Origin of the sequence: Corynebacterium crudilactis (genome assembly GCF_001643015.1) — a bacterium.
Classification (GTDB): Bacteria; Actinomycetota; Actinomycetes; order Mycobacteriales; family Mycobacteriaceae; genus Corynebacterium; species Corynebacterium crudilactis.
Genome location: NZ_CP015622.1, coordinates 1,441,790 through 1,499,460 on the forward strand (window position 1 = coordinate 1,441,790; position 57,671 = coordinate 1,499,460).

A 57,671-nucleotide genomic window follows, 5' to 3' on the forward strand; every position below is an offset into this window, starting at 1 on the left:
CGTGCAACCGGAATCGTATCGAATGCTGGTGGTGCTGCAGATGAAAACGGAGAGTTTTTAGCGGTCCGATCCGTCGGCGCAAATGGTCGTTCCAAAGCTCATTTGGGTGGCCGTTCTGTTCCTGCAGCTACATTGTCAGAGTTCTCAGATGAGCTGCTCACCATTCATGGTCAAAATGATCAGCTTCGGTTGCTTTCCCCAGAACGCCAGCTAGAGGCCTTGGATCGCTTTGATACTCAGCTGGTGGAGCTGCGCACTGCTTATGGCGCTAAGTATCTGACGTGGAAAACCCTTGACCGGGATCTGCAAAAACGTCTTTCAAATAGGCGAGAGCTTGCTCAAGAAGTCGATCGTCTGCAATTTGCTATCAATGAAATCGAAGAGGTCGCACCGGAACCCGGCGAAGATAAAGGATTAGTTGAACAGATTCGTCGGTTGCAGGATGTCGATACGCTAAGAGAACAGGCTGCTTCGGCGCTTGCTGCTATTGATGGGGCTGGCGCGTTGAGTGACGCTATGGGCGGTGCATCAGGATTTGATGAGGAACAAGAATCAGCTTCTGATCAACTTGGCCAGGCGGAATCAGCATTGACAGGAAGTGAGGATGCACAGCTGAAAGATATTGCTTCCCAGCTGTCTGAGATCACGAGCCAATTGAGCCAAGTATCCATGGAATTAGGCGGATTCCTATCAGATTTACCTGCGGATCCGCAAGCACTCGATGACATGCTCACGAGACAACAGCAATTAAAGTTGCTTACGCGTAAGTACGCAGCAGATATTGATGGTGTTATTGAGTGGCAAAAGAAAGCCCAAATCCGTCTCGATAGCATCGATATCTCTTCAGAGGCCGTCGACAAGCTTAAAGAGGATGTGAAAAAAGCGCACTCATCCATGATGCGCGCCGCCAAGAAGTTATCCACGCTTCGCTGCAAAGCTGCCACTAAATTGGGCAAGACCGTGACAGAGGAACTTCAAGGTCTTGCTATGCAAAAGGCACGCTTTGAGGTAGCTATGGCAGTATCTGAGGCAAGCCAGACAGGCATTGATCAAGTGGAATTCCAATTAGCCGCAAATGCTTCGGCGCAGGCTCGGCCTTTGGCTTCATCAGCTTCAGGTGGTGAGCTCTCTCGCGTCATGTTGGCGTTGGAAGTTATTCTCGCAGCAGGAACCACTGGAACAACTCTTGTTTTCGACGAAGTAGACGCCGGTGTGGGTGGACGTGCAGCAGTAGAAATCGGCCGACGTTTGGCGCGTCTTGCGAATAACAATCAGGTTATTGTTGTCACCCACCTTCCCCAGGTGGCTGCCTATGCAGATACACATTTGCATGTCGCAAAAAATGTGGGGGAATCTTCTGTTACCTCCGGCGTGGAATCGTTGACCTTTGATCGTCGGGTTGAAGAACTCTCACGCATGTTGGCAGGACTTGATAACACTGACACTGGTCGTGCTCATGCCACGGAACTGCTTGAAAGGGCACAACGGGAAAAGCAAGATATTGAGGAGATACCTGTGGAACAGGTATTAGTAGGCAGTGTATAGAAGCTTTATTGAAATTTTTTAGGCGCGCCTCCACCAATGGTTGAGACTTTGGTTCCACAATGGGCTGCATGAGTCTGTTCAACCGCAAAGCCGACCTGCCCGGCCTGCATGGTGCAACCCGAATCTGCACCGCGCAGGGCAAAGGGCTAAAGCGACTGTCCGAAGGCGATCTAGCCATCATTGATGCGCCAGATTTATCCAGAACCTTCGCCCAACGATTGCTCGCAGCCAAACCAGCTGCAGTTCTTAATGTTTCACGGTTCACCACGGGATCTGTGCCTAATTTTGGTCCTCAGCTGCTTATCGACGCCGACATCATGCTTGTTGAAGGCTTTGGGCACGAACTCCTCGACAACACCAAAGACAGCAAAAAAGGTCGACTCACGGAAGACGGGCAGCTCTTCTACGGAGAACGCCTTATCGCCAACGGCACTGTGTTTAGTGGCGCTGCGGCTGAACATGCCTTTGCAGATGCTCAGCAGTCCCTCCTTGACCGCATGGAAGCTTATTTCGGCAATACCATCCAGTTCATTCATTCTGAGGCTCCGTTACTCATTGATGGACTGGGGATTCCTGAGACAGGCAAATCCATCGAAGGACGTAAAGTTCTGGTTGTCTCTCCGGGCGATAACCATCGCACCAGGATCAAAGAACTGCGTAATTTTATCCGTGAGTACGATCCAGTACTCATCGGTGTAGATGGTGCAGCGGACACGTTGGTGGAATTAGGCTACAAACCAGCTCTTATCGTGGGTAATCCCACGGGTATTGGCGCAGATGCTTTGCGCAGTGGTGCCAGCGTTATTTTGCCTGCTGATCCAGATGGACATGCGGTTGGACTCGAGCGCATTCAAGATCTCGGTATTGGCGCAATGACATTTCCTTCGTCGGTGAACTCTGCTACAGACTTGGCATTGTTGTTGGTGGATTATCACAACCCACAGATGATCGTGAATGTTGGCGGTCCGGTTACTTTGGACGGCATTTTTGAAAACCGCGAGGATTCAGATCCCGCAGCGCTGCTGACGCGCGCCAAGGTAGGCACCAAGCTTGTCGACGGCTCCGTCATCGCCGCGCTCTACAATATGCGCAACACAAGCAGTCTTGGTTGGCTTTGGGCACTGTTGGCAGTCTTGGTTGTGTTGGCAGTTATCATTGTGATTGCCGGAACTGCTGGCGCTGGCTCCTTTACTGACAACCTCATTGACACCTGGAATAGCTTCGCGCTGACTGTCCAGGGTTGGTTTAAATAGGAAGGCAACATGGCTAAACGACGTGGAAAAGGTGCAGCAGTCATTGCTGCTCTTGGCTTTGGAGCAGCCGCAGGCATTGCTTTCGGAACATATGTGCTTGCGCCTAACCTTCCTGAAAATGTAGACCCCAATGCACCAACATCGGCAGATCTTGCCAAGGCTGAAACCCTAGCTGAAGTAAACGCGGTGCAAGCTGATCAAGCCGATAGCATTATTGACCATATAGTTAATGATGTGGTGGCAGGTACATTAGCTGATCGTCCAGTGCTCTTGATGCGCACTGCGGATGCAGAACAATCTGATGTTGATGATGTCGCTTGGCTTCTTCAGCAAGCTGGCACAGTAAACGCTGGAACCATCACGTTGGAAAAGTCATTCTTTGCCCAAGATGGTGCTGATCAGCTGAAATCAATTGTGGCAAATACCTTGCCGGCAGGGGCTCAGCTATCCGAAACCCAATTGGACCCAGGCACTCATGCTGGAGAAGCCTTAGGCGCTGCGCTGCTCTTAAATCCTGAGAATGGTGAACCTCTAGCTAGCACCGGAGAGCGCAGTCTGCTGCTCAATGTCCTGCGCGACAATGGCTATATCAGCTATGAAGATGGCACGATTTTGCCTGGTCAAGTCATCGTCTTGATCACCGGGGATAGTGATGGCTCAGGGGATGCTGCTTTTGCTGCTGAAACTCAGTCGCTATTTGCACGAGCTTTGGATGCTCAGGGCTCAGGAGTTGTGGTGGCAGGTCGCATTCATACTGCGGCAGATACTGGAGTCATTGGCAGACTAAGGGCTAATCCTGATGCAGCTGGAAATGTCTCAACCGTAGATTCCCTTGATCGTACGTGGGGCAAGATGGCAACGGTGTTGTCTGTGCGTGAAGAGCTGGCCAATAGGGCAGGTGCCTATGGTGCTGCTGCCTCTGCAGATGCAGCAAGTCCGTCACTTGATGGATTTACGGCGGCACCAGCACAGTAGTTTTCAGAAGATAAAAACGGAGTTTCTACCCTTAGGAGCTCCGTTTTATTTTCCCCAAAAACATAACCTGTTGATCTATAGATAGATTCCCTGAAAAGCGTGCCTGAACTGGGGTTATTCATTCTTTTATAAGCTGTGTTATGCTAGGGTTCCGTAGGTTTGAAAAGTCGGAAACTTCTCCGAGCTTTCCCTGCGGTTTTTGTTTCCCGCAATCCCAATCCAGGGCATTTTGGATAAACAAAACATTGCAGAGAATGCATTTCGGTGGGGACCGTGGCCACGTGCCGGCAATTTGAGCACACCGTTCGTTTAAGTTTTCCGCACCGCCTAGTTTTTAGCTAGGTTCAATCAGGAAGGTCGTCTTCAGACATTATGACCTCAACACGAAAAGTTCATTCCACCAAACACATCTTCGTGACCGGTGGCGTTGTTTCTTCCCTTGGTAAAGGGCTGACAGCTGCAAGCCTTGGACAGCTGCTCATTGCACGTGGCCTCTCAGTAACCATGCAAAAATTGGATCCATATCTCAACGTTGATCCTGGCACCATGAACCCTTTTGAACACGGCGAAGTCTTTGTTACCGAAGATGGTGCAGAAACCGATTTGGACCTGGGACATTACGAGCGTTTTCTTGATCGAAACCTCGGTCTCAACGCCAATGTCACCACCGGAAAGGTGTACTCCACGGTGATCGCCAAGGAGCGCAGGGGAGAGTACCTGGGCAAAACAGTGCAGGTTATTCCACATATCACCGATGAGATCAAAGCTCGTATTCTCAGCATGGGTAATCCAGATGCTGAAGGAAATGCACCAGATGTCGTTATTTCTGAAATTGGTGGCACCGTCGGAGATATTGAGTCCCAGCCGTTTCTCGAGGCAGCGCGTCAAGTTCGCCATGAAATTGGCCGTGATAACTGCTTTTTCATTCACTGCTCCTTGGTGCCATATCTTGCTACCTCAGGGGAACTGAAGACAAAGCCCACACAGCATTCTGTTGCAGAATTGCGCGGTATTGGAATTTTGCCAGATGCATTGGTGCTTCGCTGCGATCGAGATGTTCCACAAGGGCTTAAAGATAAGATCGCCATGATGTGCGATGTAGATCATGAAGGGGTCGTATCCTGCCCGGATTCTAATTCGATCTATAACATTCCAGATGTGCTTTACCGTGAGCATCTTGATACGTTCATCATTCGACGATTGGGTTTGCCATTCCGGGATGTTGATTGGAGCACGTGGCGTGATCTGCTAGATCGCGTGAATAACCCACGCCATGAGATCACCGTGGGCATTGTGGGTAAATACATTGATCTCCCAGATGCGTACCTCTCAGTTGTAGAAGCAGTCCGTGCCGCAGGTTATGCCACTTGGACTCGCACCAATATCAAGTGGATTACCTCTGATGATTGTGAATCTCCTGCAGGTGCAGCTAAGGCACTTTCTGGTGTGGATGCAATTGTGGTGCCTGGCGGTTTTGGCATCCGAGGTATTGAGGGAAAAATCGGAGCCATTGGCTTTGCTCGTGAGCAGAAGATCCCGCTGCTTGGCTTGTGCCTTGGTTTGCAGTGCACTGTCATTGAAGCAGCGCGCCAAGCTGGACTGGAGCAAGCATCGTCTACAGAGTTTGATCCCTTGGCTAGCCAGCCTGTTATTGCCACCATGGAAGAGCAAAAGGCTGTTATTTCTGGTGAAGCAGATTTGGGTGGAACTATGCGCCTTGGCGCGTACCCCGCAACGCTGGAAGAAGGTTCTGTGGTGGCTTCGTTGTATGGCACTACTGAGGTTTCTGAGCGCCACCGTCACCGCTATGAAGTAAATAATGCTTATCGCACACAGATTGCTGAAGGTTCTGAGTTGGTCTTTTCTGGAACTTCTCCAGATGGGCAGTTGGTGGAATTTGTGGAATATCCACAAGATGTGCACCCATTTTTGGTGGCTACGCAGGCGCATCCAGAGTATAAATCCCGGCCAACCAATGCTCATCCACTGTTTTATGGTCTTGTTAAAACTGCTGTGGAATTGCGTGTCCACCCCTAGATCTACAATGTGATCATGGTTTCAAACACACATAGTCCAGGTTCCCATGAGTTTAAGGTTTTATCTACTGAGCTCCTTCTTGAGTCCCCAATTCTAGGTGTGCGCAGAGACACCGTGGTCATGCCAGGAGGGTCTGCTGCGCGGCGTGAAATCGTTGAGCATTTTGGTGCTGTTGCAGTTGTCGCCTTTGATGGAGAAAATATTGCGATGGTCAAGCAATATCGTCGTAGTGTTGGTGATCATTTGTGGGAGCTTCCTGCGGGATTATTGGATATCGCAGATGAAGATGAACTCACCGGGGCGCAGCGTGAGCTGATGGAAGAAGCTGGGCTGGAAGCTCGTGAATGGTCGGTGCTGACTGATCTGATTACCTCTCCGGGGTTTTGTGATGAAGCGGTTCGGGTGTTCCTTGCCCAGGGACTTACTGAGGTTGCCCGTCCGGAGGTAACCGGCGATGAAGAAGCAGACATGCTTAATCAATGGATTCCATTAGCTGATGCGGTGGGCATGGTTTTTAGCGGTGAGTTGGTTAATTCCATTGCTCTTGCTGGGGTATTGGCAGCAGACGCCGTGCTTGCAGGTCGTGCGCAGGCGCGGCCAGTCAGCTCACCTTTTAGGTACCGTCCAACGGCGTTATCGGAGCGTCGAAAAGCGCGTGGCGTCGTGCCTGATATGAAGAAACTATGAAGGTTCGTGCATTTGCAAAGATTTGGCTGACGCATTTGGCGGTGGAACGCGGGCTGTCGGTAAATACGCTGAGTAATTACCGCCGCGATATTGAGCGTTACTGCGATTGGCTGGAAGCTGCAGGAATTGAGCGCATTTCTGATATTTCTACATCGCATGTGGAAAATTACGTGAAGGATTTGCGCCGAGGAACCGATACTAATCAAGCGCTCTCGGCGTCCTCCTCCGGGCGCGCGCTTATTGTGGCGCGCGGCTTGCACAAATTTGCGCTGATAGAGGGCGAGGTTGCAGCGGACGTTGCGGCTGAAGTTTCTCCACCTGCCATCGGCCGACATTTGCCGGACACGCTGAGCATCAATGAGGTAGCACTGCTTATCGACGCCATCCCTGAAGGTGATATTGCCACCGCTGTAGATATTCGTGACCGTGCGCTTATGGAATTACTCTACGGAACTGGTGCACGTATTTCTGAAGTGATTGGTTTGGCAGTAGATGATGTCTCTGAACTTCCGGAAGTGTTGCGCATTACAGGTAAAGGCTCCAAACAAAGGATTGTCCCGTTTGGGTCGATGGCACAAAAAGCGGTTCAAGAATATTTGGTGCGCGCGCGACCTTCCCTAAGTAAAGGAAAAAGCCATGCACTTTTTCTGAACCAACGTGGGGGAGCACTGTCAAGACAATCGGCATGGGCGGTGTTGAAAAAAGCTGTAGAACGCGCAGGTTTGGAAAAAGATATTTCCCCCCATACGTTGCGCCATAGTTTTGCTACCCATCTGTTGGAAGGCGGTGCGGATGTCCGAGTAGTCCAGGAATTGCTAGGACATTCTTCCGTAACCACGACTCAGATTTATACGCATATCACTGCAGAAAGCTTGCGGGAAGTATGGCGGGAAGCTCATCCTCGGCACTAGTAGCGTGAGCGTGCTGATATTCGCATATAGGTTATGTGCTTAAAATCTTCTACCACTTTATCAAGCCTAAAAGATTGACTAATTGGTAGGAATCCAGGAATTACGGCGTGTAAGACGACAGGATGTCCAAGACATCTATATCCTGAATGTATTGTGGTCGCTGAGACTAAATGACAGTCTGATAATTTCAGGGCTGTCAGTCAGGGTTATGAAGGCGAAAAGTTCTTTATCCCCCAATTCGCGCTGAAAATTGTTAAATGACTACAATAAGAAGCCCTAGTCAAGGAAGAAGGTTTGACTGTGAGTAATGAGGGGAAGAAAGATTCTTCCAAAGCAGAGGTCGGGCTCACTGGTCGACCCCTGCGCGAGTTGCCTGAGCTACCTCTATTAGACAAACACGGCCCAGCAACGATCATTGCCATGGCGAATCAAAAGGGTGGAGTTGGTAAAACAACGTCCACGATTAACCTTGGTGCGTGTCTTGCAGAGGTCGGGCGTAAAGTCCTGCTCGTTGACTTAGACCCGCAGGGAGCCCTGACCGCAGGTTTGGGCATTCATTACGATGATGTGGACACCACGATTTATGACCTCATGGTGGATAATAATTCCACCATCGATCAGGCCATTCACCACACTCGTGTGGCTAATCTAGATCTTGTTCCTGCAAACATTGACTTATCCGCTGCGGAAATTCAGCTAGTTAATGAAGTGGGTCGTGAGCAAACTCTGGCTCGTGCCTTGCGCCCCGTAATGAAGGATTATGACTTCATTATTCTTGACTGCCAACCTTCATTGGGATTGCTAACCGTGAACGCACTGGCTTGCGCCCATGGCGTCATTATTCCTATGGAGTGTGAATACTTCTCACTACGTGGCCTAGCACTGCTCAATGATACTGTGGAAAAAGTCGCAGACCGGTTGAACTTTGATCTGGAAATTCTCGGCATTTTGGTCACCATGTTTGACCGTCGTACCTCGCATGCGCGTGAAGTGATGTCTCGTGTGTTGGAAGTTTTCGATGAACAAGTCTTTGACACGGTGATTACGCGGACCGTTCGTTTCCCGGAAACGTCAGTAGCCGGCGAACCAATTATTACCTGGGCGCCTAATTCTCAAGGTGCGGAACAATACCGTTATTTAGCTCGTGAAGTGATCCACCGCGCCCAAAAATAAGACTGAGCGAGTGTACTTCTTTGTGCTGGCCTTTAGCTGAAGCGCGCAGACGCATCAGCTAAAGTCTGGGAAATATCATGACAAAAGTTATCGAGTTGAACCCACAAGATCCAGAAGCTACCGAGGCGGAACTCAATGTGAAAGACATTGAGAACGCCACTGTTGTTGATTCTGGAAACGTGGCAACAGAAACTTTTCTAAGCAGCGTGCCGGTCACTCAGGTCGGGCCGATCGGTCCGGAGCCTGTGGCTGGCTCAGAAGATACGGCTCCGGCAACAGGGTTTCAGGTACAGCTAGATAATTTTGAAGGTCCCTTTGACCTGCTTTTGCAATTGATCACCAAGAAAAAGCTTGATGTCACTGAAGTTTCTTTAGCGCAGGTAACTGATGAATTCATTTCCTATGCCAGAGCGCTGGGTGAGACTAGTGATCTCGATGAAACCACAGAGTTTTTGGTGGTGGCTGCGACCTTATTAGATCTCAAAACTGCGCGCTTGCTCCCACGTGGCGATGTCGATAACGAAGAAGACTTAGAGCTTCTGGAAATTAAAGATCTCTTATTTGCGCGACTGCTCCAGTATCGCGCCTATAAGCAGGTCGCTGAGCTATTTGCGCAGTGGCAGCGGGAGGCTCGTAGACGTTATCCACGTGCGGTTTCGTTGGAAGCTCAATTTGCCGATCTTTTACCTCCGGTTGCTTTGGGAAAATCCTTGACTGGTTTTAGTGAGCTTGCTGCGGTGGTATTCCGGCCAAAACCGCCGGAGACAGTACAAACAGATCACATTCATCAGGCTACGGTGTCTGTTCCGGAGCAGGCTGAAAGAATTCTTAATACTTTGAAGCTTGCTGGCATTGATCATTTTTTAAGTTTTCAGCTTCTCACCCGTGATTGCACGGCGTCTATGGAAGTGATTGGCCGGTTTCTTGCCTTGCTCGAATTATATAAAGCTCGTGCAGTGGAAGCCGTGCAAGAAGAACCCTTGGGGGAGCTGAAGGTCGCGTGGACAGGCATGGATGTAGATCCAGCTGTGGTAGCTGTAAATAAATGGAAATAGTGGGCTTAATATTTTGCAAGCAAACATTGCCGAAATGGTGGTTGTCACTTAAGCTGCAGGAGCCAGTTTGCTGAAATGGTGGCAAGAGGTCAGGAAGCCTCTTGTTGCTTATAAAAAGCTCCCATGGAACCTGCCTTGGAGAGGGAAGGGTTCCATGGGAGCTTTTTATATATAGCTATAGGTAGTGTTTATGGACGGTTTTTCAGCATTTCTAGAATGTCATCGCTGAGTGGGCGATCTGAGTAGATCCTCACGCTTGGCTCATTGGGATCATCTTCAGTGCCAACGCGTCGGCCTTCCCATACGGGAGTCATACCCAGTTTTTCCAGGATATGCGAGGATGCTGGGTGGTTGGTGGTTACTCGTGCGGTGAGCGGGAGGTTGTCGTCGATACGCTTGGTGGCAAGCGTTGCGGCGTTGGAGATTTCCGTAGCGTAGCCATTTCCCCAGAGATCTGGGCGTAAGCGGTATTTAAGGTCCCACACTTTGCCATCGACGAGTTCAACTCCGCCAACGCCAACAAATTCAGAAGGGCGATCTCGGAGGTAAACGCCCCAGGGGCCCAAGTCTTTCTTTCCCCAACTTTCATTGGTGCGCTTGATGATGTCACGGGTATCGCGCACGTTGGTGTGACGCGCCTGTGGACGGTGTTCCCAGATTCGGTTATCGGAATAAATCTGGTGTGCCTCGTCTTCGAGCTCTACGGTGAGCGGTACAAGGATGAGTCGGTCGGTGCGTGTAATCGTAGCCATGAGAAAATGTTAGATCATGAGACGTCTTATGTGTGATGGTTCTCACCAATGATATGAATTTGTGATGTAACTCGTAATTTCTTCTCAGCTTGTGCAATGGCTAATGAATTAGAGTGCACAGGTTTACCCTCAATAGAGGGGGTTAGAGTTTTGCTTTCTGGCCTTTTCTGAATTTAATCCTGTGAACTGAACGGAACTTGTCCCATTTGGGTGGTGTTAAGCATTAAGATGGCCGGTTATGACTTCTCTTAAAGTGACCTCGCCAGCTGACTCTTCCCATAGTGATAACGCCTACTTTCCTCACGGTCCCGTAGTCTCCGTCGATTGGTTATCGCGCAATTTAGACCGCGATGACGTGGTTGTACTGTGTGCATCGATGGGAGATGCGGAAAAAGCACGTGATTCCGGTATTCCAGGTGCATTTCTCGCAGATCTGGAGGGAGACTTTTCTGATTCCACCTCTGAGTTGCCGCACACTGCACCACAGAATTTAGTGGGTTTGCTAGAAAGCTACGGCATTAGCACTGAGACCACTGTGGTTGTTTATGATCGGCAGGGGCTTATGGTTGCACCTCGCGTGTGGTGGCTTCTTCGGGTTGCTGGGCTTGAAAACATTGGTGTTGTAGATGGAGGGCTTCCGGCATGGAGCGCGCAGGATCTTCCAACCGAGCCGCTGTCCCTACCTGTCGGTGGTGGACGCATTAATGCGGAGCCACAGCCAGAGCTATTAGTAGGCTCTGAGGGGGTAGAACGAGCAATTGCGCGATCCAGCAAAGCTGTGGTGGATGCGCGAAGTGCAAGCCGTTTCTCAGGCGTTGATGAAGAACCTCGTCCAGGTCTAAGGAAGGGCTCTATCCCCGGTAGTGTCAATATCCCATTTACTGATATTGCAGATAAGCAAGGTTTCGTGAAGCCAGCTGCGGAACTTAAAGAGCTGATTGCAAAGCGCACTCACGATGCGAAGTCATTGGTTTTTAGCTGCGGCTCTGGTGTAACTGCTTGCGTAGATGCATATGCTGCCGTTATTGCAGGGTATGACGATGTAGTTGTTTATGAGGGCTCATGGGCAGAATGGGGCAATCCGGCTAATCAGAAGCCAATTGCTTAGGCCGCTAAGATAGCCCTTTATGAATGATTTTGATCCAGCACTAATTTCTTCGATGAGCCTTATCCCACAGACGCGGTCTCGGATGGAATCAATTTTATTAGTGGTGGATACCCCGGTTTCAGCGCGCACGCTAGCCGGGGTTTTGGGGTTAGAGGTTGCCTCGACTGAAGCTCTGTTGCAAGAAATGTCTTTCGAGCTCACCGAGCGTGGAAGCGGAATTGATCTGCGAGAAACCGCTGAAGGATGGCGTTATTACACTCGCCCGGAAAATGCGGATATCGTGGAGCAATTTTTGCTTGATGGCAACCAGACCAGATTATCGCGTGCTGCTTTGGAAACTCTTGCCGTGGTGGCTTATCGGCAGCCGGTATCAAGATCACAAATCTCGGCAGTGCGTGGCGTGAATGTCGATGGCGTGATGCGTACTTTGCAGCTTCGAGGCCTTGTCAAAGAGGTCGACGTAGAAGAGGAAACAGGTGCGCACAGATACGCAACGACAGAATTGCTACTGGAGCTTTTAGGAATTGATTCTTTGGATAAACTGCCTGATCTGGCACCACTTTTGCCAGATGTAGATTCCATTGATGAGGACTTCTAACTAGTTGCTATCTCAGCCAACTATTAAAATCCCCCAAAATAGGCTAGAATTCACGGGATTCAATTTCATACGCTTTTTCTAAGATTAAGGACACTAACGTGACCCCACCCGCTCGCCGAGATGGCACACCGGATAAGAAGCAGAGCAATCGCTCTGGCGGCTACCGGTCTTCTGTTCGTGGCTACAAGCCAGGATCATCCCGCCCCAACACACGCCAGCAGCCACAGAAGAAGGATGAGATCCTTCTCTCCAACGCAAAGCCTGCTAAGAAGCAAAACGTAAGCTCCACTGACGATTGGTCAATGGGCTTCCTCGATAACAACGACTCCAAGGGCATACGCCTGCAAAAGGTGCTTGCCCAAGCTGGTGTGGCATCTCGTCGTCACGCAGAAGTTCTGATCGATAACGGCCGCGTTGAAGTCAACGATCGCATCGTGACCACTCAGGGCATGCGCGTTGATCCAAACAAGGACGTCATCCGTGTTGATGGCGTACGTATCCACATCAATGAGGATCTTGAGTACTTCGTGCTCAACAAGCCACGTGGCATGCATTCCACCATGAGCGATGAGATGGGTCGTTCTTGCGTCGGCGATTTGGTCAGTGAAAAGACTGCAGCAGGTCAGCGTCTTTTCCACGTGGGCCGCCTCGACGCCGACACTGAAGGTCTGCTGTTGTTGACCAACGATGGTGAGCTGGCAAACCGTCTCATGCACCCGAAGTACGAGGTTTCTAAGACTTACTTGGCAACTGTTCGTGGTGAAGCGTCCAACAAGCTCATCAGCGCATTGCGCGAAGGTGTTGTCCTGGAAGATGGTCCTGCAAAGGCTGACTTTGCACAGATCATCGACGTTTTCCAGGGTAAGTCTTTGCTGCGCGTGGAGATTCACGAAGGTCGCAAGCACATTGTTCGTCGTCTGTTCGATGAGCTTGAGTTCCCAGTTGAGCGCCTTGTGCGCACCAAGCTGCACACCGTACAGCTGGGCGATCAAAAGCCTGGCTCACTTCGTGCCCTGAACAACTCCGAGCTGTCCAGCTTGTACAAGGCGGTTCAACTGTGACGGAACTTTCCAATATGCCTGCCGGTGGCCTCATTGTGGCCATCGACGGGCCGTCCGGAACTGGAAAATCCACCACCTCACGCGCACTCGCTACCCGTCTCTCGGCCAAGTACCTCGATACTGGTGCGATGTACCGCGTCGCAACGCTTCATGTCCTCAACCAAGGCATTGATCCAGCTGATACAGCTGCGGTTATTGCTGCGACCGCCGTTTTGCCGTTGACCATCTCTGATGATCCGGCATCGACGGAAGTACTGCTTGCAGGCGTAGACGTGCAAAAAGAAATTCGCGGCGCGGAAGTTACGCACAATGTTTCTGCTGTTTCTGCGATTGCAGAAGTCCGCGAAAACCTCGTGGCTTTGCAACGCGCACTTGCCGACAAGGCGCATCGCTGTGTCGTCGAAGGACGCGATATCGGTACCACCGTGCTTGTCGACGCGCCGATCAAGGCGTTTCTCACCGCCTCAGCGGAAGTCCGCGCCCGCAGGCGCTTTGACCAGGACCAAGCTGCTGGACGCGACGCTGATTTTGACGCAGTACTGGCGGATGTTATTCGCCGAGATGAACTTGATTCCACCCGTGTGGCATCACCGCTGAAACCAGCAGATGATGCACATATCGTGGATACCTCTGAAATGACCATGGATGAAGTACTCAACCACCTCATCCAACTAGTGGAAGCCTCCGCTGAAAGGAGCAACCAGTGACTAATAAACACAATATGCCTGGTGAAGAGGACGACACCGTATTCGTCTACCACACCCACAAGGGTGAAATGGACGTCGAAGGTGCCTTCGCCGATGAAGAAGAACTCGCACCTCATGGCGGCTGGGCTTCCGCGGACTTCGATCCTGCAGAATTCGGATTCGATGATTCCCATGAAGAAGAACTCGCCCCTGAAGACTTCGACGAGTCTGAATTCTCCAACCCTGATTTCGGTGAGGATTACTCCGAAGAAGACTGGGAAGAAATCGAGACTGCTTTCGGTTTCAACCCAGGCCACATTGAAGAAGCACTGTGCACCGTAGCAATCGTGGGTCGTCCAAACGTGGGCAAATCCACCTTGGTGAACCGCTTCATCGGACGTCGAGAAGCCGTCGTTGAGGATTTCCCAGGTGTTACCCGTGACCGTATCTCCTACATCTCTGACTGGGGCGGACAGCGTTTCTGGGTACAGGACACTGGTGGCTGGGACCCTAACGTAAAGGGCATCCACGCATCCATTGCACAGCAAGCTGAAGTTGCGATGGAGACCTCAGATGTCATCGTCTTCGTTGTTGACACCAAGGTCGGCATCACTGAGACTGACTCCGTCATGGCTGCTAAGCTGCTGCGTTCTTCAGTTCCAGTGATTCTGGTTGCTAACAAGTTCGACTCCGATAGCCAGTGGGCTGATATGGCTGATTTCTACAGCCTCGGCCTGGGCGATCCATATCCAGTATCCGCACAGCACGGCCGTGGCGGTGCTGATGTGCTGGATAAGATCTTGGAGCTTTTCCCAGCTGAACCTCGCGCAAAGTCCATCGTTGAAGGACCTCGTCGTGTGGCTCTTGTGGGTAAGCCAAACGTGGGCAAGTCTTCTTTGCTCAACAAATTTGCTGGTGAAACCCGCTCCGTCGTGGACAATGTCGCCGGCACCACCGTTGACCCTGTTGACTCCATGATTGAACTGGATGAAAATACGTGGAAGTTTGTTGACACCGCAGGTCTGCGTAAAAAGGTCAAAACTGCATCTGGACACGAGTACTACGCGTCACTACGTACCCGCGGTGCCATTGACTCTGCAGAGATCTGTGTTTTCCTGATCGACTCCTCCGAGCCAATCACTGAACAAGACCAGCGCGTGCTGGCCATGATCATTGACGCCGGAAAAGCCTTGGTCGTTGCTTTCAACAAGTGGGATCTCATGGATGAGGATCGTCGCATCGATCTTGACCGTGAACTGGATCTTCAGTTGGCACACATCCCTTGGGCAAAGCGCATCAACATTTCCGCCAAGACTGGTCGAGCATTGCAGCGCCTTGAGCCAGCTATGTTGGAAGCTCTACACAGCTGGGATCGTCGTATCTCTACTGGTCAGCTCAACACCTGGCTTCGTGAAGCTATTGCAGCGAACCCACCACCAATGCGTGGCGGACGTTTACCTCGCGTGCTGTTCGCTACACAGGCATCCACTCAGCCACCAGTGATCGTGCTGTTCACCACCGGCTTCCTTGAAGCTGGCTACCGACGCTACCTGGAGCGCAAGTTCCGTGAGCGCTTCGGTTTCGAAGGCACCCCAGTACGTATTGCTATCCGTGTCCGCGAGCGTCGCGGCAAGGGCGGCAAGAAGTAAAAGGCTGTTTTTAGCTTAAAGAAGAGCACTCACCAGATTTGCCGGTGAGTGCTCTTCTTTATTTATAGAGGTGTTTTCGGTGCTCATAATAGGGGAGAGGGATTTCAGTGAAAATAGGAAATTTTATTTTTCCACACCATGCGAGACTGTTTGATGATTTAAGCAAAGCTTGCGCTGTGAACTATGGGGTCTTTGATCCTAGGTAGAGTTGTGCGTCAATACTGCAGGCGGAAACTGGACTGCTGCAACGATATTCGATAAAAATCTGTAATTTTATAAGGGGCTGCTATGGAAAATCACTCTAAACGTGCTGCCAGGAAAAATTATCTTGCTCAATTATTCCTTGCACTTTTTCTGGCGTCTTTAGTCGTAGGTTGGATGTTTGCTCTTGGCACTCCTGATCTGGGCGCTACAGCTGTTTCAATTTTTGTCGGTATTAGTTTCTTAGTAGCTGCACTTGCTTGCATCCTGACATCGAAAGCTCATGTCTGGATTTTGGCGCTGCTAGGTAGCGCGGGAATCGTGCTTCTTTTAACAGGAATCTATATGAGCGTCATGCAACCAGAAGGAATTTTAACGGCGTATTTAATACCGCTTGGTTGGGGGCTTTTACTAGGAGAAACCGCTATAGCAATAGAACGTTATTGGCGCCGACGCCATGCTTGATCGTTTTATAGCACGGACCTGATCCCTGTTAGGTGATGCTCCTATGTTGGGTCAAGCGCTTTTAAGGAATTCTTCGTAGGTTAACTTCAACTCTGATAGTCGACGTTTGCCGGTTTCAATATCACTAATTCTTGCTGGAGCGCATCCAAGTTTCCTAGCGACTTGAGTTTGTGAAAGACCTTTTTTCGAGCGCAGAGCTCTGAACTCATCACTACGCAATCCACTGGATTGTTTCACAGGTCGCCCTAGACACAGGACTTGGTAGATTTCTCGGACGATCGCGCGTTTTAAGCACCGCATGATTTCTTTCTTCGACAACCCTTCCCTGGTTCGACGTTGAACATAGTCCCTGGTGCGTTCATCGTGACACATCCTGACCAGAACAATACGATGCAATGCTGCGTTAGCGTGCCGGTCGCCACCTCTATTTAGTCGATGTCTGTTCGTCCGTCCGGAACTCGCCAGAATAGGTGCAACTCCCCACAGATGCGCCAACGCAGCCTGTGAGCGGATCCGTTTCGGATTTTCTCCCACGCTCACGATCAATTCTGCAGCGTTAATGGCCCTACAGCCAAAAATCTGTGTCATCTCGGGATTGATTACCTCGACCAGATCGGTGATCTTGTTATCGAGTTCATCGCATTGCGCCCGCAGCGTGTTGTAGGTGGTGGCCAAGGTCTTCAAACTGGTCAAGGTGCCATTAATTGGATCGCTGAGATCTGAGGACGGGCGACACCTGGATAAGGTTGCGATCAAGGTCGGGGTCGTCATTGCTGTGTAGCGTTGTCGAACGTTGACGGGCGCCGTGATCAGCAAAGACTTGATGAGAGTTACTAATTTCGCAGCTGTGGCGACCAGTTGATTACGGGTGATCTGCAACATGCGCAGTGACTCCACCGGCCCTGTGGTGTCCTTTGGGATGCTCAGTGCTTGACCGGTGAGCACCTGGCGGGCGGCAGCGAGTGCGTCGACGGGATCTGATTTACCATCCCTGCGTCGAAGTGCGCGGGTCGGACGAAGTACCTCGAAAACTTCGTATCCATGGTCAATGAGATGTCTTGTTATGGCAGCCCCATAGGAATTTGTACCTTCTACCCCGACAACTGTGACGTGGTGAGCGGTGAGGAAGTCGGTGAGCTGGTGGTACCCATTGCTGGTGGTGGGAAAGGTCTCGGTGGCCAGATGTTTTCCGGTTTCGGTCACGATGGCCACAGTATGAGTATCAGTGTGCGTGTCAATGCCGGCTACGAGGCCAGCAAGTTCAAGGGTCGGTGCGGGCATGATATTCACGGGCTTCCTGACGAAGGCGTATAGGATGTCCGAAATCCTGCAAGCTTCAAGCAGACAAGACGCTGATGAGACCATTACCATGACACCTTGTCGAGGAGTCATGATGAAATGGTCACGCTCCTATGAGGTCATGACTGAAACTTAAGGATCGCGGTACGGGATCAGATCCAGTCCAAAAGACAGATCACATGCAAGGCACACAGCGTGGCCAGTCTACCAATGGGTCATTTCGGATGGTTCCGATCCCGTAGTCCCATTATCAGCGTCTACCAAACAGGGATCAGGTCCAATATAGGTCAATGCAGACAGGGTAGTGAGTGTTTTGCCACCACCCATGTTGAGGAAGGTACCGGAATAGGGGCGGTCAATAACAAATTGACGGACGACTTTTTGAAAAGGTTCGAGGGTGTTTTCAATGACCTCATCCCAGGGCTCAGAATTGGTGTCTGCACTGAGCTCAGGTGTCGTGGTGGGTTGGGTTGTCGTGGACATAGCAGTGGTCTCCTATGCTGGAAAAAGGGAAATAATACATATATGTATATTTTAAAAGAAGCGAAAAAGAACCCCTCCGGGGCGTGTGGCCGAGGAGGGGTTCGATGTGTCGTTTTAAGTTAGGCGCAGCCCTTGCTGGGCTGCCGGTTAATAAGTCTTGATCATTAAAATCCGGGCAAGCATATCCAGCTGAATTGTTGGTTGGATGTGGGTACTGGTTTCAGGAATCCTCGGACAGTTCGGTGAAACATAGGCACTGCTCTAAATATTCCCCCCTTAATTTAGCCCCATAATATGAGAACTCTTGAAACTTTCTGTAGTGAACCTTACGTTTTATCTTGAAAGTACTATCCACGCTCTAAAGAGGCATCATTTTGTTACACCGCAAACTCTCTCGCAGTCTAATTTCTTTGGCTCTTCCCATTGCTTTGTTCGCGTCCGGATCAGGAATTTCACCAGTTCAGGTCGCGCCTAAGGACCCTGCAAACTCAATAGTTGATGGATCTATTGAGAGGCAACAGATTTCGGAAGAAACACTCAGAGAGGCTTATGATGAGCTTTTGGCATCAGACGCTGAACGAAATCACCATGTTCAAGACGGTGAGCCGTTTGTGACTTTCGTCCTCCAGCAGGGAATCGAGTTAACGCTTCCAGATTTCAACGCGCCTCGTCCGTTTGTATCCGCTGGCCGTTATGACGGAGGTTTTTGGATCGAGTTCACTTCAGGTGAGCAATCGTTCGTGATTGGGGGTGCAGGAACGATTTTAACCTCGGGTATTTGTTCCCTGCTTTCACTAGGAAATGCAGCATGCCTAGTCGTGGGAATTGCTATGCACGCTGCATCAACGTATTTGAACAAGAATCGTGAGTGCCCAAATAATTCGATCCGGATGTTTTATAACTGGGCGGGACAAATTCAGCGAACTGAGTGCCAGTATTAGGTTTAGTCGTAAATACAGATAGCAGATGTTTTGGAAATCAACCTTATTGCAATAGCGATTGGCTCAATCACGTTTGGAGTTCTCTACACAGCAGGAATGCACATCAGATATAAAGATATTCGGACGACAGTTAAGTGTGGACTTGGATTGTTGGCGATTTCGTTGGTGCTTCTTTTCCTTTTAAGAAGCGCAGCAATCTGAATACTAGCGGGGCGCCTTGTGAGTAGAAAAGTGGCTCTTTATTTTTAGAGTGAATGGACTCGATCGTCAATGAGGCTACCCTATCGGCCAGTATCCCGTAGCGGGCGCCGAGTTACGAAAAAGAGCCAACGTATCTCTGCTTCAGGTAGTCATTTTTTGTGTCGCCTCTTCGCCAAACCGGATTCTTGGGAAGCCTTTAGTTTTAGCTATGGGGTGGGGAGTGGCGACAGCACTCCGTATGGACAATCTTAGAAATACACCTTACCGATGTTTGTCGCAGTCACAGGGCTTGAAGACCCCATACGCGATCATCAAACTCACGGGGAGGATGAAAATCATGAGATACCAGTCAAATCCGCGCTGTGTGATGAGTGAGTACACTGCGATGGATGAAACGACAGGTAGGATAAAGAGCGCAGTGCTTTACACCTTGTGCCAAATATCGACCAAAGGATCGTCCTCATAAGGGCACGCCTTGCGCATATTAGCCTGGTAGAACCCGATAATGAGGCTGATGGGTGCAGACCATGATGTGCTGTATTTGACCTACTCGAAACTGTTGAAAATTGATGCACAGCAACGCGTTCGTAGTGCCAAAGTGTAGAACTATCACGGCATTGTCTATCCGCATCTGCTGAAGGCCGGCATTAAGTGCGGCATCAGTGAGTCGATTCGGGAATTCAACAAGAACTTCAAGCATATTTCTCGCACGTTCCCAAGCTATGACCTGCTCGTTATTGATGAGTACCAGGACATCACGGAAGACTTTGCGGAACTGCTGCGCAACATTAAGTCCGTAAACCCGCTCATGCAGATTGTCATGGTGGGTGATTTGGAACAGAGAGTCCGGTCTGACACCACTCTTGATCCACAAGAATTTGCAGCAGAGTTGTGTGAAGATCCAGCTTTTGCACCGCTTACGCAATCGTTTCGGATTGGCGAGACCATGGCTGCGGGCTTGGCTGATGCGTGGAATAAGCCGATTGTTGGTGGGACTCCAAAACGGGAAGAGCCATATATGTGTTCGCACATATTGTTTTAGCCCGCTATATCTGCCCTTATGTGGGGACACTCGTTCAGGGGTACTGTGTCCTAGCTGGGTTTGTGGGGTGGGAAAAAACCTCTGCATATTATGCATGACAGAAAAGGACTCTGAGGGGTCGGGCCCACCGCTAGGTTGAGGAGACAGCAACCAGGAATATTTATCTACTGCGGTTAGCGAAATAGCAGAGTCCTTTTACACAGATGGAATAAGGGATTACTCTTTGATTCTCTGCCTGAGCTCTTAAGTATCCACTAAAGTCAAGATCGAGCTCATGGTGGAACATTGAAAGGGCTTATTAGCTCAAGAGTTCCGTCATGGAAAAATCAACATAAAATAGATAGAAAATGAGTTTAATGATGCTAGTTGTTGTACTTTTATTTGCTCTTGCTGGGATTGCTCTTATTGTTTTGGGATTACTTGAAGAAAGGGGCTATTTCCCTTTTTCGTTCTGAGGATGTGAATTCTAGTGAGCAAAAGTGGAAGAGCGGATACAAAGCTGGGGGAGTCTGGATTATTGTTGCTGGTGTAGTAACCATTGCAGTAGGAGTGGCTTCTCTCTGGGTAACGAGTGAAAATCAGCGCTCAATGTTGTATCTAGTAGGCGGAACGATTTCACTGGGAATCTTTTATCTTGGCTCGATGAAAGCAGATCAGGCTGCCAAGGCTGTCAAATAATTGGTGGAGCTTTGCTAAAACCAAGATCAATCTCTGGAAGTAGCGAAGTAATGGTTCATCAAGAAGCTCGCGGAATTCTTCAATCATTGTTTCAACCGATTGTCTTTTGAGAGGTTTTACAGCCGGATCAGTATCTTCTAGGGTGTTGCCCTGAATCAACGATCGACAGCAAACTTGGCTTCTTTTTAACACCTATGAGCAGTTGGTATGGAAAAGGCCCGGTTAACGACATGTCAAATGTGAATTGCTGTTAAATATTAAGCGGGTACTCAGTGCCAGGAACCCTAGACTTCCGAATACGTTCCGAATGTGCTGGGAGTATGACTAGAGCAGCTGATGTGTATTACCGGACACGACGTTCTTCAGAGTTGAGTAAACACCCCGCTGAAGTTTTCGCTGAAGCTGAGGAACATCCCGTGACAGTGACACGACGCGATGGTGAATCACTGGTGCTGATATCGCAGCGTGAGGCCGACAGGCGTGCAAAGCTGCTTGAATTCGCCACACAGTTAATCACTGTAGCTACTGATGAGCATGGCACTTTAGCTGAACGTATGTCCAAAGTATTCCCCTGGATGTTAGCTCTTTCAGTAACAGATCGTAGTACCTGTGCTCGTGAGATCCTTGATGCTGCACGAGCCTCGTTTGCTACCGAGCAACCTCATCTAGCTATTGCAGAGTTGACCGCATGGAAAGAAACCGCAACTGCTATCGCAGCGGGGCTACATAGTGCTGATCTGGAGTGGATTGACGATGAACAACTGGTTGAGCGGCCATAAACGTGGCTGCAAAGAAAGAGGCATTAGTTCCTCTCCCACGGAAGAAGAGTGAGTACGAAATTCGTTTTGCTACCACTCAAGCAGCTAAAGGGCGGCGAGATCTGCTGGCAAATATTCGTAACCCTATGGCGAATACCTGGGACTTTTGACCATGACCCGGTTGTTGACAACGCCAACCAATTACCGACTCAAAGGAGCACTAGGCGTGGTCCACCGTAATGGCACGGATCATGATCGGTGGCAGCATAAACCCAGGGTGAAGGGCTCTGCCCGGATCTGGTTTTATGTTGAGAAGAACATAGTGTACTTAGAGTATGTGCATTACGCATCATCCCAATGAGACAAAGTAATCCTCATCAAGAAGTTAGATATCTTGGTTAACTATTCTGATGCTGTTCGAGCCTGAGAGACTTCAGGCTCACGACTGGAGTAGGGAGCAAGCGTTCTTCTGCAGATACGGTCTGATCCTGCGGCTGGAAACGATTTAATTTATGATGTGCGCGAAGGCTTGAATTTTTTAAAAATAACCCAGGAGTTTTGGCTGGTACAGGTATCCTTACGCTATAGCTCTTGTTAGAGTCGAGCACATGTTTGGTTACGTTCCCACTGGCCCTTTCGACATGGCTGACGAGGATACAAAAGGCAAGCCTATTCGGAAAACAAAATCCCGGGTCTACAAGATAGCTGTGTGGGCTGGACCGTGGGGCGCACACCAGTTTTTCCTTAACAATACTTCCGGTGCTTTAGTTCATTGCTTGATTTTGATAACTCTGGCAGGTTTCCCTTCTTTACTCGGTACCTGGCCAGGACTCGTAATCGCTTTAATGCTTAATGGGGCAGCGTGGCTGTTTGCTATTTACTCCATGGCAACCATGTCGGAAAATGATCCCCGTCTTCAGGGGCATACTGCTGCAAATTATCATGAGCGTATGATCTTTTTCTGCAAGATCTCCCTGTGGGGTATTGACTTTTGGAAAAAAGAACGAAGAAAAAATGCAGACGCATAGCTGCATGTTCTGTTGAATGTACCTAGTTATAATTAATTTTATGTGAGAAAGTTCTTCACTAATCTCAATGTAATAGGGGGGGGGTCATGCTGTCAATCTGCGCAAAAATAGGATATTCAACTCCAATCGCAGAACTGGAACTGAATTTTAATAAAGGAAAAATATACGGTATTTGCGGTGCGAATGGAGCTGGAAAATCAACGCTTCTCCGCACTCTTGCCGGTGAACTGTATCCTCTCGAGGGAACAGTAAAGATAGGTGATGTCAGTGTCACAGATCTGAAATCTGTAGGAAAAATTATTACTATATCGACACCTGATTTTTATCCTGATGTATCGATCGGGGAGCATTTTAAAATACTAAGTAAAACGGGGAAAGTGAATTTTGCAGACTCCATTCAACGATGGAATCTTGAGGAACTGCTCAGAAAATCGCCCAATAAAGTCTCTAGCGGTCAACAACAAAGAAGCTTTTTGGCACTACAACTCGAGATACATTCTGAGGTAGTTGTATTAGATGAGCCGGAGAGACATTTAGATGCTTTCTGGATAGATATCCTGGCTCAAGAGCTAAAGAAGAAAGCTACAAATGGTACTGCCGTTATTTTAGCGAGTCATTCTCAGGACATCCTGAACATATGCGATGAAGTAATTCACCTGGAAAAATATGATATCGCATCTTAATAGAATTATTAGATTTATTTTCCTGCTTGGCCTTGGGGCCTGGACCGTGTACTCGATGCTCTCGTGGGTCTCTAGTCAGTATGAGGCTAGTGTGGATGGGCACTCTTTAATTCTTGGGGTCTTCTGGAGTGCTGTTTTAGTTCTCAGCGGATCATTGTTGGTGGAGAAATTCCTACCGCTTTTATCAATTTCAAAGCTTGAATGGATATATCAGGTCAGACCTACAGGTCAGGTTAAGTTCAATGCACGTGAGCCTATTGCGCAGATTGTTGCTTTTTCTCTGTTTGGTATGGTCCTGGGAGCGGCACATGGACAGATGTGGCTGTGGTTGATCATTAGTTGCTTAGTGCGCTTAGCTACGGGATTAGCTAAGAAAAGATCACTTCCAAGTCTTCTTACCGCTGGTGAAAAGAAAATTCTGTCTGCGGCTAGCCTGAGCGTTTTAGACTCTGGATTAGTTGCGGATGCTACGACAATTACGCATTTGCGATGGAAGGAACAAGCACCTACCGCAAATTATCTTGTGCTTGCTGGTAGAAGATTTTTCCGGCGTCCTCATATTGCGTTGATGATGTTGGTGATTATTTCTTTTACATTTTCTTTTTCGGGTATTTTTGGAGCCTATTCAGCATCGATTTTTCTGTTGTTATGGTCTGTTGTGGGTGCTGATGTGGCTCGGTGCGCAGATTTTTCGAAGTTACACGCGCCAGGTCACTATAAAGCGGTTGTTCTTTTGTTTCATGCTGTTCCTGCAATTGGGATTGTTTTATTAATCACGGATCCTGCGCATGTTCTCGTGCATAGCTTGTTGATTGTGGTGAGTGTTGTGTGGGCAGGGATTGCGAGAAGTCGCCCACGACGGGTGGATCAGATTACCTACATCGATAGCGGTATTGCAGGTCCAGTGTCGCCTGAAATTATAAGATTCTACCTTGCAGGCCTGCCTCCAGCGCTCTTCGCATCCCTGCTGCTCTTATACTTTTCAGTGTGAATTAGCGTTCCTTAGTCTCAATGCTATTTTTCTGATGTTTTAGATTTATCAAGAATAGTGACGACTGCTGGGGCAAATAGAGGTAGTCCTGCAGGAAATACGAATATAAAGGTGGCTCCTACACCGAGTACTACCAGGGTGCTAAAGAACCAGAACTCTGTGGTTGATACTTTTGGGGAGTTCTCACTTTTATATTCAACAAAAAGTGCAAAAATTGTCTCGATTCCTGCCAGGGCAGCAAAGAGATATACCAGGTTAATATTTCCTGCGATGCCGAAGACGATAGAAAGAGACATCGTGAGCATGGCGCCTATTAAAAGAATTTTACTCATAAGTACCTGATCTAAAAATGCTTCCTAGTGTGAGTTGTATAATTAAGCGCATATTTATTATGTATGTGCGTAACCATACTGTGAAAGTCACTTGCAGTTGCAGATACGGGAACTTTAATTACAGTATTTTTCTTTTATTTAAAGGTAGCTATGATTTTTTATATTTTTATTTTTGTCTTTGTCTTTGCGCTGATTGCTGGTGTCAAATATGCGCGTGATAAAGGAAAACTAAAAGAGTTTTCAATCTTCGCAGGTGGGCTCTCCACGGTGGGGTTCTTCACCGTGATTGCAGTATCTATTTATACGGGTGGGCACACGACCGACTTAATTATTGCTTTCTTAATTTTAGCGGCTCTCCTTTACCCATTCTGGCTACTTTTTAAGAAGATTGAGAAAGAGATTAAGCAGCGTAAATAATGAAATCATGGGGTTTCATACATGAGCGCAATAAAGATGAAATTACTGCTGGGTATGTCCGCATAGGGATGCAGGGGAGTGAGGACTTAAACATTAGCGCCCGAGCTACTCCATCAGGATAAATGTAATTTATCCTGTGAACACGGTTCCCGTCGGAACGCTTAAAATAGTCCCGTGGGTCTTCGCACCCATGCTGCTCCTGAACCTTTCAGCATGAATATTCGGACCCTAATCTACAACGTTAATTCCTAGATGTTTGGCAAATGCACTGGATAGGTCAACGGCCTGTGTGGTGGAGATAATGGTGCCGGCTATGGAGTCGACGCCGCTGATGCTTGCGATATCAATGCCACGTAGATCCACGTTGCTGAGTACTGCATGATCAAGGATAAGTGTATTTACCCTGCAGTCTTTGAAAGCGATTCTTTCTGCGCGGGCTTGGCTCAGATCTAGCTCTTCGATGACACATTGGTCGAATAGGACGTCTCGAAGATGTGCAGAGCGTAGATTGATGAAGGCTAATTTTGAGTCAGTTATTTTCAAGGATTGGATGCTGGCTTCGTACATTTCGAGAGCACCGAATCGTGAACTAGTGATTTCTACGTTTCGCCAGGTGGAGCGGGCTGCTTTTAGCGTTGGGGCGTTTGCGCGTTCGATACGGGTATCGACGAATTGGGTGTTACGCAGTTCGGTGTCGTGGGCTTCTAGTCCGAGGAATTCGCAGTCGCTGAATCCGGTGCCAGAAAGATCTCGTTCAGAGAGATCAGCATCGGAATACCGCTGCGATTCGTAGTGCTCGTGTGCTTCGATATTTTGTGGATCAGCATCATCGAGGTTTCTCAGGTGGAGATCTTTGATTCGAGGGGCTGATATTTGTGAATGTCGTTGTGCTGCCATATCAACGGGCTCCTAGATTGTGTCGGGGACGTTTTCCCGTTTGTACCTTATAAGTTGGCAGCGGAGGAGTTTACTTTAGCTTGGTGTAAAGGTCTGTTTGTAGGGTTGCTGGGTCCATGTCCGGGGAAGGTTCGGTTACGTAGACTTCCCAGAATGGCATATCTGCGGAATGTCCTGCTTGAGCTACTGATTCCATGAATGTGCCCCAGGCTTGGCCTAGTCCATCAAATGAACCAAGGTGGCTGATACGCGCGATTTTTCCACCAGGAATTGTGGAGTTCTTCAATACGATGCCGTTGTCAGCGGTGATGTCTCCATCAAGTGGCTGATCTACGGGAATTCCCACTTCAAGGCTCACCGTGTCGCTGGGGACGGATGTATAGAGCGCGTAGCCGGGGCCGATGGGGTGAATGCCTTGTGCAGCCAACGTGGGGAAGAGGACTTGATAGGTGCTGTCGAAAGCTGAGGCCATCTCGGACATGGGATGGTTGTCAAAGACTGCGACAACCGTTGCAATGTCATCGACTTCAAGGATTTCAAGTTCAGATACTGGCGGTTTCATCAAGTACATGGTGGAGAACTCCTGGTATGTGGAGGGTGATGTTTTGACCGCCAGGTTACCTTAGCGTGTGAGAAGAAACGCGTCACAGCGGTAGGGTAGCGCAATAACCTGGTCAGCAATAAAGCCTAAGTGTTCGTAGAGGTACCAGCGCAGGTTGTCATCCACGCGTTGTTTGATTTTCTCGGATGCGTTGAGCCAATAGGAGCGGGTGTGGGCTAATTGGATGATCTCTTCAGGTGTTAAGTGTTGTTCCCACGCGGTGCGCACTTCCTGGGTAATTGACCAGGGGTGGGCAGTTTCTGGGATGAATCCAGGTTTGAGTACATCGCCTGCGTGCATGATGCGGCTCAGTCGATGGACCCAGGCGATGGAGGTATCCAGGTTGTTCCACACCAGCATCACGGCACCATGAGGTGCGATGATTCGATCAAATTCTGTAGAGGCAGCCTTGACGTCCACCCAGTGCCAAGTTTGGGCGCAGGTAATAAGGTCGATGGTGGCATCCGCCACGCCGGTGTGTTCTGCGGTGGCTTGCCAGCATGGAATATCAGGGAGTGCGGAATGAAATACACGCAGCATATCTAAGCTTGGGTCAAGAGCATAGACCTGATCAGCACTCAATTCACCGGTGAGTTTTCCCGTACCTGCGCCGACATCTAGGATGCGTCCAAATCCTGTGGCTAGTGCCCGGACATCTTCGGGGTAGCCTGGGCGCACATCGTGATAGGTGGAACTGCCCTGATTAAAGGCGCTTGCGCTATTTACACGATGCTCAAGGCCGCTGAACAGTGGTGCGTCTCGTTTTGATACTGGTGGAATTGGGGGATGCGCTGGATCATTCATATCGGAATGCAAGTCTAATAGGCCACGCGGAGCAAAAGTAGCGATATATCGTTTAAGTATCCCCATGGGATAGAGTATTTCCTTGTGCAACATACGACCTACATGGATTTAGATAGGTATAAAAACCTTCCAGGACCCGGCGCGCGACCGTCGAAGATTCCGGCTTTGGACGCAAAATTATGGACGTTGAAGGTGGCTTTATCGCAGCGTCCGTGGAGTTTTGTGGCTTCTGCTGGCATGGCGGTGTCGTTTATCTGCAATGGTTTGACCCCGGTGATTGTGGGTAAAGCGGTAGATGATGCCATTGCCACGAGTGATATGCAGCGGTTGGTGTACTGGTTGTTGGTATTGGCGGCTCTTTTTCTTGTGGCGATGTCAGTGAACTGGATTTCTCGGTACATGATGGTGCGTAGTCAGCAGTTGGTGAGCCATGATTTGCGGATGTTGGTGACTGATCGTATTCAGGATCCGCGGGGGTTTGCTGGTAAAGAACGCACTGCGGGTGGGTTGTTGTCTATTGCATCGTCGGATACGCAGCGTGTGGGCGATATCGTGATGATGACGGTTTTCCCGGTTGCGGAGCTGGCTTCTATTATTTATGGCGCAGTTGTCATGTTTAGTATCAATCCGTGGTTGAGTCTGGCTGTGCTGATTGGTGGGCCGTTGTTGGTTGTGGTGGCCATTGTGGTTTCTCGGCCTTTACAGAAGCGTTCGGGGGCGCGTCAGCAGGCGGTAGCTCAAGCAGCGGCGACGGCCACTGATGTGGTGCAGGGGTTGAGGATCCTGAAAGGGTTGGGTGCCATTGTGACGGTGCGTCGCCGTTATGAAGCTATTTCTGGTGAGGCGTATCGCAAGACTGTTCATGCGAATGCTGCTGAAGCGCGGTTGAATGGTGTTACTGATGCTGCTGGTGCAATTTTTGTGTCGGTGTTGGGTATTAGTGCAGGTTTTTTAGCGCTTCAGGGGCAGATGAGTATTGGCGATCTCATCATTGTTGTGGGATTGACGCAGTTTTTGATTATGCCGATGACGATGTTGGGTAGGAACGTGGCATCGAGGTGGGCATCTGCGGAAGCATCTGCGCGGCGTATTAGGGGAGTGCTGGGGGCTGATTTTGAGCGGACATCTGAGCTTGAGGCGAGTGTGGCCGATGCTGCTATTACACAGTTGCCTGAGGGGCTCACTGTTATTGATGGTGGGACGAACGAGAAATTGCTGGAGATACTAGAGCAGCTTCCCCGCACGCGGGTCATTGTTGCTCCACATGCGGCTGATCTTTTTGATCAAAGTATCAGTGACAATGTTTTTCCTGTGCCAGAGGTAGCCCTGGAGGCCATTGCCGTTGCGTCGTGTGACGATATTCCGGGAGGTAGTTCCAAGAGGGTTGGTGAGGGCGGACGATTGTTGTCGGGCGGGCAACGCCAACGTGTGGCACTTGCTCGTGCGATTGCTTTTGATCCAGAAATATTGGTACTGCAAGATCCCACGACGGCTGTTGATTCTGTGACAGAGCACAATATTGCTCAGCAGGTAGCTGCGCATAGAGCTGGGAAAATCACGGTAGTTTTTAGCGCTGCACCGGCATGGAGTGCCGTGGCTGATCATCATTCAACGGCAGATCAATTGTGGGAGGTGCTGGGATCATGACCAGTGGGGAGACGTCGACAAGCATGCGCTTTCCGTTAGCCAGCTTGCCGCAAGTGCGGCGCGAAGTGGCCCGGCAGCTGAAACGCATTCCGCAGGCAAAATGGTGGTTTTTGGTAGCGCTGGCGCTGCTGAGTTCCGGCGCTTATGCATCAGTGCTGGTGCCACAGGTTTTAGGGCGCATTGTTGATCTCGTGACAGATGGGGCGCAGACACAGGATTTTATCTCCCTGTGCATCTTGCTGATCATCGTGGCTATTGCCGGTGCGGTGCTCAGCGCCTGCGGCTTTTATGTGGTGTCTCGGATTTCAGAAAAAATCATCGCAAACCTCAGAGAAAACATGGTAGGCACTGCGCTGGGGCTGCCCACGCACCAAGTAGAAGATGCCGGTTCCGGCGATCTGGTGAGCCGATCAACCGATGATGTCGCCGAGCTATCTGCAGCGGTGACAGAAACCGTACCGATTCTTAGCTCATCATTTTTTACCATCGCGGCAACAACCATTGCGCTGTTTTCTTTGGACTGGCAATTTCTCCTTGTTCCGCTGGTTGTCGCACCGGTCTATTACCTCGCCTCACGCCACTACTTAAGCAAAGCCCCACAACGCTACGCCAGTGAGCGCGCCGCCATGGCTGAGCGTGCGCGCCGGGTCTTGGAGGCGATTCGTGGTCGGGCGACGGTGCGGGCGTATTCGATGGAAGATGCTACGCATACACAGATCGATCAGGCATCGTGGTCTGTGGTGGTCAAGGGTATTCGTGCGCGCACCACCATGTTGATTTTGAATATCTGGATGCTGTTTGCCGAGTTCTTGATGCTCTCCGTGGCACTTGTTGTGGGCTATCGTTTGGTGGCAAGTGATGCCTTGAGTATTGGTGCTGTCACCGGTGCGGTGTTGATGATTATTAGGCTGCGCGGTCCGATGAATATGTTTATGCGCGTGCTCGATACTGTGCAATCAGGTTATGCATCGCTGGCGCGCATCGTGGGCGTAGTGGCTGATCCGCCAATTCCTGTTCCCGATAGTGGAGCTGCGGCCCCTGCGGGCAAAGTGGAATTGCGCAACGTTAGTTTTAGCTATGGCGATTCCTGGGCAGTGCGTGATATCGACATCACGATCAATCCAGGCGAAACAGTAGCGCTCGTGGGCGCGTCCGGCGCTGGCAAAACAACGGTTGCGGCCTTGCTGGCCGGCTTGCGGGTGCCAGATCATGGGCAGGTGCTTGTCGACGATTTCCCCGTCTCTGCTCTCTCCGACCGCGAGCGCATTGCCCGTTTGGCCATGGTGAGCCAGGAAGTACATGTCTTTTCTGGAACGCTGCGCCAAGATTTAACACTGGCTAAGCCATCTGCCACAGATGCAGAACTCCGTGATGCTTTAAAAGATGTCCATGCTTTGGAGTGGCTCGATGGCTTGGCCGATGGTTTGGACACTGTGGTAGGTGCGCGCGGTATTCAATTAGAACCTGTGGTGGCACAACAATTGGCTCTAGCGCGAGTGCTGCTGCTTGATCCAGCCATTGTCATCATGGATGAGGCAACTGCAGAAGCTGGATCAGCCGGAGCGAGTGCTTTGGAAGAAGCAGCTGATGCCGTGACACGGAACCGTTCCGCATTGGTGGTGGCCCACCGTTTGGATCAGGCATCTCGAGCAGATCAGATTTTGGTGATGGATAAAGGCCACGTCGTTGAGTCTGGTACGCACCGTGAATTAGTGGCACGAGACGGTATTTATCAGCGTCTGTGGACTGCATGGAGTATCGGCAGATAGTTGACTGTTCAATACATTGAACATTATGATTCAAGCCTATGGATCTCTCGACCGTGTTGTTCGCTTTCGGCCTCACGTTATTTGCCGGATTAGCGACCGGCCTCGGTGGGCTTATTGCCGTCTCCCGCAAATCTGTCAGCGAAGGTTTCCTCGCCGGATCGCTCGGCTTTTCCGTCGGAGTCATGCTCTATGTCTCATTTGTAGAAATTTTCCCCAAGGCTGTCTCAGAGCTGACTGACGCATGGGGGCCTCGAGGCGGAAACTGGGCAGCCGTTTTAGCTTTCTTCGGCGGCATCGCCCTGATCGCGATCATTGACCGTTTGGTCCCCAATGCCATCAATCCGCATGAACCCTCCACAGTTGGAGGTGCTGTTGATGGCTTTGAACGACGCAACCGCATGATGAAAATGGGCGTGATGACCGCCATCGCGATTGCGATCCATAATTTCCCCGAAGGATTCGCCACTTTCTTATCAGGCCTCACGGACCCCACCATTGCGATTCCCGTGGCTGTCGCCATCGCCATCCACAATGTTCCCGAAGGCATTGCCGTGGCCGTCCCGCTGCGGGAGGCTACGGGGTCGCGTCGAAAAGCATTGGGCTGGGCGACTTTATCCGGTCTAGCTGAGCCAGCAGGCGCCATCATTGGCTTCCTGCTGCTCATGCCTTTCATTGGGCCAGAAGCCCTAGGACTCTGCTTCGCGGCAGTCGCCGGCATCATGGTGTTCATCAGCGTTGATGAGCTGCTCCCCACAGCAATTTCCAGCGGCAAACACCACACTGCCATCTACGGGCTGATCGCCGGCATGGCAGTCATGGCCTTAAGCCTGCTGCTGTTTATCTAACGCTCCGCAGCAACCAACATCCGGTCGATGCTGCCAAGCACCTCATCCACATACGCCGGATTCACACCGCGCTCCCGGCGCGCCTTCAACAGCTCCTCCTGCGCGGCCTTGATCGCACCAACACGGGCATGGTGCGCGCGCTGATGCAGCTTATCGACGTCCACCTTCAGTTCATTCGCCTCAATTTCCTGCGAAATCCAATTGTTGATCGCCGCAATCTTCTCCATCGGAAGTTCCTCGGAATCCACCAGATACGTTTTCGCTGCCTTTTGCGCCCGCTCAGTAAGTGCTGCGATGCTTTCATCGCCTGCAGCATCTGGCCCCTTATCCAAACTGAGCTTTTTCATCAGCCACGGTAATGCGAGGCCAGGGCCAACCATCGTGATGAGCAGAACCACCAGCGCAATAACTTGCAGTTCGTGGTGATATGGGAAAATATCTTCCGGAATAGACAACACCAACGCCAAGGTAACCAAGCCGCGCATGCCCGCCCACGTCATGAGCAATGCTTCCTGCAAGCGCAGCGGTGCACGAAGACCACTATTAGTAGTCGGTCCGTTGCGCTTAATTTTCGCCCGATTACGCTTATACGCTAGATACATCCATGCGCCACGCACTACAATTGCCACGACAGAGAGCACAACGCCCACGAGTACTGCATGCCAGAGCTCTGAACCGACCTCTTCCACAGCCGCGCGCACATTGAGTCCGATGAGCCCGAAGGCAAGTCCGGTGAACAGCACTTCGATGGTGCCCCAGAACGCAGAACCAGTAAGACGATCCTCCGCACCAATAGATGCCCTCGAACTCAACTCCACCGCCGCAATAACAATCGCGATAACACCCGAGCCACCGATTTCTTCTGCGATGACGTAGATGGCGAAAGGCAACACCCAGGTAAAGGCATTGCGTGCTTCCACTGATGCCACGTGATCGGTAAACCATGCAGCAGCGCGACCGATAACAAGGCCCAGCACGATAGCAGCAATACACGACCATAAGAACTTGATGACACCGGTGGACCAGGAGAGATCTTCACCTGCAACCAGTGCAGCCAACGCCACATGGAAGGCCACGATACTGGCAGCATCATTAAACAAACCTTCAGTCTGCAATGTCGTAGTGATGCGCTTCGGGATTCCCGCAGGTTCCGCAACCGCATCAACCGCCACCGGATCCGGAGGAGAAATCGCAGCAGCCAACATGATTGCACCCGCAAGACCAATGCCAGGAAGCAGCAGGAGAGTAGCCCCGGTGAGCGCCGCGATGGTAACAAACACCAACAACACCGACATCGTGACAATGGTAGACATCTGCGATCTAATTACCGCCCACGAAGACTTTCTAGCCAGTGCCCACAGCAGCGGAGGAATGAAAATAGGTAAAATAAGATCCGCAGGAATAGTAAATTCCGGCAAAAATGGGATCAACGCTCCACCGGCGGCCACGATGGTCATCAAGGCAGGCCAGGGAAGTCCAGTTTTATCGCCGATCGCCACCACAATCACAGTGGCGAGCAGCAACGTAATGAGCATGAACAATATCGTCATGAATAAGGTCTCTTTAAGTGAGTTCTGTCAGTAAACATCTCCATTTTGCGTCGCTTTGAGATATCCATGTGGGAGCATTTCGCGATTGGAGGGAAATTGACAGGAAGTGTACAGCTTTTGAGGTTTACGGTGTTTTGGGTAATTGAGGGTGCATCGCTAGAAGCTCGTTTAAGGCATCGATATTTTCGGGTGAGCATTTACCCCAGGTACCTGCTCAAAACCCCTTAGAATCGATTTAAATGAGGGGTATTTTTCTGGAGTTAAAGCAGGATTTTCCCCCAACCAAACCACAGTGCCCACGGATGCCCAAAACTTGATCCGTGGGCATGTGTGACCGGTTTCTAGCTTGGATCTCCAAACACCGCGACCCACATGCGCTGGATATTATAAATCTTGGTCGCCTGGTCTGGTTTCTAGAGTTGCTGCGGGCGAAGCCCCAAAGAAATGCATATGAGCTCAAAGCAACACTAGATATATACCGATAAGGCGTTGGCTTTCACGCTTTCTCAGGCATGTGTCCTACATGTGTCCTACAAACAGAAAAAACCGCTACCCCCGACTATGCGAGCTAGGGATACTGCGACCAAAATGGATAGTGTCTTAAGCTGTGAAATTGTATTAATCGAGGGTAATCGGTTTGAAGTATCTCCCCTGAACAGGGGTTATTGTCGGACTGACAGGATTTGAACCTGCGACCCCTACACCCCCAGTGTAGTGCGCTACCAAGCTGCGCCACAGTCCGCCGTTATATTCACACCGCAGTGGATCTGAACTAACGAGAACAGGTTACATCAGTGTGATCTAGAAAGAGAAATCCGCTGAGCATAACCTGCTTCTCATGGGGGTGGGGATTAGTCGAGTTCGCCTGTGGAGTACACCCAGGCGCCGTTGACCTTGCGGAATGCGGAATCCTCCTCTTGAACTCCAGAGGCGAGACCTTTGTAGAAGGCCTGGAATTTTACTCGACCGGTTTCATCGAAAGGGCCACCTCCGGAAGTTTCCAGAATGTCGAGGCGGTAGAAATCAATACCTACATCAAGGCCTAGTTCGCTTGGGCAGGTTTTAGGATCCCAGGTTTTGAGAAGATACTCGGAATCGCCAACGGCAAATGCGGTGAAGCGTGCACGCATGAGGGCTTCTGCAGTGGGGGCTATGAGCTCACCGGAGTGGAAGCGGTGGCAGCATTCGCCATAGCTGAGGCCAGTTCCGCACGGGCAGCGTTTCTCAAGCGGTTTATTGGGTGCAGCGTTGTTCATTTAAGCCTCATCATTGTCGATCATGATGCCTGGAGATAGCATCTGCTCCAGTGAACAGTTTTTGGTTGCTGCCATCAACTCTGCATGCTCAGCCTCGGTGAAAGTACCTATCAAGGAGATCTTCCGGCGGAATTTTAGGGTGCTGGTATCTGGGGAAACAGCTCGGGAGATGGTGACTTTGACGTCTTTGAGCGCGGTGATGCGTTTTTCGATGGCCGCTTGTTTGATGCTTTGGGCATTGGATGCAGCTAAAGCAGAGGCAAACAGCGATGCCGGGGTGGAACCGAGACTCTTTCCACCTTGGGATTTCGCACGGTCAGTAATGAAGCTGTGTGAACTGCCGCGTACTGCCGCTCCGTATTTGCTGGCTTTAATCGTGGTGGCTTCAACAACATCTTCAGGGATGACATCATCGGCATTTTCAGGCTCTAAATAGGGCTCCACCCAGGTACGGATGATCTGTGCTGCGCGTTGTGCAGCACCTTCTTTAGTAAGCAGGTGATCTGCTTTATCCAAGGTCATAAGTGATTTTGGATAGCGGGTGACACGGAAGATGAGTTGCGCGTTGTCTACACCGACGGTCTGATCGATGGGGGAATGTAGCAACAACAGTGGCTTGCGCAGTTTGCTCAGATGATCTTCAGGGTTGAGCTCGGCGAGGTCTTCGAGGAAAGAACGTGAAATGGTGACATCGCGTCCGCCGAGTGCCAGCGTGACTGCGCCGTGTTCATCAACATCACTGATGCGATCTGCGAAGTGGAGAACAGCGTGGGCGGGATCAAATGGTGCGCCCAAGGTTGCCACGGCCTTCAAGGATGCAATTTTGGTAGCGGCCTTCAAGGACGCTGCACCACCTAGAGAATGGCCAATCAACAACTGTGGCGCAGAATAATGCTCCCGCAACCATTCGGAAGCAGCCACGATATCGTCCACATTGGAGGAAAACGTAGTCTCGGAGAACTCGCCTTCGGATTGTCCAAGGCCTGGGAAATCAAAGCGAAGGCAGGCAATTCCAGAATCTGCCAAGGTTTTACTCACTCGTGCAGCCGCCGGGGTAAACCGAGAGCCAGTGAAACAGTGAGCAAACATTGCATAAGCAATGGGAGTTGTATCAGGAAGATCTAGAGTCGCTGCCATCATCAACCCTTGTGATGATGGCACTTTCACGCTGACTGAATGCACCGGGAGTACACCTTTCGACAAAGCAATTTCATCCTCACTCTAGGCACAACTTTCGCTGTGGTCATCACATATGCGCTATGTTCTTGCACAATTCTTACCCACGACTGCAACATAGATCACGTCGTAACACGTATGAGGGTGATTGAGTAGGGTTAAGCAGATGAATTCACTTAGCGCACCGGAGGTATAACCGTGGCTGGTTTTGATTGGTTTTGGAAGGCGCTCGGCGGTAAATCGGGTAGAAACCAAAAACGTAGCTTGGCAATTGTTGATCAAGCAGAAAGCCATGCAGCCGAACTTGATGGGCTGGATGATGCAGCTTTAGCGCAGCGGGCACGAGATCTGGCACAGGGTGGACAGATTGATAATCATGCAGAATTTTTAGCCATTTTGGGTGTGGCAGCGCAGCGCACGTTAGGGATGAAGCCTTATCCGGTGCAGTCCCAGGCCGTGCTTCGCCTCATTGAGGGCGATGTTGTACACATGGCCACCGGTGAGGGAAAAACCCTGGTCGGCGCGATGGCAGCCACAGGTTTGGGGTTGATGGGTAAAACTGTCCATTCTATTACCGTCAATGATTATTTGGCAGTGCGCGATGCCGAATGGATGCGTCCATTGGTGGAATTTTTCGGCCTTAGTGTCGCAAGTATTAATGAAAAAATGACCGCAGGGGAGCGTCGACAAGCATATAAAGCCGCAATCGTCTACGGACCCGTCAACGAAATCGGCTTCGATGTGCTGCGCGATCAGCTCATTACCCGGCGCGAAGACGCCGTGCAGCATGGCGCCGATGTCGCCATCATCGATGAAGCAGACTCCGTGCTTGTCGACGAAGCCTTGGTGCCACTCGTCCTCGCCGGCAACCAGCCCGGCCATGCGCCACGCGGCAAAATTACCGATGTAGTACGCACGCTCAAAGACAATGACGATTACACCATCGACGATGACCGTCGCAATGTGTTCCTCACCGAAAAAGGCTCCGCCAAGCTCGAGCAACAATTGGGCATCAGCAGCCTCTATGACGATGACCATGTCGGCTCCACCCTGGTGCAAGTCAACCTTGCACTACATGCGCAGGCACTGCTCATCCGCGATATCCACTACATCGTCCGCGAGGGCAAAGTATTGCTTATCGATGCCTCCCGCGGCCGCGTCGCCGACCTCCAGCGCTGGCCCGATGGTCTCCAAGCAGCTGTGGAGGCCAAAGAAGGCCTGGCAGTCTCTGAAGGCGGCAAGATTTTGGACACCATCACCTTGCAAGCGCTCATTGGCCGCTATCCCATGGCGTGTGGCATGACAGGTACCGCGGTGGAAGCAACAGACCAGCTGCGCACCTTCTATGACTTGCACGTCTCTGTTATCGAGCGCAACCATCCACTGCAGCGCTTTGATGAAGCTGATCGAATTTATGCCACCATTGCCGAGAAAAACCGCGCAATCATCGATGAAATCGCACTGGTACACAGCACCGGACAACCCGTCTTGGTAGGCACCCACGATGTCGCAGAATCTGAAGAACTCGCCACCGCACTACATGAACTAGACATCGAAGTCAGCGTCCTCAATGCGAAAAATGATGCTGAAGAAGCCCGCATCATCGCTGAAGCCGGCGATGTCGGACGCGTAACAGTATCAACTCAAATGGCAGGCCGCGGAACTGATATTCGTCTCGGCGGTGCCGATGAAGCCGATTACGATGCCGTGGTAGCCCTCGGAGGACTCGCTGTCATTGGCACTGCCCGACACCGCTCCGAACGCCTCGACAACCAGCTACGCGGACGCGCTGGGCGACAAGGTGATCCAGGCCTAAGCCTTTTCTTTGTCTCCCTCGACGACGATGTGGTCGCATCAGGCGGATCAGGAGAAAGCGTGAGCGCACAGCCTGACGCCACAGGACTTATTGACTCTGACCGTATCCGCGATTGGGTAGGGCACTGCCAACGCGTGACCGAAGGCCACCTGTTGGAAATTCATTCCCAGAGCTGGAAATACAACACATTGCTGGCAGATCAACGCATCATCATCGATGAGCGTCGGGAACGGCTCTTGGATACGCCCTTAGCCTGGGAAGAACTAAGTCAGCATGCACCTGACCGCGCAGCAGAGCTGTCAGAACTTGATCCTGCAATCGCGGAACAAGCAGCGCGCGAGATCATGCTCTACCACCTGGATTTCAACTGGTCAGAGCATTTGGCCTTGATGGATGATGTCCGCGAGTCCATTCACCTGCGTGCCATTGCAAGGGAAACACCGTTGGATGAGTACCACCGCATCGCCGTGCGTGAATTCAAGGATTTGGCGCAAAGAGCAGTTAATGATGCCGTGTCTACCTTTAGAACCATCACCATTGATGGCGAGGGAGCCCATCTGGATGATGAAGGGCTGGCCCGTCCATCTGCAACATGGACGTACATGGTCTCTGACAACCCACTAGCGGGTTCAGGTAACTCAGTAATTAGTGGCATTGGAAATATCTTCAAATAGGCCATGAATGGAGAAATACCTGTTCACGGCAATTTCTCAGTAAGGTTCATGGCTTTATGGAGGGTAACTCTACCCTCAACATCTAGACAACGGCTATGATGAAAATCGTTAAGAATAATGTCGACACGGAGGAAGTTTAATGAGCGACAACATCGGCACCCCGGAGCCACAGGTCGAGACCACCTCAGTATTCCGCGCAGATCTGCTGAAGGAGATGGAGTCAAGCACCGGTACTGCTCCAGCTTCCACAGGAGCTGAAAATCTTCCTGCAGGTTCCGCGCTTCTAGTAGTCAAGCGTGGACCTAATGCAGGCGCTCGATTCCTTCTCGATCAGCCGACCACAACCGCTGGTCGCCACCCAGAAAGTGACATCTTCCTTGATGATGTCACCGTTTCCCGTCGCCATGCGGAGTTCCGCATCAACGAAGGTGAATTCGAGGTCGTAGACGTAGGATCCCTTAACGGCACTTATGTCAACCGCGAGCCACGCAACGCTCAGGTCATGCAAACCGGCGATGAAATCCAGATCGGCAAGTTCCGTCTGGTCTTCCTCGCAGGTCCAGCAGAGTAAAACACCTTCTCGGGAGTTTTCACAGACACAGCACGGTTGCAAGGATGCATGACAATCTTGCAACCGTTTTGTGTCTAGAATTACTAAAAGCATCGTGAGAGTTTCCCTTATTTATGTCCTTGTCCGCCCATTTAAACCACAGCAGGTAGCAGCAGCATCGTGAGTGCACTCCGTAAAATATCCCCAAACGGTTCAGCCATCGGTAAATCCGCCGTAAAAACCGTTCCGGTGAAACAATCCAAGACCATGTCTATCGGCGTGGTACTTGAGCGCTTGAACGCAGAGTTCCCAGATGTGACTGTCTCTAAAATCCGTTTCCTGGAATCGGAAGGACTCATCACCCCTGAGCGCACTGCCTCTGGATATCGGCGTTTCACCGAATCCGATGTAGAGCGTTTGCGCTATATTCTGGTCACCCAACGTGACAACTACCTGCCGTTAAAGGTTATTCGGGAACAGCTTGAAGCCATGGACAATGGCTCTGTCACAGCAATTCTAAGTGGCAGCTCCTCAGCGACCCCTCTGGTAAGCCCAGAAAAGTTTCAAGCACCAGCCATTACGCGTCTCACCGATTCTGATGTGGCTGAAAAAGCGGGCGTTAATGTGGAACTAGTTGTAGACCTCGTGAACACACGCCTTATCAAACCTGATGCAGCTGGGTTTTTCACCAATGATGACGTAGCAATTGCTGGTACCGCAGCAAGCTTGCAGTCAATGGGCTTTGATCTGCGCCGACTCAAGTCTTTGGGTAACGCGGCATCACGTCAGGCAGATCTGATTGCTCAGGTTGCCTCACCTGTAGCGCAAGGAAAAAGCGATGTTGCCCGCCAACAAGCAGAAGAAATGGCACAACAAATGTGCTCTCTGGTTGTATCGATGCATGCATCCTTGGTTAAAAACGCCACCCGCGAACAGCTTGGATACTGATAGACAATATGAGTTTTGTTGAACTTGAATTCCATGGCATTCACACCATGGAACCAGACGGTTTTACCTGCGCCTTGTTCCGATGGAACGAAGGAAATAAAATCCTTCCCGTCTGGATTGACGCAGATGACGCCCTGAAAATTCAGGCATACTTGGCAGGATTTAATCCACGCCGACCAACCGCGCATGAATTACTGGCAGAAGCTTTCCAGCGACTCACTCCTTGGGTGGGCTCCTTGCGGATTGTCTCTCATTTTGAAGGCGTATACATGGCATCGATTACCACTTCCGAAGGTGAAGAATTCGATGCTCGCCCAAGTGACGTCATTATGTTGTCGCAGCTTCTTGAAGTACCAATTTCCGCAGATGAGGAAATTTTGCAGCAGACAGCCATTTTCATCAATGATGAAGATCTGGAAGCCTACTTCGATATCGTTGTTGATCGCAGTGTGACAGAACAATCGCCAGAAGCTGCCTCCGCATCTGGAAATGCCCAGGCAGATGCCGATTTCCAGCAACTTATGCAAAGCCTTGGCGTATTCGAAGATGATCTTTTTAACGCTTCCGGAGATGACCTCGAAGACGGACAATCTTCCACGGAGGAAAATCCCGAAAACTCCTAAAATGTGACTAATGGCACCCTCAGATATGCTTTTGGGAGGGTGTTTTTTTGGCGTGTCACGTGATTAACACTTGACTCTGGTCTAGGGTAGAGACCAGACTTAAAGCTAAGTTGCATGCTTAGAATTTACAGTCATGTTATTTGAATAAAACATGACCACTGAAAAATCGGAGAAATCAGTGTACGAAGACAAGAACTACCAAGGAGATATCTTCCACGGAGTCCCTGTTCAGGAGACCCTTTTTGAGGTCGGCCCAGATGAACAAGTTGGCTACCGTGTTCCTACTGCCTGCCAGGTTGCGGGAATTACCTACCGCCAGTTGGACTATTGGGCACGCACCAAACTTGTGGTGCCAACTATCCGCGGCGCACGCGGATCAGGTTCCCAGCGGTTGTACTCCTTCAAAGACATCCTTGTCTTAAAGATCGTCAAGCGTCTGCTAGACACGGGCATTTCTCTGCAAAATATTCGCCTGGCAGTAGACAAGCTCCGCGATATGGGAACCAACGATTTGGCAGAGATCACCCTGGTCTCTGACGGCACCACCGTATACGAGTGCCGTTCTAACGAAGAGGTTATAGACCTTCTCGGTGGAGGGCAGGGCGTATTCGGTATCGCAGTTCCTGGCATCATGAAGGAACTCACCGGCGATATTTCCTCCTTCCCATCAGAGCGGATCGATGAGGAGTACCAGGCTGAAGCCATTAACTTTCAAGATGAGCTTGCCGCGCGCCGAAACCGACGCACCTCTTAAAAAATAGGCGCCCATTACCTCAAGCTTTGCTCTCCCGCAGGAACTCCGAACCCGTGGGAGAGTGAAGCTTGAGGTTTTTACTTTTTTCTACAAAAAAGATTAAAATTCCAACTAGCAATAAATCCAATTAAGAAACTGGGCGTAATTACGGTTGTTTCCGTAGTGGAGCGACCCAAGGTTCACCGAAAATAAGCTGCGTTCGGCAATGCGCAACCTGTGGTAGTGCGAGTAGCTTATCTATAATGAGGGATTGCAGCTCTGTACTATCGGCTACCGCAACGTGTACAAGATAGTCTTCATTCCCACTCACGTTATATAGTGCAAGCGTTTCTGGAAGTGCTAGTGCTTTCTCCACGAAATCGTTCGCAGTATCGCGAGCATGTGGGCGAATTTGAATACCTAAAAATGCTTGTTCCCCCTTACCTAGCAGACTGGGACGCACATGCGCGCGAGTTGCGGTAATCGTGCCATTGCGTCGCATCCGTCGTATTCGTTCTAAACAGGTACTCGCTGCGACACCAATCTTGGCAGCAATTTCTTTGTTAGGCAGAGTTGCATCAACCTGTAATAATTCGAGAATTGCCCAATCTACTGAATCAAGTTCGGGTTTTTTGTCTATTTTAAATTGAAATTCATTCATGCTTGAACATTATCAAATTCTAGCCGTACCTTTACCTTTGATGCATTCACAAATGGAAATGGGATATACGTGGGAATTGAATTATGGCTAGCCTTCTCCGTTGCGCTGCTAGTCGCATTAGCTGTGCCAGGACCTGACCTGGTAATTGTCGTGCACTCCGCAACTCGTAGTCTACGCACGGGTATCTCAACCGCAGCAGGAATTATCACAGGGCTATCCCTGCATGCATTGCTGGCTGCAGCTGGAGCAACAGCTCTACTATTATCCGTTCCGGGTGCGCTCAGTCTCGTACAAGCACTCGGCGCCGGAGTCTTGCTGTGGATGGGCGGAAGTATGTTCTGGGCTCTTTGAACCGGAGACAAGAAGTACGTGAATCTGTTGCGCCTCAGACAAGCGGTGGTTATATACGTGGATTCATCACGAATGTCACTAACCCAAAGGCATTGTTATTTTTTGCGGCCATCCTGCCTCAATTCATTGGAGAAGGTGAAGGGGCAGCACTACGAACTGTTATTTTATGCACCACTGCGGTACTGAGCGCAGTGGGATGGTGGGCATTAGTCATTGTATTAATCCAGTTTTCCGGTTTTAATAGGCTCTCATCTGCAGATCGAATTATTACGTTTCTAGGCGGCATTTCATTGCTCATCATTGGTGCTGGACTATTAGTCAGTACTGTTTATGGGATCATTACTCTCGGAGCTTGAGAATTCATCAATATAAAACAAATCACCCATACCAACTTTTGTAAGCGGTACGGGTGAATTTTATAGTAAAACTACAGTCCAAATGCCTCGCGCAGAGCTGCATCGATCTGCTCGATTGTGCTTGCCTGAGTAGAAGTACCGTTGTGGCTGGTGGCGAACTCACTGAGTACTGAGTCCTGGGAGTCATGGCCAACGTGGACAATGTGGAGTGAAATATTATCAGCGAAGGCAGTGCTGAGGTCATTTAAGAATGCTTCATCGGAGTACTCGCCAGCGGATCCAGAGGTCACGATGACAACGCGCATTGGTTGGCCATCAGGTGAGCCTTCCTTGGCGATCTGGGTGGCAGCAACGACGGAAGCGCGAGTCAATGGCACGCCGCCAGTGCCAAGGCGGACAACAGCGCCAGCTGCGTTTTCTCCTTGTGAAGAATTAGGGAAAGAAATATTAGCGCGCCAGCCCTTGGTTACTCCTGGGTTGAGTGGGGAAGAGTAGTTATTCAGCGCAACTTGATTGCCCAATCCGCCAGTTTCCCGGGCGAGATTAGCTAGAGATCGTGTGACAACAGTGTGGTAGGACTCTTGAGTACCATCGACAACGCGGTCCATGTTGGATGAGGTGTCAAGGTTGATGATGGTATCTGAAGGTGAAGCTACAACGGTTTCTTCTTCTACCGGCGGTACTTCTTCGGTGGTTTCCACTGCTGCTATCTCCTGCGCCTGGCTAAGGACATTTTCTAGTGCAGCATTATCAGCGGTTCCTGCTTGGAAATCGAAGTTACTGAAATCAGAAGCTGCGCGAGCTTGATCTTCAGAGATATCGTTTCCTGCATTGGTGGCGATTGCCCATACTGGTACTTCAGCGCCATCGATTGCTTCAAAGGTGTACCCCTCTGGGAGCTCTGTGCCTTCAACGGTGGCGAAAGCAGGGGATTGTGCCGCGCCTGTGGCGGTGACGTCTGCATTACGCTCCAGCGCTGCAGCTGCGTCCTCTTCGTTTGGGGCTAGGGCTAATGCGATGGCTGCAGAGACTCCGGAGTTGGTAGCAACAGGTAATGCGACTTGATCAAGAGTCAGTGTTGCTGGATCAGTGCCTTCCGCAACAGCAAGTCCGGCTTGTGCTGCATCAACCTGTGGCCAAGAATCTTCCGAACTATTTGCTACTGCACCAGTTTCAGCTAACGCAGTAGCCGCATCAGGGCGAGACCCAGCAAAGAGATAGGTGGCAGCAGGAACATCGCCACCCACGGATTTTGCTTTTACGCAGAAATCGCGGCTTATGGGAGCTGATTCATTGAAAGAATCCACCAGCTTTTGTGCAGCTGTGGAATGCCCACCGACAGGAAGGCTGAGATCTCCAGAGATGCATTCTCCAGAGGCCGTTGGTGTTGAGGAATCATCATTATCTCGGTTGAAAAGCCATACGACCAACGCCACGACCAGAGCAATGATGGCAACCAACGCAATGGTTAATGACTTAGATAACCTTATGTTTGAATTCCCGCTTGAATGGCGCGCCACGTTTCTCCCTCGCTGTGAATCCCTGTAAACCCGGACTAGAACAGTCTATTTTTCTAAATACTAGCCTGTAGAGCCTGACTGGTTATGGAGACAAGCCGGTCGCGGATAGGTTTTGCACGTTCTGACAGCCCTCGCTGACGTGCTACATATTCTGCTTTGCCTTCTGGAGTTTCAATGGGGACGTAGCCAAAGCCATGGTCGCGGACATCGTATGGGGATGCTTCCATGTCTAAGACTCGGGTATCTCGTGCTAATTCAAAAGCGTCAAGGAAGACATCGCCTGGAATAAGTGGGCCAAGTTTTGCGGCCCACTTGTAGAGGTCCATGGTGGCATGCAAACAACCACATTGATCATTGCGAGGTTGATCTTCACGCGTCAACACCGTGAGGTTAAGCGGAATTGCCGGTTGAGTAAAGAAACGATAGGCATCAAAGTGGGTGCATTTGATGTTGTGGCTTTCCACCACTGCGTCTGTATCTGCAGGGCTTAAACGCAGCGGAAGATCATGGCGGAGATCCTGAGATTTATACACCATGGCCCACTCGTGGAGACCAAAACAATCAAATTGCGCGTGATTATCCCGAGTAGCAGCAAGCAGATCATGGATATAGCGCACCGAGGTGCCACGACGTTGCATGTAGGTGGCCAGGTCTACCTGGACGCCGGCGCGGTGCGGGGAGGCGTCGACAAGCATATAATCGCGCATGCTGGCATGTGGCGGTGTGCCTTCAAGATGAACGCCGAGGCCTGGATGCCAGGTTTTGAGGTGCGCTACGCGCACGGGGTAGTACTCGAAGAGGAAGTCGAAGACCGGGTGCTTGATATGCGCTTGTCGACGCTTCAAGTGGTCTTTGGTGAATGAATCAGCCCGCACCTGATGGGTGCGGGCTAGTTCCATCCACTCAGCCTCGGTAAAAACGCAGAGGTTATAAGTGTCCAACACAGCTTCTATTTCTAGTCGTCGAAGCTTTCATGAGTCCAATCGTTGACTGTGCCCACATATTCCTCAATCAGATCTTCCAAGGTAATAACACCGAGAAGCTCACCTTTAAGACGAACCTGCGCCATGTGCGCGGAGCGGTGGTGCATGAAATCCAAGACATCATCCATGAGGCCATCGGCATCAATATTACTCAAGGGGCGCAGCTCAGAACGAGGGATAACCTCTGCAGAATTCATCGTTGGGTCAGCAAGACGTGGCAAAATATCCTTGATGTGGATATAGCCCAAATAGGAACCATCACGGCCAGTGACCGGGAACCTAGAAAAACCAGTCTCGCGGACGGCTTCTTCCAGCTCATGAAGCGTTGGTCCAGACTTGCCAAAGGCCAAGGTACGAACATTTTCATCCTTGATCACCAGCTCTTTGATAGAACGCTGCTCAGAACGCAACGCCTTAGACAGACGAGCATGCTCTTCTGCATCAAGGAGACCTTCTGAACGAGATTCCGAAATCATCGACGCAAGCTGCTCTGGATCCACAGTGGAATCCAGCTCATCTTTTTGTTCAATACCAAACGCGCGAAGGGTCAGTCGCGCAATCCAGTTCATGAACTCGATCAGCGGACGGGTTATTTTCACGAAAAAGATCAGTGCTGGCGCCAGCCACATACCTAAGGTCTCTGGTCCAGCAATTGCAATATTCTTTGGCACCATTTCGCCGAAGAGAATATGCAGCCAGGTAATAATCGCCAATGCGATCACAAAAGAAATAGGGTGAATCAGATCAGCTGGGACACCCCATGATTTGAACGGCACCTCAATAAAGTGCGCGATGGCAGGTTCTGCCACCTTACCCAACAGCAGGGAACAGACGGTGATGCCAAACTGCGCACCCGCCAGCATGATAGAGAGATGCTCCGTGGCATAGAGAACCTTTTCCGCACCCTTTTTACCCTGGGATACCAAAGAGTCGAGGCGGTCCCGGCGCGAAGAAATTAGTGCGAATTCTGCAGCGACGAAAAAAGCATTTGCGGAAAGAAGGACGACAATTAAAAGGATGGTTGCCCAAATACTCACTGTTCGTACTCCTTTGCTTCTTCATGGCTAATCGGGGTCAGTACTGCTTTGTCGATGCGCCGATCTTCCATGACGGTGACTCGTGCAATCCACCGGCCGGTGAATCCGGATTCGAATTCATCCATGTTGGGGGTTTCTGTGAGTGGCAGGAGAGCGACATCGCCGACGCGAGGGATCACACCCATGGCGTACATGATCAATCCACCGAGCGTTTCAAAGGGGCCGTCAGGGGAGACGTAACCGACACGTTTTTCTAGTTCATCGGTGCGGACAAGTCCAGAGACTTCCCAACTTGCGCCGAATTGTTGGAAATCGCGTTCTGCATCCGAGTCATCGTGTTCATCGTGGATTTCGCCGAGGATTTCCTCTACGACATCTTCGATGGTCACCATGCCTGCGGTTCCGCCATACTCATCGGCGACGAGGATGACCTGGGAGCCTGCAGAGCGCACAGCGTTGAGAACGGCATCGCCGTCAAGGCTTGCTGGAACCACAGGGATCTTGCGGGCTAGATCGCGCACCATGGTGGTAGCGCGGTCTTCCTGCATCACAGAGAACGCATCCTTGATGTGCACCATGCCGATGGTTTCATCCAAGTCACCTTCTGTAACGGGGAAGCGTGAGTGTCCTGTTTCTAGAGCCAGGGCGATCAAATCATTGACGGTGTCAGTAGCACGCAAAGATTCGATTGTGGATCGAGGAGTCATGAACTCATCTGCCGTGGCATCGCCGAACTGTAGGGAACGATTGATCACTGCTGCAGTATTTTGATCGATGCCGCCGCTTTCTGCAGAGCTGCGCACCAAGGCGGTGAGCTCTTGGGCGGAACGTGCAGAGGCCAATTCTTCAGCTGGCTCAATGCCCATTTTGCGCACAATAAAGTTTGCAGACTTGTTCATGCCGTTAATAAACGGTTTCAGAGCGGTATTGAAGACATGGACAGGGTGAACCACAAAGCGTGCAACGCTTAAGGGATCAGTGATTGCCCAGTTCTTAGGAACCAGTTCGCCGAAGACCATGGACAGTGTTGTCGCAATAATAAGAGCAAGGACAAGTGCTACCGTCGTGCCGGCAGATTCACTGAGCCCGACTAATTCAAGGAGTGGTGTGAAATATTTTGCCAAAACAGGCTCTGCGAGGAAGCCTGTGGCTAGTGTCGTGACAGTGATGCCCAATTGGGCACCAGAGAGAACGAACGACAGATTTTGGTGATCCCTCTGCACTGCACGGGCGCTGTTGTCGCCCTTTTGCTTCATATGTGTTTCTACTGTGGATTTTTCGAGCCCTGTGAGTGCGAACTCGATGGCTACGAATAATCCGGTGCTCGCAGTAAGAAGCACGAAGCCTAGCAATGAGAGGATGCTTATGAGTATGTCCATTAGCGTGGTTTAGGCCTTGTTCCCAGACCTTTAAAAGCCTAGGAAGGTTTAGCCCTTGGGACCGTCTTTCCTTGAAGTCTGACGCCTCGGGTTGGACGAGCGGCCAGTTGACCTGGTTCCGCTCTGTCCGCGCCGGCGAGGATTCCGGCTGGAACCCCGTGCATCAGAACGATTGTGAGTAGTTTTCTGTTCCCGCTTTGGCTGTTGCTGTTGGCCAGGTGCTGGCAACGCAACGCCTGACGGACGACGTGCACCAGTAATCTTAACCAATTCTGGGGAGTTTTCGTGGACTTTTATTTCAGCAGCTTTCACGCCTGCCTTGTGGAAAAGTTCCCGGACTTCCTTGATCTGATCATCCATTACCAGAGTGACAACTGTACCGGAAGTCCCGGCTCGTGCAGTGCGACCTGCGCGGTGCAAATATGCTTTGTGTTCCGCTGGAGGGTCAACGTGGACCACGAGGGAGACATCATTGACGTCAATGCCACGTGCTGCGATATCGGTGGCTACCAGCACTGGGATGGAACCATCAGCGAAACCAGCAAGCGCATTGGTGCGGGTGGACTGTCCCTTGTCCCCGTGGATGCCCACCGCATTGATGCCCACGCGGCGCAGCTTTTTCACCTGACGGTCCACGCCATGCTTGGTACGCATGAACATGATGGTCTTACCGTCACGTGCAGCAATACGCAACAGCACATCATTGCGTGGATCTCGGCCACCAACGAGGAAACGGTAGTGCTCCATGGTGTCTACGGCAGCCTGCACAGGAGCAGTCGAGTGTGTGACAGGGTTGTGCAGATAGCGATCAACGAGTTTGCTCACATCACCATCAAGCGTGGCGGAAAATAGGAGACGCTGACCGTTTTTAGGAGTGAGATCCATGAGCTTTTTTACCTGAGGCAAAAATCCCATATCAGCCATTTGGTCAGCTTCATCCAACGCAGTAACTGTGATATCAGCAAGCGAGAGCTTCTTTTGATTGATCAGATCTTGTGCACGACCAGGTGTTGCCACCAAAATATCCACAGGGGAAGCAAGTGCAGTGATATTGCGGTTGATGTTGACGCCACCAACCACCTCCAGGATGCGCAGTCCCATGACCCGTGAAGGATCTTCTAGGCGTTCACGTACCTGAGCTGCCAATTCACGAGTAGGAACCAGCACGAGGCCACGGGGGCGACCTGGCTTAGAGGCGCCAGAGCGTGCGAGTCGGGTGATCATGGGAAGACCGAATGTGAAGGTTTTTCCGGATCCTGTTGGTCCACGGCCGAGCACATCTTTACCAGCAAGGGCATCTGGAATTGCCGCTTCCTGGATAGGAAATGCCTCGGTGATTCCCTGACGGCGAAGTTCGCGTACGATCTCGTCAGGAAGCTTGAGTTCTAAAAAGGTAGTCATTGCTGATTAACTCTAGCCGTAGCATCCCAAAAAGTGAGCATGTGGGCATTTTATGCTTGAAAAGTATGGATTTTTCTTTAAGCAGCCCTGTCCGCCGTTAGTGAATTTACCTATGCGGACTTTAACCTGCTCGGTCTTGTGGAGATCAATGCGGCAAAATTACTGCGATTTGGCTGCGCATATTTTCCAGCAGTGCGCCTGTCGTAACCTCTGCAGGTGTGCTTGCCATCGTGAGAAATGTAATGGATGAGATGACTCGAGAAAGTATGCCTGCGTCGGCTGCGCTGACATGGTCATTGCGTTGGAGTACCTCTGTATAGGCTTGTTCAGTGCTAGCAACAATGCTCAATGCTTGAGCTTGATGTGGCTCACTGGGATCACCAAAGACCATTTCCTTTAAGTATGTGCGTCCATTATCAACTTGTACTCGGTTGCACTCCACGATCGGCTTAATGATCTCAAGGAGTGCATCAAGGATTTCAGGTGTCTTCTGTGCTGCCACTTGTCCACGGCTAAGAGCTTGCGCGTAATGGACATTTTGCACGAGCAGTAGCAGTTCGCCTTTAGTCTTTGCGTACAGAAATAGGGTGCCGGTACCAATGTCTGCTTTTTCGGCGATTTGTTGGGTGGTGACATCATTAATGCCTTTTTCGGCAAATAATGCACTCGCAGCAGCAGTAATGCGATCGAGTTTATCCTGCTTACTCCGTTCGCGTCGGCCCATCGACTGCGGCGTGAGGGACATGGAATAATCCTCCTGGAATAAATAATGACTAGACTCAGTTATGATGATAGTCATCGTAGTGTGGGTTCAAATTTTCCTTAATTTATTCTCTCACGGCGTGATATATCAATTTTGATGTGCAAGCTTTGGGTGAGCTCAAAGCCATTTATGTCTATGGAATAGGAATTACTTTTATGACTTCTTCACTATGGGAATCATTTACTGTGGGGCGAATTGGGCTACCACACCGCCTGGCATTATCGCCAATGACCCGTAATCGTGCGAATGCCGATGGAACTCCAGGAGATTTGGTTGCAGAGTATTACCAGCAGCGCGCCTCCCTTGGCCTACTGATCAGTGAGGGCACTCAGCCATCTGCCGATGGGCAAGGCTATGCGAACACTCCCGGTATCTATACACCTGAACACATCGAGGGATGGCGAAAAGTTACCGATGCAGTACACGAGGCCGGGGGACACCTATTTGTGCAGTTGATGCACGTGGGCCGCACGTCACATCCCGATAACACGTCACATCATCGACAGCCTGTTGCGCCTTCAGCAATTGCCCCTGGAGAAGAGATCCATACAGCTACAGGTGCGCAACAGATTCCGACCCCACGCGCACTGGGCGAGGATGAGATCCCGACTATTATCAACGAGTTTCGCCATGCAGCAGCATCTGCGATTGCCGCTGGAGCGGATGGAGTGGAAATCCATGCAGCGAACGGATATTTGCTGCATCAGTTCCTTTCCCCGAACGCTAATCACCGCACTGACTCTTATGGTGGTTCGGTAGAAAACCGCGCGCGCTTAACTATCGAGATCGCGCAGGCTGTTGCAGAAGAAATTGGTGTAGATCGCACAGGCATCCGTATTTCTCCGGCATTCCCTCTTGGCGGTCTCAACGAAGGCGATGCGGAATCAGTACGTACCCAGTACCGATACCTCGTGGGTGAGCTTGCACAGTTGAATCTTGCATACCTGCATGTGCACCACCTTGGTGATGATGAATTATTGCGTTCTTTCCGTGACATGTGGCCGACTGCTGTGCTCGTTGTGCGCTATGGACGTGAGCGTGAGCAGATCGCCTCGGATATTGACTCGGGACTGGCAGATATGGCACCTCTTGGACGTTTTGCACTAGCAAATCCTGACATCGTGGAACGCTTGCGCACAGATGCTCCATTAAACGACCTGGACCCAGCCACTATTTATGGTGGTGGCGCAACGGGATACACCGATTATCCCGTACTAGCCAAGCTCTAGAGCTTGGCTTTCATCCGTATTGCCCACAAGAGATAAAAAGAGGTAGTTATGCCCTCACTTAAAGGATCCGTCGTTCTTGTTACTGGCGCTAATTGCGGAATCGGTACCCATTTCGTCCACGAAGCACTCAACCGAGGGGCAACCAAGGTCTATGCCACGGCTCGCACCCCTCGTAGCTGGAATGATGACCGTATCGTTCCGCTCTCACTCGATGTGACTGACCCAGCATCTATCCAGTCGGTGGTTGCTGCTGCGCCAGATGTAACTGTGTTGATCAATAACGCTGGTGCAGGTGTTTCTCATCCCGGAATTCTTCACCATAGTGATGAAGAGATACGTGCAAACGTTGAAACAAATTTCCTTGGACCCTTGTTGCTGAGCCGTGCCTTCGCTTCCGTACTTGCATCCAAGGGCGGGAATGCTGCGATCATTAATATGCACTCTGCACTGTCGTGGCATGCGGGCATGGGAATCTATTCAGCTACTAAAGCGGCCTTGTGGTCTGCGACCAACTCACTTCGCGTGGAATTGCTCCCTTCTGGGATCCACGTCCTGGGAGTTCATGTCGGCTGGGTAGATACAGCCATGGCAGCGCATGTCACCGATCCAAAAACTGATCCAGCGGTGCTCGTATCAGAGATTTTTGATGCCACTGAAGCTGGAGACTATGAGGTTCTTGCTGATGAGACGTCTGTGAATCTCAAAGCCGGGCTTAGCGCTCCACTGGAGGCTGTGTATCCGCAGCTTGGCGGCAACTAAGCAACCGCGCCGGGTGTGAATGCCGGCAATCTAGAAAAAGCGAAAACCCCTCACAGCTTGTCACTGTGAGGGGTTTAGCTATTGACCGTAAGGTTTAAGCCTTGGTCTCGGTGCGGTCGCCGGACCACTCAGTGTGGAAGGCGCCTTCTTTGTCGACACGCTGGTAGGTGTGTGCACCGAAAAAGTCACGCTGTCCCTGGATCAGTGCTGCTGGCAGACGCTCTGCACGCAGGCTGTCGTAGTAGGAGAGGGAAGAAGCGAAGACTGGGATTGGCAGACCAAGCTGGGTGGCGGTGACAATCACACGACGCCATGCATCGATGAGGTCCGCAAGCTCGCCCTTGAAGTATGGGTCAAGGAGAAGGGATTCAAGCTCAGCGTTGGCATCGTATGCCTCAACGATGCGGTTGAGGAACTTAGCGCGGATGATGCAGCCTCCACGCCAGATGGTTGCGAGGTCGCGAGGATCAACATCCCAGTTGTTCTCATCAGAGCCAGCCTTGATCTCATCAAAGCCCTGTGCGTAAGCAACCAACTTGGATGCGTACAGTGCACGGCGGACATCTTCGACGAACTGTGCCTTGTCGACGCCCAATGCCTCTAGGTCAGTGAGCTGGCCTGCAGGCAAGTTGCCCTTTGCCGCAGCGCGCTGACTGGTTGCACCGGACAGTGCACGTGCGAACACGGCCTCGCCGATACCGGTGGTTGCGATACCGAGATCAAGGGCAGCCTTAACAGTCCAGCGACCGGTGCCCTTTTGTCCTGCGGCATCAACGATGACATCGATCAGTGGCTTGCCGGTTTCGGCATCCACCTGGGAGAGAACTTCTGCGGTGATTTCGATGAGGTAGGAATCCAGATCGCCTGCATTCCACTCCTTGAAGACCTCTGCAATTTCAGCTGGCTGCATGCCTGCTGCGTAGCGGAGAAGGTGGTATGCCTCGCCGATGACCTGCATATCAGCGTATTCGATGCCGTTGTGGACCATCTTGACAAAGTGTCCGGCACCGTCTGGGCCGATGTGGGTGACACATGGGGTGCCATCAACATTTGCAGCGATGGACTCGAGCAAGGGGCCAAGGGATTCGTAGGACTTTGCTGGGCCACCAGGCATGATAGATGGGCCGTTGAGGGCGCCTTCTTCGCCGCCGGAGATACCTGCACCAACGAAGTGGAGACCGCGAGCTGCGATATCCTTCTCACGGCGAATGGTGTCAGTGTAGAGAGCGTTGCCACCATCGATGATGATGTCGCCTTCGTCCATGGCATCAGCGAGCTGGTTGATAACTGCATCAGTTGCGTTGCCAGCCTGAACCATGATGATGGCGCGACGTGGTTTTTCGAGGGATGCTACGAACTCTTCGATGGTTGCGGAAGGAATGAAGTTTCCTTCTACACCGTGATCAGCGATGAGCTTGTCAGTTTTAGCAGTGCTGCGGTTGTAGACAGCGACAGTGTGTCCATTGCGGGCAAAGTTGCGGGCGAGGTTGGAGCCCATTACTGCGAGGCCAACGACACCGATCTGGGCGAGATTATCTCCATTAGTCATGTCATTGATCGTACTTCACGCCATGGGCTGGTGTCAGCACAATTACATCAAAAGGTGTGACCATTTGGGGATAGCGTTCATTATCGCAGGTAAAGGCATATAAAAATCTCCAACGACACGGACAGCTAGAGTAATTATTTATGACTTCCCACGATGATCAACCCAGGGATCTGCTCTCCCTCGCCCAGCTTGCATCCACCCGAGCCCTTAATACAGAAGAACTCGAAGCCCTCAACAACGCCAACTACGGCCTAGACCGCAATCTCGGCCTGCGCTACACCACCATCGAACCAGGGCGCGTAGTCAGCGAACTCCACGTCGCCTCCAAACACCTCCAAGTGGTTGGACTTGTCAACGGCGGCGTCTATGCCGCTATCGCAGAATCCACCGGATCTGTCGCCAGTATGATCGCCGCACCAGGAAAAATGGTTGTTGGAGTCAACAACAACACAGATTTCATCTCCTCCGTCAGCTCTGGAATCATCGTCGCAGAAGCAACACCCCTCCAAATTGGCGGACGCACCCACCTCTGGCAAATCGAATGCTCCCACCGCGGTGAAGTTGTCGCACGCACCACACTGCGCACCATGGTGCTCCATAAGTAGCTCTATACTGTGAAAGCATGACTACATGGAAAGAAATTACCAACAATAACCCTGCACACTCGGAAAACTATGCGCAGCGTTGGCGAAATCTCGCAGAATCCGGCACCGATATTTACGGCGAAGCCCGCCTCATCGACGCTATGGCTTCGCGCCGAGCCAGGATCCTTGATGCGGGTTGTGGTCAGGGACGAATCGGTGGTTATTTGTCCCAACAAGGCCATGATGTGTTGGGCACCGATATTGATCCAATTTTGATTGGTTATGCAAAAAATGATTTCCCACAAGCCCGCTGGGTTGTCGGAGACCTTTCCAATGATCCAATCCCGGAAGATAATTTTGATCTCGTTGTCTCTGCCGGCAACGTCATGGGTTTTTTGGCTGAGGATGGGCGCCGTGCAGCACTAGAAAACATTCACCGCGTTCTCGCACTTCGTGGCCGTGCTGTTATTGGTTTTGGTGCGGGCCGTGGCTGGGAATTCGGTGATTTTCTCGAGACAGCCACTAGCGTGGGCCTAGAACTAGAAAACGCCTATGAATCGTGGGAGCTGAAACCTTTTGTACAGGGTTCTGAGTTTCTTGTAGCAGTGTTTACCAAGCAGTAATTTTATAGCCCCTCTCAGGCGTAGGCTTAAGTACTATGAGTCATCTCACCGCAGTGCATGCTCAAAGCCTCAATGTCACGGTGTCTTCTGACTTTCCGCGTCGTACGAAAAAACCTATTCTGCGCGATATAAATTTCCGTGCAGAAACAGGAAAAATTACCGGATTATTAGGACCATCAGGAAGTGGCAAAACTACTTTGATGCGTGCCATCGTGGGGGTCCAAGACTTTGATGGGGTGCTCAACGTCTTGGGCCAACCCGCCGGTGCACCGGTATTGCGTGGAAAAATTGGGTATGTCACCCAAAACGCTAGCGTTTATCACGATCTTTCAGTCGTGGAGAATCTGAGATATTTCGGAGCGCTCGTCCGCGGTGCGGCTGCACCGCGTCGGCCAGAAGAGATCCTGGACATTTTGAACATGGCTGATCTCGCGCAACGCCAGGTCTCCACGTTGTCGGGTGGGCAAAGGGGACGAGTGTCTTTAGGGTGTGCGTTGATTGCCTCGCCAGAACTCTTGGTGATGGATGAGCCTACGGTAGGTTTAGATCCGCTTACACGTCAGTCACTATGGGAAGAGTTTCACACAATCGCACGTGCTGGAGCTGGAGTTATTATTTCTAGTCACGTGTTAGAAGAAGCCGCACGCTGCGATGACCTTATTTTATTACGTGCAGGTCGGGTGATTTGGACGGGAACACCACCAGCTTTGCTGTCTGACACAGGGCAAAGCACTTACGAAGATGCATTTTTAGCTGCACTAAAGCCGGACATCAATCCCGCGTTTAACAAGGAACAGCCATGAATATTGGTTTTCTCTACGTCACCGCCAAACGAGTGTTATTGCAGCTGAGGGAAGATAAGCGTTCAATCGTGTTGCTTTTGGGTGCGCCGGTGGCGTTGATGTCCCTGTTTTATTACATGTACTCTTCTACGCCTGCAGGGCTGCGTCTTTTTGAAACGATTTCCACAGTCATGATTGCGGTGTTCCCGCTGATGTTGATGTTTTTGCTGACCTCGGTGACTATGCAGCGAGAAAGAAATGCCGGAACCTTGGAGCGGCTCTGGACTACGAGAATTCACCGTGGCGATTTAATCGGAGGCTACAGCCTAGCATTTGGTTTGATGGCGATTGCGCAATCACTACTTATGGTCTTAACCCTGCGGTACGTACTTGGTGTAGAAACCGCAGCAGAGTGGTGGATTTCTACACTTATTGCGGCGATAACAGGGCTTATAGGTGTATCTCTCGGGCTGCTTAGTTCAGCCTTTGCCAGTAGTGAATTTCAGGCTATTCAAACATTGCCGTTAGTGATTTTGCCCCAATTTCTCCTCTGCGGACTACTTATCCCTCGAGAAAACCTTCCAGATGTCCTGCGGTGGATCTCCAATGCTTTACCGCTTTCTTATGCCGTAGATGCAGCATTAGAAGCGGCGCAGACTGGGATGAGCCAACAGGTGATCATGAATATTTTGATCTGTATGGGCTTTGCCGCTGGATTCCTTACCGTAGCGGCGCTATCGATGCCGAGAACATCGCGGTAAACGCATTATTCTTCGAGTGAGGTACCGATCATGGACATGGAGGTCGCACGGGCTTGTGTAGCTTCGTGTCCGCGGTGGTTAATCAACAGCTCAATTAATTGCTCGGAGACAAGCATTAAGGCTGCTCTAGAAGTACGGGTGAGCTCGTCTTGGAATGATGCTGTCATCGGAGGGACGATGAGTGAGATATCTGCTGCGGTATCGATAGCAGAATGGGCGAAACACGTCATGGAGATAATCGTCGCACCGCCGGCACGTGCTGCATCAATGGTTGCGAGGGTAGCTTTACTCGCACCGGAACCAGATATTGCAAAACAAACAGATCCTGGCCCAAGTTGGCGTGCAACAATTTGTTCTGACATCGAATCTGAATGCACTTCAGAAAAGCGACCCATAGCGTTTAAACGTTGACTAAAATCCCAGCCCAGCGGCGCGGAGAGCCCATGCGATGCCACCAGCACACGCGGTGCTGCATCCAAGCTATCGATACAGTGCTGTAGATCCTCTTCCGTTAATGCGGAGGCAAGCGTGCTCAACGATGCTTGAAATTTCGCAATACCAGCCTGCATGCCACCTAAAAGCGAGGATGCCAAGGCACCTTCCACGATGCTTGTCGACGCGCCCTGCGTCAGCGCAAGTTCTTGCGCAAGGGCGACGCGCAACTGCGGGAACCCGTCGTAGCCTAAAGACTGCGCAGTACGGATGACCGTTGCACGCCCCACGCCCACCCGATCTGCAAGGCCCTGAGCGGTAAGCTCAACGATGCTGGGGGCGTCGACAAGCATCACCTCAGCCACTTTGCGCTGGTTTGGTTGCAAAGATGGCGCCAACGTAGTGATGCGGATACTAGGCGGCGCGTCAGTTGTCTGATGCCACGACACGGGTGTGAGCTCCTTTCATGATGCGCCGGCGAAGAGCACCGGAGATAAGGTCCACGATCATGGTTGCGACAACCACGACGATCAACAGCATGCCCACGGTGTCCCATTGCCGATAATTGGTGTAATTGGCCAACATACTACCGATACCACCAGCACCAACGATACCCAGCACAGCTGAAGTACGGATGTTGATCTCAAAGCGGTACAACGCAAAAGACGCAATCGATGGTGCAATCTGAGGCCACAATGCCCACCGCACGACCTCGGCAGTTGTCCCTCCTGCCGCACGTACCGCCTCAGAAGTACCAGATGGTGTGGACTCAATAGCTTCATACGTCCACTTGGCTTGCTGCCCAATACCTGAAATACCCAGCGCTAATGCTCCGGTAAACGGGGTAAGACCTGTTACGGTAAGCAAAATAATAGCAATAACCACTTCAGGAAAAGCTCTGATCACCGCGAAGACAAAACGCAGAAGTGAACGCAACCACGCAGGACCAACGTCACCTGCTGCACACATGCCCAGGGGAACAGAGACAACCACGCACAAAATTGCCCCCAACCACGCCATGGCAATAGACCGCCACATTTCAGCAAGCGCGCGAGCAAGTTTAGACCAATCAGGATCACTGAACATTAAATACAGGTAGTGCCAGACCTGTTCCGGCATCTGCGGAAGCTCATTCCACTCGATATTGAGCGTTCCAGTGGACACCAACACCACCACGGCAGCGAGCACCGCTGTGAGATTGCGGAGAAACCTGCGCGGACGCGCCGGGATAGGAGATGGAGTGGACGAGGGAGTGCTCACTGCGGAGTCCTGAGCTCTATGAGTGGAATGGGGATGAAGAAGAGAACTCATACCAGCCTCTTTCGTAGGGCGTTTGAGATCAGCTCAATCACGATCACAACAATGAGGATTTCTAAAATAATGACGGAGACATCGGCATAGGCATAGAACGCTCGTCGTTCATCCAGGAGACGGCCAATGCCACCAGCGCCAACGATGCCAAGAATGGCAGAGATGCGAACATTGAGTTCTAAGGTGTAGAGCCATTGATTGGCAAACAGAGGCATAACTTCAGGCAATGCGGTGACCCGGTTAATTTGGAATTGTGATCCACCTGCTGCTCGTCCTGCTTCCATATATGGGT

59 protein-coding genes and 1 tRNA gene (2 of these 60 running past the window's edge) are annotated in these 57,671 nt (G+C 50.9%); 38 read left to right on the top strand and 22 right to left on the bottom strand.

The window, feature by feature from the left end; genetic code table 11:
- From recN to ccrud_RS06820, 8 genes are all read left to right on the top strand, one after another.
- On the top strand, positions 1–1,545 hold the 3' portion of the coding sequence (gene recN / locus ccrud_RS06785) for a DNA repair protein RecN (RefSeq protein ID WP_066565496.1). The gene continues 237 nt to the left of window position 1, outside the view; 1,545 of the gene's 1,782 nt are visible here — the last part of the coding sequence; the start codon falls outside the window, past its left edge; its stop codon occupies positions 1,543–1,545.
- Positions 1,546–1,604: 59 nt separating this feature from the next.
- Positions 1,605–2,798: a putative cytokinetic ring protein SteA gene (gene steA, locus ccrud_RS06790; RefSeq protein WP_066565497.1), complete on the top strand. Its 1,194-nt coding sequence runs from the start codon at positions 1,605–1,607 to the stop codon at positions 2,796–2,798.
- A 9-nt stretch (positions 2,799–2,807) separates the two neighbouring features.
- Positions 2,808–3,773: a copper transporter gene (locus tag ccrud_RS06795; RefSeq protein ID WP_066565499.1), complete on the top strand. Its 966-nt coding sequence runs from the start codon at positions 2,808–2,810 to the stop codon at positions 3,771–3,773.
- A gap of 372 nt (positions 3,774–4,145) precedes the next feature.
- Entirely contained in the window at positions 4,146–5,810 is a 1,665-nt protein-coding gene (locus ccrud_RS06800) for a CTP synthase (protein WP_066565501.1), read from the top strand.
- A 15-nt stretch (positions 5,811–5,825) separates the two neighbouring features.
- The gene (locus tag ccrud_RS06805; protein WP_066569638.1) at positions 5,826–6,497 is read left to right on the top strand and encodes an NUDIX domain-containing protein; all 672 of its coding nucleotides are present in this window, start codon (positions 5,826–5,828) and stop codon (positions 6,495–6,497) included.
- Positions 6,494–7,408, top strand: a complete 915-nt coding sequence (gene xerD, locus ccrud_RS06810; RefSeq protein ID WP_066565503.1) for a site-specific tyrosine recombinase XerD — start codon at positions 6,494–6,496, stop codon at positions 7,406–7,408. Before ccrud_RS06805 ends, xerD begins: the two co-directional genes overlap by 4 nt.
- 300 nt (positions 7,409–7,708) lie before the next feature.
- The gene (locus tag ccrud_RS06815; protein ID WP_066565508.1) at positions 7,709–8,581 is read left to right on the top strand and encodes a ParA family protein; all 873 of its coding nucleotides are present in this window, start codon (positions 7,709–7,711) and stop codon (positions 8,579–8,581) included.
- Between the two features lie 206 nt (positions 8,582–8,787).
- Positions 8,788–9,636, top strand: coding sequence for a segregation and condensation protein A (locus ccrud_RS06820; protein WP_425394214.1), 849 nt, complete (start codon positions 8,788–8,790; stop codon positions 9,634–9,636).
- Positions 9,637–9,824: 188 nt separating this feature from the next.
- Here the strand turns inward: ccrud_RS06820 and ccrud_RS06825 are convergent, their stop codons facing one another.
- Positions 9,825–10,388 carry a GNAT family N-acetyltransferase gene (locus tag ccrud_RS06825; protein WP_066565511.1) on the bottom strand — a complete coding sequence of 188 codons (564 nt, stop codon included), beginning with the start codon at positions 10,386–10,388 and terminating at the stop codon, positions 9,825–9,827.
- Between the two features lie 238 nt (positions 10,389–10,626).
- On the opposite strand from ccrud_RS06825, the gene ccrud_RS06830 reads away from it, so the two are divergent.
- The 6 genes from ccrud_RS06830 to ccrud_RS06855 all read left to right on the top strand — a co-directional run bounded on the left by ccrud_RS06830 (position 10,627) and on the right by ccrud_RS06855 (position 16,156).
- Positions 10,627–11,496, top strand: a complete 870-nt coding sequence (locus ccrud_RS06830; RefSeq protein WP_066565513.1) for a sulfurtransferase — start codon at positions 10,627–10,629, stop codon at positions 11,494–11,496.
- A gap of 19 nt (positions 11,497–11,515) precedes the next feature.
- Complete coding sequence (scpB, locus tag ccrud_RS06835) at positions 11,516–12,094, top strand: SMC-Scp complex subunit ScpB (protein ID WP_066565515.1); 579 nt, start codon at positions 11,516–11,518, stop codon at positions 12,092–12,094.
- Between the two features lie 98 nt (positions 12,095–12,192).
- Positions 12,193–13,155, top strand: a complete 963-nt coding sequence (locus ccrud_RS06840) for a pseudouridine synthase (protein ID WP_066565517.1) — start codon at positions 12,193–12,195, stop codon at positions 13,153–13,155.
- Positions 13,152–13,862 carry a (d)CMP kinase gene (cmk, locus tag ccrud_RS06845; protein ID WP_066565519.1) on the top strand — a complete coding sequence of 237 codons (711 nt, stop codon included), beginning with the start codon at positions 13,152–13,154 and terminating at the stop codon, positions 13,860–13,862. The genes ccrud_RS06840 and cmk overlap by 4 nt, the downstream gene beginning before the upstream one ends.
- Positions 13,859–15,490 (top strand): ribosome biogenesis GTPase Der, encoded by a 1,632-nt coding sequence (gene der, locus ccrud_RS06850; RefSeq protein ID WP_066565521.1) that lies wholly within the window; start codon positions 13,859–13,861, stop codon positions 15,488–15,490. The genes cmk and der overlap by 4 nt, the downstream gene beginning before the upstream one ends.
- A 288-nt stretch (positions 15,491–15,778) precedes the next feature.
- Positions 15,779–16,156, top strand: a complete 378-nt coding sequence (locus tag ccrud_RS06855; protein WP_066565523.1) for a hypothetical protein — start codon at positions 15,779–15,781, stop codon at positions 16,154–16,156.
- Between the two features lie 51 nt (positions 16,157–16,207).
- Here ccrud_RS06855 and ccrud_RS06860 read toward each other — a convergent pair whose 3' ends face one another.
- Complete coding sequence (locus ccrud_RS06860; protein ID WP_066569644.1) at positions 16,208–17,437, bottom strand: IS110 family RNA-guided transposase; 1,230 nt, start codon at positions 17,435–17,437, stop codon at positions 16,208–16,210.
- A gap of 222 nt (positions 17,438–17,659) precedes the next feature.
- The gene (locus ccrud_RS06865; protein WP_066565525.1) at positions 17,660–17,938 is read right to left on the bottom strand and encodes a hypothetical protein; all 279 of its coding nucleotides are present in this window, start codon (positions 17,936–17,938) and stop codon (positions 17,660–17,662) included.
- 410 nt (positions 17,939–18,348) lie between these two features.
- Between ccrud_RS06865 and ccrud_RS06870 the strand changes: the two genes are divergently transcribed.
- The 7 genes from ccrud_RS06870 to ccrud_RS06900 all read left to right on the top strand — a co-directional run bounded on the left by ccrud_RS06870 (position 18,349) and on the right by ccrud_RS06900 (position 24,260).
- A complete protein-coding gene (locus tag ccrud_RS06870) occupies positions 18,349–18,879 on the top strand; it encodes a hypothetical protein (protein ID WP_157776015.1) in 531 nt (176 codons plus the stop codon).
- 901 nt (positions 18,880–19,780) lie between these two features.
- Entirely contained in the window at positions 19,781–20,122 is a 342-nt protein-coding gene (locus ccrud_RS15895) for an AAA family ATPase (protein WP_425394215.1), read from the top strand.
- Positions 20,123–20,509: 387 nt separating this feature from the next.
- Positions 20,510–20,800 (top strand): hypothetical protein, encoded by a 291-nt coding sequence (locus ccrud_RS06880; protein WP_157776016.1) that lies wholly within the window; start codon positions 20,510–20,512, stop codon positions 20,798–20,800.
- 320 nt (positions 20,801–21,120) lie between these two features.
- Positions 21,121–21,579 carry a prevent-host-death protein gene (locus ccrud_RS06885; RefSeq protein ID WP_066565541.1) on the top strand — a complete coding sequence of 153 codons (459 nt, stop codon included), beginning with the start codon at positions 21,121–21,123 and terminating at the stop codon, positions 21,577–21,579.
- Between the two features lie 587 nt (positions 21,580–22,166).
- Entirely contained in the window at positions 22,167–22,586 is a 420-nt protein-coding gene (locus tag ccrud_RS06890; protein ID WP_066565543.1) for a hypothetical protein, read from the top strand.
- Between the two features lie 86 nt (positions 22,587–22,672).
- On the top strand, positions 22,673–23,269 hold the full coding sequence (locus ccrud_RS06895) for an ABC transporter ATP-binding protein (RefSeq protein WP_066565544.1): 597 nt from the start codon (positions 22,673–22,675) through the stop codon (positions 23,267–23,269).
- Positions 23,270–23,360: 91 nt separating this feature from the next.
- Complete coding sequence (locus tag ccrud_RS06900) at positions 23,361–24,260, top strand: ABC transporter permease (RefSeq protein WP_245670393.1); 900 nt, start codon at positions 23,361–23,363, stop codon at positions 24,258–24,260.
- Between the two features lie 23 nt (positions 24,261–24,283).
- Here the strand turns inward: ccrud_RS06900 and ccrud_RS06905 are convergent, their stop codons facing one another.
- On the bottom strand, positions 24,284–24,592 hold the full coding sequence (locus tag ccrud_RS06905) for a hypothetical protein (RefSeq protein ID WP_157776017.1): 309 nt from the start codon (positions 24,590–24,592) through the stop codon (positions 24,284–24,286).
- A 150-nt stretch (positions 24,593–24,742) separates the two neighbouring features.
- On the opposite strand from ccrud_RS06905, the gene ccrud_RS06910 reads away from it, so the two are divergent.
- Positions 24,743–25,009 carry a hypothetical protein gene (locus ccrud_RS06910; RefSeq protein WP_066565555.1) on the top strand — a complete coding sequence of 89 codons (267 nt, stop codon included), beginning with the start codon at positions 24,743–24,745 and terminating at the stop codon, positions 25,007–25,009.
- A 228-nt stretch (positions 25,010–25,237) separates the two neighbouring features.
- On the opposite strand, the gene ccrud_RS06915 is transcribed toward ccrud_RS06910, so the two are convergent.
- The 3 genes from ccrud_RS06915 to ccrud_RS06925 form a co-directional block, all read right to left on the bottom strand.
- Positions 25,238–25,906, bottom strand: a complete 669-nt coding sequence (locus ccrud_RS06915) for a pentapeptide repeat-containing protein (RefSeq protein ID WP_066565557.1) — start codon at positions 25,904–25,906, stop codon at positions 25,238–25,240.
- A gap of 70 nt (positions 25,907–25,976) precedes the next feature.
- Positions 25,977–26,477: a GyrI-like domain-containing protein gene (locus tag ccrud_RS06920; RefSeq protein WP_066565559.1), complete on the bottom strand. Its 501-nt coding sequence runs from the start codon at positions 26,475–26,477 to the stop codon at positions 25,977–25,979.
- A 51-nt stretch (positions 26,478–26,528) separates the two neighbouring features.
- A complete protein-coding gene (locus tag ccrud_RS06925; RefSeq protein ID WP_066569647.1) occupies positions 26,529–27,311 on the bottom strand; it encodes a class I SAM-dependent methyltransferase in 783 nt (260 codons plus the stop codon).
- Positions 27,312–27,395: 84 nt separating this feature from the next.
- On the opposite strand from ccrud_RS06925, the gene ccrud_RS06930 reads away from it, so the two are divergent.
- The 3 genes from ccrud_RS06930 to zupT are packed head-to-tail and all read left to right on the top strand — an operon-like array spanning position 27,396 to position 31,572.
- Complete coding sequence (locus tag ccrud_RS06930; protein WP_425394209.1) at positions 27,396–28,958, top strand: ABC transporter transmembrane domain-containing protein; 1,563 nt, start codon at positions 27,396–27,398, stop codon at positions 28,956–28,958.
- A gap of 23 nt (positions 28,959–28,981) precedes the next feature.
- Positions 28,982–30,727 (top strand): ABC transporter ATP-binding protein, encoded by a 1,746-nt coding sequence (locus tag ccrud_RS06935; RefSeq protein WP_066565563.1) that lies wholly within the window; start codon positions 28,982–28,984, stop codon positions 30,725–30,727.
- Positions 30,728–30,765: 38 nt separating this feature from the next.
- Positions 30,766–31,572, top strand: a complete 807-nt coding sequence (zupT, locus tag ccrud_RS06940; protein ID WP_066565565.1) for a zinc transporter ZupT — start codon at positions 30,766–30,768, stop codon at positions 31,570–31,572.
- On the opposite strand, the gene ccrud_RS06945 is transcribed toward zupT, so the two are convergent.
- From ccrud_RS06945 to ccrud_RS06960, 4 genes are all read right to left on the bottom strand, one after another.
- Positions 31,569–33,122, bottom strand: coding sequence for a cation:proton antiporter (locus tag ccrud_RS06945; protein WP_066565566.1), 1,554 nt, complete (start codon positions 33,120–33,122; stop codon positions 31,569–31,571). The genes zupT and ccrud_RS06945 overlap by 4 nt on opposite strands.
- A gap of 668 nt (positions 33,123–33,790) precedes the next feature.
- A tRNA-Pro gene (locus ccrud_RS06950) sits at positions 33,791–33,864 on the bottom strand.
- 109 nt (positions 33,865–33,973) lie between these two features.
- On the bottom strand, positions 33,974–34,378 hold the full coding sequence (locus tag ccrud_RS06955) for a YchJ family protein (RefSeq protein ID WP_066565569.1): 405 nt from the start codon (positions 34,376–34,378) through the stop codon (positions 33,974–33,976).
- A complete protein-coding gene (locus ccrud_RS06960) occupies positions 34,379–35,560 on the bottom strand; it encodes a bifunctional alpha/beta hydrolase/OsmC family protein (protein WP_066565574.1) in 1,182 nt (393 codons plus the stop codon).
- A gap of 192 nt (positions 35,561–35,752) precedes the next feature.
- Between ccrud_RS06960 and secA2 the strand changes: the two genes are divergently transcribed.
- From secA2 to ccrud_RS06985, 5 genes are all read left to right on the top strand, one after another.
- Positions 35,753–38,044, top strand: coding sequence for an accessory Sec system translocase SecA2 (secA2, locus tag ccrud_RS06965; protein WP_066565576.1), 2,292 nt, complete (start codon positions 35,753–35,755; stop codon positions 38,042–38,044).
- Between the two features lie 139 nt (positions 38,045–38,183).
- Entirely contained in the window at positions 38,184–38,615 is a 432-nt protein-coding gene (odhI, locus tag ccrud_RS06970) for an oxoglutarate dehydrogenase inhibitor Odhl (protein WP_066565578.1), read from the top strand.
- A gap of 159 nt (positions 38,616–38,774) precedes the next feature.
- Complete coding sequence (gene ftsR / locus ccrud_RS06975; protein ID WP_066565580.1) at positions 38,775–39,542, top strand: transcriptional regulator FtsR; 768 nt, start codon at positions 38,775–38,777, stop codon at positions 39,540–39,542.
- Between the two features lie 8 nt (positions 39,543–39,550).
- Positions 39,551–40,165 carry a bifunctional nuclease family protein gene (locus ccrud_RS06980; protein WP_066565583.1) on the top strand — a complete coding sequence of 205 codons (615 nt, stop codon included), beginning with the start codon at positions 39,551–39,553 and terminating at the stop codon, positions 40,163–40,165.
- A gap of 178 nt (positions 40,166–40,343) precedes the next feature.
- Positions 40,344–40,919, top strand: a complete 576-nt coding sequence (locus ccrud_RS06985) for a MerR family transcriptional regulator (protein WP_066569653.1) — start codon at positions 40,344–40,346, stop codon at positions 40,917–40,919.
- 145 nt (positions 40,920–41,064) lie between these two features.
- Here the strand turns inward: ccrud_RS06985 and ccrud_RS06990 are convergent, their stop codons facing one another.
- On the bottom strand, positions 41,065–41,559 hold the full coding sequence (locus ccrud_RS06990) for an Lrp/AsnC family transcriptional regulator (protein WP_066565588.1): 495 nt from the start codon (positions 41,557–41,559) through the stop codon (positions 41,065–41,067).
- A gap of 69 nt (positions 41,560–41,628) precedes the next feature.
- On the opposite strand from ccrud_RS06990, the gene ccrud_RS15810 reads away from it, so the two are divergent.
- Entirely contained in the window at positions 41,629–41,910 is a 282-nt protein-coding gene (locus ccrud_RS15810; RefSeq protein WP_281181377.1) for a LysE family transporter, read from the top strand.
- On the top strand, positions 41,907–42,266 hold the full coding sequence (locus ccrud_RS15815) for a LysE family translocator (protein ID WP_281181378.1): 360 nt from the start codon (positions 41,907–41,909) through the stop codon (positions 42,264–42,266). The genes ccrud_RS15810 and ccrud_RS15815 overlap by 4 nt, the downstream gene beginning before the upstream one ends.
- A gap of 71 nt (positions 42,267–42,337) precedes the next feature.
- On the opposite strand, the gene ccrud_RS07000 is transcribed toward ccrud_RS15815, so the two are convergent.
- The 6 genes from ccrud_RS07000 to ccrud_RS07025 all read right to left on the bottom strand — a co-directional run bounded on the left by ccrud_RS07000 (position 42,338) and on the right by ccrud_RS07025 (position 49,331).
- Positions 42,338–43,726, bottom strand: coding sequence for a hypothetical protein (locus ccrud_RS07000; RefSeq protein WP_066565589.1), 1,389 nt, complete (start codon positions 43,724–43,726; stop codon positions 42,338–42,340).
- Positions 43,727–43,839: 113 nt separating this feature from the next.
- Entirely contained in the window at positions 43,840–44,685 is an 846-nt protein-coding gene (locus ccrud_RS07005; RefSeq protein WP_066569664.1) for a 3-methyladenine DNA glycosylase, read from the bottom strand.
- A gap of 56 nt (positions 44,686–44,741) precedes the next feature.
- Complete coding sequence (locus ccrud_RS07010) at positions 44,742–45,806, bottom strand: hemolysin family protein (protein ID WP_066565591.1); 1,065 nt, start codon at positions 45,804–45,806, stop codon at positions 44,742–44,744.
- Positions 45,803–47,185, bottom strand: coding sequence for a hemolysin family protein (locus tag ccrud_RS07015; RefSeq protein WP_066565592.1), 1,383 nt, complete (start codon positions 47,183–47,185; stop codon positions 45,803–45,805). Before ccrud_RS07015 ends, ccrud_RS07010 begins: the two co-directional genes overlap by 4 nt.
- A 48-nt stretch (positions 47,186–47,233) precedes the next feature.
- The gene (locus ccrud_RS07020) at positions 47,234–48,586 is read right to left on the bottom strand and encodes a DEAD/DEAH box helicase (protein ID WP_066565594.1); all 1,353 of its coding nucleotides are present in this window, start codon (positions 48,584–48,586) and stop codon (positions 47,234–47,236) included.
- Between the two features lie 145 nt (positions 48,587–48,731).
- Entirely contained in the window at positions 48,732–49,331 is a 600-nt protein-coding gene (locus ccrud_RS07025) for a TetR/AcrR family transcriptional regulator (protein WP_066565597.1), read from the bottom strand.
- A gap of 173 nt (positions 49,332–49,504) precedes the next feature.
- Between ccrud_RS07025 and ccrud_RS07030 the strand changes: the two genes are divergently transcribed.
- Both ccrud_RS07030 and ccrud_RS07035 read left to right on the top strand, forming a co-directional pair.
- Positions 49,505–50,578 carry an alkene reductase gene (locus ccrud_RS07030; RefSeq protein ID WP_066565601.1) on the top strand — a complete coding sequence of 358 codons (1,074 nt, stop codon included), beginning with the start codon at positions 49,505–49,507 and terminating at the stop codon, positions 50,576–50,578.
- A gap of 48 nt (positions 50,579–50,626) precedes the next feature.
- Entirely contained in the window at positions 50,627–51,337 is a 711-nt protein-coding gene (locus ccrud_RS07035; RefSeq protein WP_066565603.1) for an SDR family oxidoreductase, read from the top strand.
- A gap of 94 nt (positions 51,338–51,431) precedes the next feature.
- Here ccrud_RS07035 and gndA read toward each other — a convergent pair whose 3' ends face one another.
- On the bottom strand, positions 51,432–52,886 hold the full coding sequence (gene gndA, locus ccrud_RS07040) for an NADP-dependent phosphogluconate dehydrogenase (protein WP_066565605.1): 1,455 nt from the start codon (positions 52,884–52,886) through the stop codon (positions 51,432–51,434).
- A 140-nt stretch (positions 52,887–53,026) separates the two neighbouring features.
- On the opposite strand from gndA, the gene ccrud_RS07045 reads away from it, so the two are divergent.
- Genes ccrud_RS07045 through ccrud_RS07060 form a run of 4 tightly spaced genes read left to right on the top strand, consistent with a single transcriptional unit; the run spans position 53,027 to position 55,636 of the window.
- Positions 53,027–53,491, top strand: a complete 465-nt coding sequence (locus ccrud_RS07045) for a PaaI family thioesterase (RefSeq protein ID WP_066565607.1) — start codon at positions 53,027–53,029, stop codon at positions 53,489–53,491.
- A gap of 17 nt (positions 53,492–53,508) precedes the next feature.
- The gene (locus ccrud_RS07050) at positions 53,509–54,093 is read left to right on the top strand and encodes a class I SAM-dependent methyltransferase (RefSeq protein ID WP_066565608.1); all 585 of its coding nucleotides are present in this window, start codon (positions 53,509–53,511) and stop codon (positions 54,091–54,093) included.
- Between the two features lie 35 nt (positions 54,094–54,128).
- Positions 54,129–54,896 carry an ABC transporter ATP-binding protein gene (locus ccrud_RS07055; RefSeq protein ID WP_066565611.1) on the top strand — a complete coding sequence of 256 codons (768 nt, stop codon included), beginning with the start codon at positions 54,129–54,131 and terminating at the stop codon, positions 54,894–54,896.
- Positions 54,893–55,636 (top strand): ABC transporter permease, encoded by a 744-nt coding sequence (locus ccrud_RS07060; protein ID WP_066565613.1) that lies wholly within the window; start codon positions 54,893–54,895, stop codon positions 55,634–55,636. The genes ccrud_RS07055 and ccrud_RS07060 overlap by 4 nt, the downstream gene beginning before the upstream one ends.
- Positions 55,637–55,641: 5 nt before the next feature.
- On the opposite strand, the gene ccrud_RS07065 is transcribed toward ccrud_RS07060, so the two are convergent.
- The 3 genes in view from ccrud_RS07065 to phnE (ccrud_RS07075) are tightly spaced (each overlapping or abutting the next) and all read right to left on the bottom strand, a layout consistent with a single transcriptional unit that may run on beyond the window.
- Positions 55,642–56,517: a MurR/RpiR family transcriptional regulator gene (locus ccrud_RS07065; protein WP_066565615.1), complete on the bottom strand. Its 876-nt coding sequence runs from the start codon at positions 56,515–56,517 to the stop codon at positions 55,642–55,644.
- Positions 56,495–57,379, bottom strand: a complete 885-nt coding sequence (gene phnE / locus ccrud_RS07070) for a phosphonate ABC transporter, permease protein PhnE (protein WP_099092689.1) — start codon at positions 57,377–57,379, stop codon at positions 56,495–56,497. The genes ccrud_RS07065 and phnE (ccrud_RS07070) overlap by 23 nt, the downstream gene beginning before the upstream one ends.
- Positions 57,376–57,671 carry the end of a phosphonate ABC transporter, permease protein PhnE gene (gene phnE / locus ccrud_RS07075; protein WP_066565617.1) on the bottom strand. Its footprint extends 502 nt past the window's final position, so 296 of the gene's 798 nt are visible here — the last part of the coding sequence; the start codon falls outside the window, past its right edge; its stop codon occupies positions 57,376–57,378. The genes phnE (ccrud_RS07070) and phnE (ccrud_RS07075) overlap by 4 nt, the downstream gene beginning before the upstream one ends.

Bases quoted from the DNA above. Each gene is read 5' to 3' on its own strand.
- steA (WP_066565497.1), top strand. From the start codon at position 1,605: ATGGGCTGCATGAGTCTGTTCAACCGCAAAGCCGACCTGCCCGGCCTG.
- ccrud_RS06795 (WP_066565499.1), top strand. From the start codon at position 2,808: ATGGCTAAACGACGTGGAAAAGGTGCAGCAGTCATTGCTGCTCTTGGC.
- ccrud_RS06800 (WP_066565501.1), top strand. From the start codon at position 4,146: ATGACCTCAACACGAAAAGTTCATTCCACCAAACACATCTTCGTGACC.
- ccrud_RS06805 (WP_066569638.1), top strand. From the start codon at position 5,826: ATGGTTTCAAACACACATAGTCCAGGTTCCCATGAGTTTAAGGTTTTA.
- xerD (WP_066565503.1), top strand. From the start codon at position 6,494: ATGAAGGTTCGTGCATTTGCAAAGATTTGGCTGACGCATTTGGCGGTG.
- ccrud_RS06825 (WP_066565511.1), bottom strand. From the start codon at position 10,388: ATGGCTACGATTACACGCACCGACCGACTCATCCTTGTACCGCTCACC.
- ccrud_RS06830 (WP_066565513.1), top strand. From the start codon at position 10,627: ATGACTTCTCTTAAAGTGACCTCGCCAGCTGACTCTTCCCATAGTGAT.
- scpB (WP_066565515.1), top strand. From the start codon at position 11,516: ATGAATGATTTTGATCCAGCACTAATTTCTTCGATGAGCCTTATCCCA.
- ccrud_RS06855 (WP_066565523.1), top strand. From the start codon at position 15,779: ATGGAAAATCACTCTAAACGTGCTGCCAGGAAAAATTATCTTGCTCAA.
- ccrud_RS06860 (WP_066569644.1), bottom strand. From the start codon at position 17,437: ATGCCCGCACCGACCCTTGAACTTGCTGGCCTCGTAGCCGGCATTGAC.
- ccrud_RS06865 (WP_066565525.1), bottom strand. From the start codon at position 17,938: ATGTCCACGACAACCCAACCCACCACGACACCTGAGCTCAGTGCAGAC.
- ccrud_RS06885 (WP_066565541.1), top strand. From the start codon at position 21,121: ATGACTAGAGCAGCTGATGTGTATTACCGGACACGACGTTCTTCAGAG.
- ccrud_RS06890 (WP_066565543.1), top strand. From the start codon at position 22,167: ATGTTTGGTTACGTTCCCACTGGCCCTTTCGACATGGCTGACGAGGAT.
- ccrud_RS06895 (WP_066565544.1), top strand. From the start codon at position 22,673: ATGCTGTCAATCTGCGCAAAAATAGGATATTCAACTCCAATCGCAGAA.
- ccrud_RS06905 (WP_157776017.1), bottom strand. From the start codon at position 24,592: ATGAGTAAAATTCTTTTAATAGGCGCCATGCTCACGATGTCTCTTTCT.
- ccrud_RS06910 (WP_066565555.1), top strand. From the start codon at position 24,743: ATGATTTTTTATATTTTTATTTTTGTCTTTGTCTTTGCGCTGATTGCT.
- ccrud_RS06915 (WP_066565557.1), bottom strand. From the start codon at position 25,906: ATGGCAGCACAACGACATTCACAAATATCAGCCCCTCGAATCAAAGAT.
- ccrud_RS06920 (WP_066565559.1), bottom strand. From the start codon at position 26,477: ATGTACTTGATGAAACCGCCAGTATCTGAACTTGAAATCCTTGAAGTC.
- ccrud_RS06925 (WP_066569647.1), bottom strand. From the start codon at position 27,311: ATGAATGATCCAGCGCATCCCCCAATTCCACCAGTATCAAAACGAGAC.
- ccrud_RS06935 (WP_066565563.1), top strand. From the start codon at position 28,982: ATGCGCTTTCCGTTAGCCAGCTTGCCGCAAGTGCGGCGCGAAGTGGCC.
- zupT (WP_066565565.1), top strand. From the start codon at position 30,766: ATGGATCTCTCGACCGTGTTGTTCGCTTTCGGCCTCACGTTATTTGCC.
- ccrud_RS06945 (WP_066565566.1), bottom strand. From the start codon at position 33,122: ATGACGATATTGTTCATGCTCATTACGTTGCTGCTCGCCACTGTGATT.
- ccrud_RS06955 (WP_066565569.1), bottom strand. From the start codon at position 34,378: ATGAACAACGCTGCACCCAATAAACCGCTTGAGAAACGCTGCCCGTGC.
- odhI (WP_066565578.1), top strand. From the start codon at position 38,184: ATGAGCGACAACATCGGCACCCCGGAGCCACAGGTCGAGACCACCTCA.
- ccrud_RS06980 (WP_066565583.1), top strand. From the start codon at position 39,551: ATGAGTTTTGTTGAACTTGAATTCCATGGCATTCACACCATGGAACCA.
- ccrud_RS06990 (WP_066565588.1), bottom strand. From the start codon at position 41,559: ATGAATGAATTTCAATTTAAAATAGACAAAAAACCCGAACTTGATTCA.
- ccrud_RS07005 (WP_066569664.1), bottom strand. From the start codon at position 44,685: ATGGAACTAGCCCGCACCCATCAGGTGCGGGCTGATTCATTCACCAAA.
- ccrud_RS07015 (WP_066565592.1), bottom strand. From the start codon at position 47,185: ATGGACATACTCATAAGCATCCTCTCATTGCTAGGCTTCGTGCTTCTT.
- ccrud_RS07020 (WP_066565594.1), bottom strand. From the start codon at position 48,586: ATGACTACCTTTTTAGAACTCAAGCTTCCTGACGAGATCGTACGCGAA.
- ccrud_RS07025 (WP_066565597.1), bottom strand. From the start codon at position 49,331: ATGTCCCTCACGCCGCAGTCGATGGGCCGACGCGAACGGAGTAAGCAG.
- ccrud_RS07030 (WP_066565601.1), top strand. From the start codon at position 49,505: ATGACTTCTTCACTATGGGAATCATTTACTGTGGGGCGAATTGGGCTA.
- ccrud_RS07035 (WP_066565603.1), top strand. From the start codon at position 50,627: ATGCCCTCACTTAAAGGATCCGTCGTTCTTGTTACTGGCGCTAATTGC.
- gndA (WP_066565605.1), bottom strand. From the start codon at position 52,886: ATGACTAATGGAGATAATCTCGCCCAGATCGGTGTCGTTGGCCTCGCA.
- ccrud_RS07045 (WP_066565607.1), top strand. From the start codon at position 53,027: ATGACTTCCCACGATGATCAACCCAGGGATCTGCTCTCCCTCGCCCAG.
- ccrud_RS07050 (WP_066565608.1), top strand. From the start codon at position 53,509: ATGACTACATGGAAAGAAATTACCAACAATAACCCTGCACACTCGGAA.
- ccrud_RS07055 (WP_066565611.1), top strand. From the start codon at position 54,129: ATGAGTCATCTCACCGCAGTGCATGCTCAAAGCCTCAATGTCACGGTG.
- ccrud_RS07060 (WP_066565613.1), top strand. From the start codon at position 54,893: ATGAATATTGGTTTTCTCTACGTCACCGCCAAACGAGTGTTATTGCAG.
- phnE (WP_099092689.1), bottom strand. From the start codon at position 57,379: ATGAGTTCTCTTCTTCATCCCCATTCCACTCATAGAGCTCAGGACTCC.